The following is a 55,892-nucleotide window of genomic DNA, read 5'->3' as shown; positions in this document are numbered from 1 at the left end:
TTTTTTCTTCGCCATGTCTGTTCCTCCAGAGGAATCTTGTCACAATATGGCCTGAGTATAATTCAGGGGAAGATAAAATCCAGAATGGATGGGCTGTTTCACTAATGAATACAGGTTGTTGAGACGTAATGCTTTGCTGGATGGGGAATGAGCGTTGCTCCGTGCTCGAGTATTGGTTGCCAGATTGGGCGGAGATGGTTTGTGTGCGCCGACTCAGTCAGACGGTAGGAAGTTTATAGACCCTTTTTTCTGTGATAACAGCATCGAGGGGGATGTCCCAGTGGTTTGCTGCGAGGATTTGCTCACTCTTTTGGAACTCATGGGCCAGGCCGATCAGCTTGGGTCCTCGCCAATGGCTTCGCTGCGTTTTGAATGAAAAAGTCCGATCGTAAAAACCGCCTCCCATGCCCAGTCGGTTGCCTTGTAGATCAAATGCAACGAGTGGAACAAAGACAAGATCGAGCAGCCAGGGAGGGAGGCTGTTTCGATGCGGAAAGGCGGGTTCGGGTATACCAAAGCGGTTGATCGTTTGCGGGGATTGGTGTTGGAACTCAGAGAAGACTAGGCGATTGGCAGGGCGATGCTTTAGCACGGGAAAGTAGCATTGCTTGCCCATTGCGAGCGCCTGATCAACCAGCGGTGCCGGATCCATTTCGCCATTGACGCCGATATAGAAAGCGATGCGCTTTGCCTTGAGGAACCTAATCTCACGAGAGGCACGATTTGCCATGAGCCGTGCGTGTGCCGAGATTGTCTGAGGTGTGAGCTGGCGTCGTTGGGCACGAATCGATTGACGGAGCTTGTGGATGTTCATGATGAAGAGTTGGGGGGTAGACACCTCCCGCAAATGCCGTCGCGGACCATTGTTCTTGAACCGGTAGGTTCAAGTGGGAACAACAGCGGCCTTCTAAGGCTTTCCGCTGGTGTGCGGACATGCACACTGAAGACCCGCATTATGCTCCCAGGGCACTAATTAGGCTCAAGAAAATACCCGGGCCACTAACGCGCACCACAGGAGGTGTCTGAGTGAAAGGCTAAACCGAAATGGCTCAAAGTTCCAGTTGATTGCTCGAATTGATTGCGATCTCGATTTTTGCCTGAAGATTTTGGAGGCGTTGCGAGATCACCTGGACAGCGTCCGATTTTGTCTCTTTGGCGCGCAGCAGCTCGTGCGCGATATTCAAGCCGGCCATCACGGCGATGCGTTCGGTGCCGATCACCCGGCCAGCTTGGCGGATCTCACGCATCTTGGAGTCGAGCAGGCGTGCGGCGGAGATTAACTCCTCCTGCTCCTCGGGCGAGCAGGAGACCCGGTACTCCTTTTCGAGTATCAGAACCTTGACCGGCCTTTGTGAGTCGTTCACTGTGTGGATTCCATCGATTTGAGGCGGGTGATCATTGCCTCGACCCTGTTTCGTGCTAGTTCAGTTTTCTCGATCAGGGCAGCGCGCTCTGCAACCAGGCTCTCCTGGCGGGCCCGCAAGGACTTGTTCTCGTTACTCAGATGGGTGCAGGCGCGAATCAGCTCGTCCACTTGGGATTCGAGTTTTTCTAAGTCGATTTCCGCATTGTTGATGGAATCATTCTGGCTCATGCTGACCAATATAGAGTGCCCCCCTTTAAGGGTCAATCTTCCGGCACTCATGATATGATCGCCACCTCGACCGGCTTGTGCATCGGCAGAAAACCTCATGAATTCGCTCCCAGAACCACCCGACTATTCCCGCTTCGATCAGCTGCTCTCATCCTTGCATCTGCAGGTGGGCGCGGCAGAATTGCATGGTGTGATCTCCGCGCTGCTGTGTGCGGCACACACCGATGCCCACGTTGCTTGGTTTGAAGAGTTGTTTAGTGAGTTGCCGAACGGAGACCTGCTGGTCAAGGAAATGCGTCAGTTACTCGGCCAACTCTACCAGATAACTGAGCGGCAGATTGGCGACGAAGGTCTCGCTTTTGCCCCTTTCCTTCCTTCTGAAAATGTGCCAGTCGAAGGGCGCGCGCAGGCGCTTTCAGAGTGGTGTCAGGGCTACCTGTTTGGTCTCGGCATGGCAGGAGTGACCGAGGAGAAACTCGCAGAAGATGGTCGTGAGGTAGTGGCGGATCTCACCGAGCTGACTCGGCTGGATTATGAACAGATCGAGTCTGGTGAGTCTGTCGAGGCGGATCTAATGGAACTGACCGAGTTCGTCCGTGTGGGCGCGCTGCTGGTGCGTGAGGAGTTACGCTCGGAAGAGGAGGCATCGCATGAGGCCGGCTGAGTTCAAGCGTCGACGTAAGCAGCTGATGCGGATGATGGGGGCGGGTAGCATCGCGATCCTGCCCACCGCGCCAGAATCGGTGCGTAACCGCGATGTGCACTTTCCCTACCGCGCCGATAGCGACTTCTACTACCTCACGGGCTTCCCCGAGCCGGAGGCAGTGGTGGTGCTGATCCCTGGCCGCAAACAGGCGGAGTACATCCTCTTCTGCCGTGAACGCGACCCCAAAAAAGAGCAGTGGGACGGCTCCCGCGCCGGCCAGGAGGGCGCAGTTGAAACCTATGGCGCCGACGACTCCTTCCCGATCGGCGATCTGGACGACATCCTGCCGCGTATGCTCGAGCAGTGCGAGCGGGTCTTCTACTCGATGGGTTGCAATGCGGAGCTGGACCAGCGCCTCTCCAGCTGGATCAGCCGCATCCGCTGCCAATCGCGCAGCGGCCTGCAGGGGCCGCTGGAGATCGTCGCCCTCGACCACTACCTGCATGACATACGTCTCTACAAGAGCCGCTCCGAGATCAAGGCGATGCGCGATGCGGCGCGTATCTCTGCGCGGGGGCATAAACGGCTGATGCAACGCTGCCGTCCCGGTCTCCGGGAATACCAACTGGAGGCAGAGTTCATCGCCGTGTGTGGTGATGCGGGGGCGCGCTACCAGGCCTACCCACCAATCGTCGGCGGTGGTGACAACGCCTGCGTGTTGCACTACATCGACAATCAGGATCCACTCAAGGAGGGTGATCTAGTGCTGATCGATGCCGGCTGCGAACTCGACTACTACGCTTCCGACATCACCCGCAGCTATCCGGTGAATGGCGTCTTCAGCAAACCCCAGCGCCAGCTCTACGAACTGGTGCTGGCGGCGCAGAAGGCGGCGATTGCCCAGGTCAAACCCGGCAACTCTTGGGAGGCGCCGCATCAGGCGGCGGTGCGCGCCATCACTCGCGGATTGGTCAAGCTCGGCCTGCTGAAGGGGACGCCGGCCAAGCTGATTCGCGAGGAGAAGTACAAAAAGTTCTATCCACACAAGACCGGCCACTGGCTCGGCATGGATGTGCACGATGTGGGTGACTACAAAGTCGATGGGGAGTGGCGGCTGCTAGAGCCCGGCATGGCGCTCACCATCGAACCCGGGCTCTACATCCCGGCCAACAGCTCCGGAGTGGCCAAAAAGTGGTGGGGCATCGGCATTCGCATCGAAGATGACCTGGTGGTCACCAAGGGTGGTCATGAGATCCTCTCCAAAGATGCGCCGAAAGAGATTGATGAGATCGAGGCCCTGATGGCGGAATAAGATGCAGATTGACTACGATATTCTGATCGTCGGCGGCGGCATGGTGGGCGCTAGCCTAGCCCACGCATTGGCAGGTAGCGGCCTGCGAATCGGCGTGATCGAGGCCTGGCCGCTCGACTCCGATGCCCAGCCCAGCTACGACGACCGGGTCATCGCCCTCTCCTGGGGTAGCCGTCGGATCATGGACGGCATGGGCCTCTGGCCACTATTGCAGCCTGAGGCGGAGCCGATCACCGGGATCCATATCTCCGAGCGGGGCCAGTTTGGCTTCGCCCGCCTCAACAGCCGCCAGGAGGGAGTGGAGGCGCTTGGCTATGTCGCCACTGCCCGCGCCATGGGTGCGGCCCTGCAGAAGGGACTGCAGGCGCAGGCGGACGTCGAGTGGCTCTGTCCGGCGACCCTGCTCAGTTTCTCGGTGACCGACGATGGTGTGGAGGTGCGGCTCGACCGGGCCGGCACCGAGCAGCGTGTCGGCGCGCGCCTGCTGGTGGCGGCGGATGGGGGCGACTCGCCGGTGCGCGGCCGGTTGGCGATCCCGCTGCAGGAGCGCAGCTACGGTCAGACTGCGATCATCGCCAACGTTACCGCCGAGCAGCCACACCAGGGCATCGCCTACGAACGCTTCACCGACAGCGGGCCGCTGGCGATGCTGCCGATGACTGAGGGGCGTTGCTCGCTCGTCTGGAGTGCCCGCGACGATCAGGTTGCCGATATCATGGCCCTTGCTGATGATGTGTTTCTGCAGCGGTTGCAGCACCGTTTTGGCTATCGGCTCGGCCAGCTGCAGCGGGTCGGGCGGCGTGTCGCCTATCCGTTGCGCTACCGCCAGGCGACGGAGTCGGTGCGCCCGCGCATCGCGTTGATCGGCAATGCCGCCCACGCCATCCATCCGGTCACCGGCCAAGGCTACAACCTCGGCCTGCGTGATGTGGCGGTGTTGGCGGATCTGCTGGCCGATGCGGCCCGTGAGCGGAGCGATCCTGGTGAGATGGCGCTGCTCAACCGCTATACCGAGTGGCGTCACCAGGACCAGCGGCGGGTGGCGCTGATCACCGACAGCCTGGCGCGGCTCTTCGCCAACCCGTTGCCACCACTGCGTTTTGCTCGCAACCTGGGGTTGCTCGGCCTAGATGCCCTGCCCGGTCTGAAGCACTTGGTGGCACGCCAGTTCATGGGGCTGAATGGTCGCTTGCCGCGGCTCGCAAGAGGGATCCCCCTAAGATGAATGAGACGAACAAAAACGCCTTTGATCTGATCGTCGTCGGTGGCGGCATGGTGGGCTCCGCGCTGGCCTGCGCGGTGGCCGAACAGGGCCTTCAGGTCTGTGTGCTGGAGGCACGGGAGCCGCAGCGGCAGTGGCCCGCCGACGAGATCGACCTGCGAGTCTCCGCCCTGACCCGGGCCTCGCAGCGCATTCTGGAGAATCTGGGGGCCTGGGGGCGGATGAGTCAGTTGCGCATCAGCCCCTATAGTGAGATGCGCGTCTGGGATGCCGACGGCTTTGGTAAGATCCACTTCAGCGCCGCCGAGGTGGGTGAGGACAACCTTGGCCATATCGTCGAAAACCGCGTCACCCAGCTGGCCCTGTGGGAGCGGCTGGCGACCTTTGCCAACCTCACCCGCATCTGCCCGGCAGCACCGGTGAGCGAGCTGATCCTCGGTGAGAACCCTGCGCTGGTGCTGGAAGATGGCCGCCGGTTGCAGGCGGATCTGGTGGTGGCGGCGGACGGCCGGGATTCGCAGATCCGCCAGCTGGCCGCCATCGGCACCAAAGGCTGGGACTACGACCAGCATGCCATCGTCGCCACTATCCGTCCGCAGCAGCACCACCAATTCACCGCCTGGCAGCGTTTCATGCCCACCGGGCCGCTGGCGTTTCTGCCGCTCGACGACGGGCGCTGCTCCATCGTTTGGTCCGCTGCGCCGCTGCAGGCCCGTGAACTGATGGCGCTGGACGATGCCGCCTTCTGCCGGGAGCTGACCCGCGCCAGCGAATCGATCCTCGGCGAGGTACTGGAGGTCGGGCCACGGGGCTGCTTCCCGCTGCGTCTCGGCCATAGCGAGACCTATATCCGCGAGGGGCTGGCGCTGGTGGGGGATGCGGCCCACGCGATCCACCCGCTGGCCGGGCAGGGGGTGAATCTGGGCTTTCTCGATGCCGCAACCTTGGCCGAGGTGCTGATCGAAGCGCGCTCGGCCGGGCGGCCGATCGGCGCCTTTGCCACCCTGCGCCGCTATGAGCGAGCGCGTAAGGGGAGCAATATGGCGATGCTGGGGGCGATGGATGGTTTCAAGCGGCTCTTCAGCAACCAGATTCTGCCGCTGAAACTGGCACGCAACCTAGGCCTGAATCTCGCCGATCACGCCGGGCCGCTGAAGCAGTTGATGGTGCGTCGTGCGATGGGCATGGTCGGCGAGCTTCCCGCGCTGGCCCGTTGAGCAGTTAAGTAGATATAGGGCGGCCTGCGACCGTCGCGTGGCATCGATTGAGATCAAGAAGAATGTCGGGCCGTGCCCGACCTACACATGCGCCATCGTCGATTGCCGGGCGAATAGCCTAGTTTTATACCGGGATCTACGCTGCTGACGGCCTGGCAAGGCTTACTCGACAGCGGTATAGTCCTTGGCTCGACCCGATACCCCGTGGGAGAGCTCGGCAGAGGCCGACGCCGAAGGCGCAAATCCGCCCGGAATCGCTCAGGCAAAAGGACCGCGGGGAGTGGGAGCTAGGCTCCCGGGTCGACTCTGGAGAGCGGTCATGAGACCCACCGACGGGGCAGGGGCCGGTAAGCCGGTTTCAAACTCTCAGGTTTTGGACAGAGGGGCGGCGCGGGACACTGGTGTTCCGCGCCGCCTTTTTGCGTTTTGGCCGGGAGAATGCCAATGGGAAAACAGACACCGCTCTACCAGAGCCACCAGAAGATGGGGGCGCGTATCGTGCCCTTCGGCGGCTGGGATATGCCGCTTCACTACGGCTCGCAGCTCGACGAGCACCACCAGGTCCGCCAGGATGCGGGGATGTTCGATGTCAGCCATATGTGCGTGGTCGATCTCAAAGGCGCCGGCGTGCGCCCCTTTCTGCAGCGACTACTGGCCAACGATGTGGCGCGCCTGCAGCGCCCGGGCAAGGCGCTCTACTCCTGCATGCTGAATGAGCAGGGCGGGGTGGTGGACGACCTGATCGTCTACTTCCTGCGCGATGACTGGTATCGCTTAGTGGTCAACGCCGGCACCAGCGATAAGGATCTGGCCTGGATGGAGCTCCATGCTGCCGACTTCAAGCTGCAGATCACCCCTCGGCGCGATCTGGCGATGATCGCGGTGCAGGGTCCCAATGCCTGTGAAAAGGCGCTGCCGCTGCTGCCGGCTGAGATGCGGGATGCCGTCGCCGCACTCAAACCCTTCAATGCCGCTCCCGGCGAGAGCTGGTTTGTCGCCCGCACCGGCTACACCGGCGAGGATGGTTTCGAGATCATGCTGCCTGCGGCACAGGCCTCCGGGCTCTGGCAGCAGCTGGCGGATGCCGGGGTTGCCCCCTGTGGGCTGGGTGCGCGGGATACCCTGCGGCTGGAGGCGGGGATGAACCTCTATGGCTCCGATATGGACGAGGTGCAGTCGCCGCTTGAATCCGGTCTCGGCTGGACCGTTGTCTGGGAGCCTGCCGAGCGCCAATTTATCGGCCGCGAGGCGATCGAGGCGCAGCGCGATGACGCACACAAGCAGCGTTTTATCGGGCTGCTGCTGCGCGGCCGCGGTGTGCTGCGCAATCACCTCAAGCTGTTCGACGGTGAGCGGCAGATCGGCGAGATCACCTCTGGTGGCTTCTCCCCGACCCTGCAGCGCGCCATCGCCCTGGCACGGGTGAGCGCAGGGATCGGCGAACATTGCGAGGTGGAGATCCGTGGCAAGCGGGTTGCCGTTGAGGTGGTTAAACCGCCCTTCGTGCGTAATGGCAAGGTCCTCGTATCAGTATAGAATCTAGTCTCCAAACTCTATCCAGATAAAGAAGGAAACAAACATGAGCAACACACCGAGCGATCTGCGCTACAGCAAGTCTCACGAATGGGTGCGCAACGAGGGTGACGGTAGCGTTACGATCGGCATCACCGAGCATGCCCAGGAGCTGCTGGGCGACATGGTGTTTGTCGAGCTGCCTGAGGTGGGCGATAGCCTCGATATTGAGGATGAAGTGGCGGTGGTCGAGTCGGTCAAGGCGGCGTCTGATGTTTACAGTCCGGTGGCCGGTGAGGTGATTGCGGTCAATGAGGCGCTCAACGATACGCCGGAGGCCATCAATGAAGATCCCTACGGCGATGGCTGGATCTACAAGGTGAAGCTGGCGGATGCGGCCCAGCTGGATGCGCTGATGGATGCCGAGGCCTACCAGGCGCAGGTCGCCGAAGAAGAGTAACACTGGAGCGGATATGCCGTTTATTCCCCATAGCGAAGCCGAGACTCGCGAGATGCTCGCCGTCATCGGCGTCAGTGATCTCGATGCCCTGTTCGATGAGATCCCTGCAAGCCTGCGTTGCGGCGAGCTGGAGCAGATCCCGGAGGGGCTGTCGGAAATGCAGGTGGGTCAGCTGATGGGCAGTCGCGCCCGCCAGGATGGTCAGCCGCTCTGCTTCATTGGCGCCGGTGCCTACGATCACCACATTCCGGCGGCGGTCTGGCAGCTGGTCTCTCGCGGCGAATTTTACAGCGCTTATACCCCTTACCAGGCGGAGGCGAGCCAGGGCACCCTGCAGCTGCTCTACGAGTATCAGTCGATGATGAGCGCGCTGACCGGCATGGATGTCTCCAATGCCTCACTCTACGATGGCGCCTCCGGTCTGGCTGAGGCGGTGTTGATGGCGGTGCGGGGGAATCGCAAGTCCAAATCGAAGCGCATTCTGATGCCACGCAGTCTGCACCCCGCCTATCGCCGGGTGACCGACAATATCGTGCGCAATCAGGGTATCGAGCTGGTCGAGGTTGGTTTCGACGGCAATACCGGGCAGATCGACCAGGCGGCGCTGGAGGTCCATGCCGGTGAGGACTTCGCTGCGCTGGTGATCCCCCAGCCCAACTTCTTCGGCGTGCTCGAGCCGGTAGATGCGCTGGTCGACTGGGCCCATGCCAACGGCATGCTTGCCATCGCGGTGGTCAACCCGCTGGCGATCTCGGTGCTGCAGCCGCCCGGTGAGTGGGGTGAGTCGGGGGGCGATATCTGCTGTGGCGAGGGTCAGCCATTGGGCGTCCCGCTCGCTTCCGGCGGCCCCTATTTTGGCTTCCTCTGCTGCAGTCAGAAGCTGGTGCGGCAGATGCCGGGGCGCATCATCGGCCGCACCGTCGATCTGGATGGCAAGCCTGGCTACACGCTGACCTTGCAGGCGCGGGAGCAGCATATCCGCCGCTCCAAGGCGACCTCCAACATCTGTACCAACCAGGGTTTGATGATCACTGCGGCGACCATCCACATGGCGCTGCTGGGAGCTGAAGGGCTGGAGCGGGTTGCCGCCGCCAGTCATCAGAATACCCAGGCGCTGAGTCAGGCGCTCTGTCAGCTGCCGGGGGTGGAACCGATCTTCTCTGGTCCGATATTCCATGAGCGGGCGCTACGTTTGCCACTGCCGGTGAAAAACGCACTGCGCTCCCTCGCGGCCCACAATCTGCTGGGCGGCTTCGACCTCGGCGACGACTACCCCGAACTGGGCGAGGCGCTGTTGGTCTGTGCCACCGAGAAGCACACGGAAGAAGAGATCGCGCAGTACCAGAACAAACTACAGCGGGTGATCCAGGCCCAGACCAAGCCGGGCTGTAAACTGCAGCCGAAGGATTGGTAGCGCCGCTGACGGCGCGAACAGAATGACAGATACTTCGCGCCGCGAGCGGCGCTCCTACGGAAGAGATAGAGCAGAGCGAAACCGATGTTGATCTACGAACAGTCATCCGATGGTCGCCGGGCGGTGGCCCAAGCGCCTCTTCAGCGGGCCTCTCTGCAGACCATTCCTGCAGAGTTTCGGCGCAAAAAATCGGCCGTCCTACCGCAAGTCTCGGAGATGCAGACGGTGCGCCACTATACGCGGCTGTCGCAGAAGAACTTCTCCATCGACACCCAGTTCTATCCGCTCGGTTCCTGCACCATGAAATACAACCCGCGTGGCTGTAACGAGCAGGCGATGTTGCCGGGCTTCCTCGCCCGCCACCCCTATGCGCCGGAGAGCCACAGCCAGGGTTTTATGGCCTGCCTGTTCGATCTGCAGGAGTTGCTCAAGGAGGTCACCGGTATGTATGCGGTGTCGCTCTCGCCGGCAGCCGGCGCCCAGGGTGAGTTCGCCGGGGTGGCGATGATCCGCGCCTACCATGATGCCCGTGGCGACCGCGAGCGGTGCGAGATCCTGGTCCCCGACGCAGCGCATGGCACCAATCCCGCCTCGGCGGTGATGTGTGGTTACAAGGTGCGCGAGATCCCGACTGGGGCCAACGGCGATATCGATCTGGAAGCACTGAAACAGGTGCTGGGGCCGCAGACTGCCGGCATCATGCTCACTAATCCCTCCACCCTGGGCGTGTTTGAGCGGCGCATCGAGGAGATTGCCGCGCTGGTGCATCAGGCGGGTGGTCTACTCTACTACGACGGTGCCAATCTGAATGCGATTCTCGGCAAGGTGCGTCCCGGCGACATGGGTTTCGATGTGATCCACATGAACCTGCACAAGACCTTCTCCACCCCCCACGGTGGCGGTGGTCCCGGTGCCGGGCCGGTGGGGGTGAGCGAGCGGCTGGAGCCCTATCTGCCGGTGCCGATGGTGGCGCAAGATGGTCAGGACTACGTCTGGCTGAGCGAGGCGCAGCGCCCCGATTCGATCGGCCGTCTCTCCGCCTTTGCCGGCAACGCCGGCATCCTGCTGCGTGCCTACATCTACGCCCGCATGCTGGGGCGCGAGGGCATGCATCGGGTGGCAGAGTTCTCCACGCTCAACGCCAACTACCTGATGAAACGCCTCACCGAGGCAGGTTTTGATGCTGCCTATCCGCAGCGGCGCGCCAGCCATGAGTTTATCCTCACTCTCAGGCGCCAGGCGAAAGAGCAGGGCGTGAATGCAATGGATTTTGCCAAGCGCATGCTCGACTTTGGTGTGCATGCCCCCACCACCTACTTCCCGCTGCTGGTGCCCGAGTGTCTGCTGATCGAGCCCACCGAGACCGAGACCCGCGAGGAGCTGGATCACTTCGTCGAGGTGCTGAAGCAGATTCAGCAGGAGGCGGAGACGGATGCGCAGCGGCTCAAGCAGGCCCCCTATTCGCTGCCGGTGCGACGCCTCGATGATGTGCGCGCGGCCCGCGAGCTGGATCTGGCTTGGCGTCCGGGCGGGGTGTGAAACGGGGCCCCCTCTGCTGCTATGGATTATCCGGCATTTAAATATGGCAGACGCATAGGTCGGGCCGTGCCCGACACTATCCGTGATTTTAATCGACTCCAGATGGCGGCCGTGGGCCGCCCTATCTCCGTAACTCACAGTCTTTTGTCGGCGGTCGTCGGCAGGCCGCCCCCCACCAAACAGGAAATTCTATGTCTGCACTGATCTGCGGCTCGTTCGCCTTCGACACCATCATGGTCTTCCATGACCACTTCAAGAACCACATCCTGCCGGAGCAGGTACACATCCTCAATGTCTCCTTTCTGGTGCCCGATATGCGCCGTGAGTTTGGTGGCTGTGCCGGCAACATCGCCTACAACCTGAAGCTGCTGGGCGGTGACGGCCGTCCGGCCGGTACTGTAGGGACCGACTTTGGTCCCTACGCGGAGTGGATGGATGGCAACGGCATCAGCCGTGATCAGATCAAGGTGATCGACGACGCCTACACTGCCCAGGCCTACATCACCACCGATAATGACGATAATCAGATCACTGCCTTCCACCCCGGTGCGATGAACCATGCCCATGAGATCGACGTGGGCAAGGTGGATGGGGTGACCCTTGGCATGGTCTCGCCAGATGGCCGTCAGGGGATGATTGATCATGCCCGGCAGTTTGCCGAAGCGGGCATTCCTTTCATCTTTGACCCGGGTCAAGGTATGCCGATGTTCGATGGCAATAATCTGCTTGAGTTCGCCGAGCAGGCCAGCTGGCTCGCCTTCAACGACTACGAGGCGCGCCTGATGGAGGAGCGCACCGGCAAGACGCCGGAGCAGCTGGCGGAGATGGTCGAGGCGGTGATCGTCACCCGCGGTGGCGAGGGTTCCCATATCTACACCAAGGATCGCTGTTTCGATATCCCGGTGGCCAGCGCCAAGGCGCTGCTCGATCCCACCGGTTGTGGCGATGCCTTCCGTGCCGGGTTAGTCTACGGCCTGATGAACGGCATGGACTGGGAGACCACCGGACGCATTGCCTCGCTGATGGGGGCCTACAAGATCGAGCAGGCGGGGACCCAGAACCACGTCTTTACCCGGGAGGAGTTTGCCGCCCGCTTCAAGCAAGCGTTCGACTACTCCTTCGAATAGCTAATCAGGAACAAGATGAGCGGACACTTCAACGACAGCGGTTTCGTGCCGCTCAACATCGCGGTGCTGACCCTGTCGGATTCACGCACAGAGGAGACCGACAAGTCGGGGCTGATCCTCAAGGAGCGCGCCCTGGAGGCGGGCCACCGGGTGGTGGAGAAGGCGATCGTGCCGGACGATGTCTATCAGATGCGGGCGATCGTCTCGCGCTGGATCGCCGACGACGATGTGCACATCATTATCAGCACCGGCGGCACCGGCATCACCGGTCGCGACAGCACCCCGGAAGCGCTGCAGCCGCTGTTCGATAAGTCGATCGAGGGCTTTGGTGAGCTGTTCCGCACCATCTCCCTAGAGGAGATCGGCGCCTCGGCGATTCAGTCTCGGGTGATCTCGGGGCTGGCCAACGGCACCCTGATCTTCTGTCTGCCTGGCTCCACTGGTGCCTGCCGTACCGGCTGGGACAAAATCCTCAAGGAGCAGCTCGACCACCGCACCCGTCCCTGTAATTTTGCCCAGATGTTCCCTCGCCTGCTGGAGAGCTGAGGCATACTTAGATCGATCCTTTCCGGAGATTGCATTGCCATGAGTAGTTGTGACTGTGACCATCACGCCGCAGGGCCAAAGCTGAAGCCCATCGAAGAGGCGCTTGAGTTTCTGCTGCAGCGCGCCAAGCCGATCAGCGATATCGAGAGCGTCCCCACCGGTGAGGCATTGGGTCGGGTATTAGCCGCTCCGGTAGTCAGTCAGGTGACTGTGCCGCCTTGGAATAACAGCGCGATGGATGGCTACGCGGTGCGGGTTGCTGATCTTGATGGCGAGCGGCCACGGCTGCCGGTCTCACAGCGTATCCCCGCCGGTGCCTGCGGCAGTGAGCTGGAGCCGGGTACCGCGGCACGCATCTTCACCGGCGCGCCAGTACCGCCGGGTGCCGATGCGGTGGTGATACAGGAGGTCTGCGAGGTCGATGGCGAGGATGTAATCATCACTGAGTGCCCCAAGCCGGGTGCCAACATCCGTCTCGCCGGTGAGGATATCGAGCAGGGCGCCGAGGTGGTTGCCGCCGGTACCCGCCTGGCGCCGCAACATCTGGGGCTGGCCGCCTCGGTCGGCGTGGCCGAGCTACAGGTCTATCGCCGCCTCAAGGTGGCGGTGTTCTCCAGCGGTGATGAGCTGGTGATGCCGGGCGGCGAGCTCGGTCCGGGGCAGATCTACAACTCCAATCAGTTCACCCTGGGGGGACTGCTGCAGGCGCTGGGCTGTGAGGTGGTGCAGCTCGGCATCGTCGAAGATACCTTCGATGCCACCTGCGAGGCGCTGTCCCGTGGTGCGGAGATGGCTGATCTGGTGGTCGCCTCCGGCGGGGTCTCGGTGGGCGAGGAGGATCACGTCAAGCCAGCGGTGGAGAAGCTCGGCTCTCTCGATCTGTGGAAGATTGCGATCCGCCCCGGTAAACCGCTCGCCTTTGGTCATATCGGCGAGACTCCGTTCATCGGCACGCCCGGCAATCCAGTGTCGCTGTTTGTTACCTTCTGTGTCTTCGCCCGTCCCTACATTCTCCGATCCCAGGGGGTGGCGGGAGATCTGCAGCCGAAAGAGGTGAGTGCGGCGGCGGCCTTCGACTGGAAAAAGGCGGAGAAACGTCGCGAGTATGCCCGTGCCCGACTGGTCTCGGGTGCGGCGGGGGAGTTGCAGGTGGAGCTCTATCCAAGTCGCTCCTCAGGGGTGCTCAGCTCTGTCGCCTGGGCCGATGGGCTAGTGGTGATCCCGGAGGGGCGTACCTTCAGTCGTGGTGAGCCAGTCCGCTTCATTCCTTATACTGAGTTGATGTCATGATCCAGATACGTTTTTTTGCCCGGCTGCGCGAAATGCTGGAGGTGGAGTCGGAGCAGATGGAGTTGGCGGGCATGGCGACCATCGCAGATGTGGTGGAGCAGCTACAGCAGCGCGGAGGTGTCTGGCAGCAGGCCTTCGGTGGTGGCAATACGGTGATGATGGCGCTAAATCAAGAGATGGCCTCGGCTGAGAGTGCGGTCGCCGATGGCGACGAGGTAGCCTTCTTTCCGCCAGTAACCGGCGGCTGAGGCGTGGCGATGAACGAGATCCGGGTGCAGAGCGAGCCGTTTGACCCCAATGTCGAGGTCGACCTACTGCGTAACCATAGCCCCTCGATCGGTGGTGTGGTCAGTTTTATCGGTCAGATGCGCGATTTCAACGACGACGATATGGTGCTGGCGATGACCCTGGAGCACTACCCGGGCATGACCGAGAAGGCGTTGGCCGCGATCGTCGATGAGGCCAATGCGCGCTGGGAGTTGATGGGGGTGCGGGTGGTGCATCGGGTCGGGCGGATGTTGCCAAAGGATCCGATTGTGTTGGTGGCGGTGGCCAGCTCGCATCGTGGCGAGGCCTTCCAGGCCTGTGAATTCATCATCGACTATCTGAAGACCCGCGCTCCCTTCTGGAAGCGTGAGGAGAGCGTTGAGGGTGCTCGCTGGGTCGATGCGCGGGAGAGTGACGATCACGCGGAGGCGCGCTGGAAGGGGTGAACGCTCCCAGCGCCTGTGGATTTTGCTTCAATTTGCCAGGCTTTCGGCGAGGATCTGACGAGTCTCACTGCTTGCCTTGGCCATTACCTCTTCGATCTTGCCGCCAAACAGCCGTGACATCAGCCCGGTATTTACCTCAGCTACCCGCACCTCACCCTGAGATGTCTCGTAGATGCTGATGCGGCAGGGCATCAGGGCCGAGACGTGCTTGTTGCTATCGTCGCTGAGGATTTCGTAGGCGTATCCCGGCTGGCAGAGTGACAGCACCTTGATCCGGTTGATGCCCTTGTAGCCCTCCTTGTCGAGTGATTTCTGGATGTTGTAGACCTTGGGCTGGACCCAGCCGTGGGCGGTGATTGAGTCACGGATGGTGGTTACGGTCTGCTCAAAACCGAGCGGGCTGTTGTGAACGCGGATCATCGCCTGTGGTAATGTGATCCAGAGGGTGCCAGCGGTGAGCAGTATCCCTGTAAAAAGGCCGCCGGCGAAGGTGAGATAACGGGATTTCATGCTGCACCTCCCGGTTGTTGTTGTGAAGGCAAAAGCGCATTGGCTTCTCTATTATATAATTATATTAGAAAGTTTTAATTATTCTATTTGCAGGCGCCTTCTCTCCGATTTTCATCGGAGAGCGAACGAAGTGGAATCGCTTCATAGTAAGGTATTGGGGCTGATCTCTGTGATGCGGCTGGATGGAGTGTCTGATTGTCGGTGGAGTCGTGGATGGATATGGTGGAATCATGCAAGCTTGGCGGCTTGCGATTCGCCTGGGAGGACTGCCCAGGATGGGGGGGCAGGGAGGCCGGGGTTGCTCCACCCCGGCCTGTAGATCTATTTTTGGCTGTGAAGCATCGCCTGTTCGAAGATGCTGCGTTTGATCCGGCTGCGAATCGGTTCAGGCAAGCTGTTCCAGGTCTTGGCTACCTCCACGCTCTCTGGGTCCAGTTCAGAGCTGGACTTCTCGCCAAACATGAGCCAAGCGGGGTTGACGTCCAGCACGGCGGCGATTTGATCGATCTTGCGTGGGCGCAGACTCTTGCCGTTTTCGATCTTCTGGATCACGGCCTGGTTGGTGCCGGCCCGGAGGGCGAGTTCTTCCTGCGTCCAGCCGCGTTCCCGGCGTTTCCTGCGAAGTCTTGAGCCTAGTGTGTCCATAGAGCGAGGAATGTAGGTTTCAAAGTATTGTGCATGTGCGTATGCCATATTGGTTCCCTGTCGTGGTCGAGGTCAGTTGAGCAATTCGTTCTGACCTAGATAACGACCTGAGAATCAAAATCTTGACACTCTGCAAATCGTTGACGCGTTCTTTGTGAAGCTCATTCCAGTAGACCAAAATAATGAGAACTGGTTCACAAAATACTATCACATGGATAGTAGCTGATAACGTTTTCGCTAGTCGTTTAGGTGGTTTGAGAATTTTTATTCCTTAAGGATCTGACAAGATGTTGACCTACCCCGAAATCGATCCTGTTGTGTTCGCCTTGGGCCCGCTCAAAGTGCACTGGTATGGGGTCATGTATCTCATTGCCTTTTGGTTTGGATGGTGGCTGGGGCGGCTGCGTGCCGCGCGAAAAAATAGTGGCTGGACCCTGGAGCAGGTCGATGATCTGGTTTTTTATATCGTCCTGGGTGTGGTGTTAGGGGGGCGGCTTGGTTACATGCTCTTTTATGGTTGGCCCCGCCTGATCGAAGATCCGCTGATGCTGCTGCGGGTCTGGGAGGGAGGGATGGCCTTCCACGGCGGCCTGCTGGGGGTGATTACAGCGATGTGGCTGTTTGCCAGGAAGCACAACAAGCCTTTCTTTGAGGCGACCGATTTCCTGGCGCCGCTGGTGCCGACTGGGTTGGCAGCGGGACGGATTGGTAATTTTATTAATGCGGAGCTGTGGGGAGCGCCCACAAGTCAGCCTTGGGGGATGCAGGTCTCCTGCCAGGTGGCGCCCGACCTTTGTAGCCGGGTGGGGAGCTTGGCGGAGGGGCTCTATTCAGTTCCGGTGCATCCGAACCAGCTCTATGAATTCCTGCTGGAGGGGGTGTTGCTGTTTCTGGTTCTCTGGCTCTTCTCTCTGCGGCCCCGGCCGCGCATGGCAGCCTCTGGCTTGTTCCTGCTCAGTTATGGCATCTTCCGCTCTCTGATCGAGCTGGTGCGGATGCCGGATGCGCATATCGGATATCTGGCGTTTGACTGGCTAACCATGGGGCAGTTGCTGTCATTGCCGATGATTATTGCAGGGGCCATCCTTATTCTGTTGGCCTATCGCAATCGTGGAAATCTGGAAGGCTGAAATGAAACAATATCTTGATCTGATGCGGCATGTGCGTGACCAAGGCGTCACCAAGGGCGATCGCACCGGCACCGGCACCCGCAGCGTGTTCGGTTATCAGATGCGTTTTGATCTCGCTGAAGGCTTTCCGGCACTGACCACCAAGAAGCTCCACCTGCGCTCGATTATCCACGAACTGCTCTGGTTCCTGCAGGGCGACACCAATATCCGTTACCTGAAGGAAAACGGAGTCAGAATCTGGGACGAGTGGGCGGACGAAAACGGCGATCTGGGGCCGGTTTACGGTTACCAGTGGCGTTCCTGGCCCGTACCTGACGGCGGAAGTATCGACCAGATCAGCCTGCTGCTGGAGCAGCTGAAGAGTAACCCCGACTCCCGCCGCCACATCATTACCGCCTGGAATCCGGCCGATGTGGAGCAGATGGCGCTACCACCCTGCCATTGCCTGTTCCAGTTCTATGTGGCGGAGGGGCGGCTCTCCTGCCAGCTCTATCAGCGCAGTGCGGATATCTTCCTCGGGGTGCCCTTCAATATCGCCTCCTATGCGCTGCTGACCATGATGATGGCGCAGGTCAGTGGACTACAGCCGGGGGAGTTTATCCACACCTTTGGCGATGCCCACCTCTACTCGAATCATCTGGAACAGGTGGAGTTGCAGCTTGGCCGTGAGCCGCGCCCCTTGCCGACCATGCGCATCAATCCTGAGGTGAGAGACCTGTTCGCCTTCCGGTATGAAGATTTCGAGCTGCTCGACTATGATCCACATCCGCACATCAAGGCGCCGGTAGCAGTTTAAGCGGCGCGCCTGTAAGATGCGGCGGCATGCAAGCCGCCGCCCCGAAAATCTCCATCATCGCTGCGATGGCGCGGAACCGGGTTATCGGCCGTCACAATCGGATGCCCTGGCATTTGCCGGCGGATCTCAGGCACTTCAAGGCGCTGACTATCGGCAAGCCGATCGTGATGGGACGCAAGACTTGGGAATCCTTGCCTGGCCTGCTGCCCGATCGTCCGCACATCGTGGTTACCCACAACCCAAGCTACTACGCCGAAGGTTGCACCCTGGTGCACTCCATCGACGAGGCGATAGCGGCCGCCGGTGAGGTGGAGGAGATTATGGTCGTCGGTGGTGGGGCATTTTATGCGGAGATTCTGCCGCGGGTGGGGCGGATCTATCTGACCCTGGTGGATGCCGAGATCGAGGGTGATACCCTGTTCCCCGACCTCGATATGGCTGAGTGGGTCGAATGCTCGCGTGAGCGTCATCCCGCGGATGAGAAGAACACCTATCCCTACAGTTTCATCGTCCTCGAGCGGAAATGATCACTGTTGGGTAGGAGCGCCGCTTTGCGGCGCGAAACCCGCCTATTCGCGCTGCGAGCAGCGCTCCTTCCGTTGTTTCGGCTTTAATCCTCGCCCTGCTCGCTGCCGCCGCCTTGGGGCGCATGCTCCAGGATCCGGTCGGCCATGCGTGAGAAGGGCAGGCTCTGGATCCACACCGTGCCGCTGCCGCTGAGGGTGGCGAGAAAGATCCCCTCGCCGCCAAACAACATCGACTTGAGTCCGCCTGACATCTCGATGCTGTAGTCGATGCCCTCGGTGAAACCAACCAGACAGCCGGTATCGACCCGTAAGGTTTCGCCGTTCAGCTGCTTCTCCACTACCGTGCCGCCGGCCTGGATGAAGGCGGTGCCGTCCCCCTCCAGGCTCTGCAGGATGAAGCCCTCGCCACCGAACAGGCCGCTGCCGAGCTTTTTTGTAAAGGCGATGCCGAGCTTGGTGCCGAGGGCGGCGCAGAGGAAGGCATCTTTCTGGCAGATCACCTTACCGCCGAGGGCAGCCAGGTTGAGCGGTATCACACTGCCGGGAAAGGGGGCGGAGAAGGCGACCTTGCGCTTGCCGGCGGAGCCTGAGTGGGTGAAATGGGTGGTGAACAGCGACTCGCCGGTGATCATGCGCTTGCCGGCGCTGAATAGCTTACCGAAGATGCCCTGGTCCGGGTTGGAGCCATCTCCCATCTTGGTCTCGAAGCTGATCTCCTGCTCCAGGTAGGTCATGGCGCCCGCCTCGGCGATAACGGTCTCGCCCGGGTCGAGCTCCACCTCCACCAGTTGCAGGTCATGGCCAAGGATCTGGTAATCAATGTCATGGGCTCGCATCTCGATTCTCCCAATTGTTGTTTGTCGGCTGGAGGGGTGTTCCGCCCGCTATTCGTCGCCTGGGGTTAAGCTGGGTGTGCAGTCGCTCTGCTGCACGGTTGGCGGTTTCTTCTTGTGCGGCCGCAGTGCGGTGAGTGTGCCGCCCCAAAGGCAGCCGCTGTCGACGCACCAGGTGTTATCTGTATGCTGGTAGCCCAGGGTCGACCAGTGACCAAAGATGATTTGATCGTTGCGGCTGGCGCGCCCCGGCACTTTGAACCAAGGGAGCAGTGACGGGTCTGCGGAGCCTGGTGCGCCCTTCTCACGCAGCGCCAGTTGGCCATCCGGGGTGCAGAAGCGCAACCGGGTGAAGCAGTTGGCGATGAAGCGCAGCCGGTCGAGGCCCCTGAGATCGTCTGACCAGCGGTCCGGTTCGTTGCCATACATGGCGTGACAGAATTCATGGAAGCGAGGCCCCTGCAACGCGGCCTCCAGCTCCCGCGCGCGCTGCATTGCGGTAGGGATATCCCACTGCGGTGGCAGTCCGGCATGGATGATGCTGTAGCCACGTTTTTTGTTGTGGTACATCACTCGCTGATGGCGCAGCCAGTGCAACAACTCCTCGCGGTCTTTCGCGAGCAGAATTGGCTCTAGGCTGCCGTGTTTGTAGTGGCGCTTGTTGCCTTGGGATAGGGCTAGCAGGTGCAGGTCGTGATTGCCGAGCACGGTGACTGCGCTGCGCCCAAGTGATTTGACAAAACGCAGTACCTCGAGGGATTGAGGGCCGCGGTTGACTAGGTCGCCGGCAAACCAGAGACGGTCTTTGGCAGGATCAAAGCGGATCTGCTCGAGCAGCCGCTGTAACTCGTCGTAACACCCCTGAATATCGCCGATTGCCCAGACCGCCATAGCCTTCCTGATGCTTGTGGAAAAGGCGTTCGATTATACCGTTTCTCTGCCAGGCTGGGAGGGGATGCGTTTGCGCAGGTCGATAAAGCGAAACCAACCGTTGCTGCCGGCCTCGCGGTTGCGCACGACTTCCAGTTCGGGGCAGCGCGACAGTAACTGCTCGAATACCACGTTGGTACGGGTGGCGACTAGCCCCAACAGTGGACTGATGGCGCGCCGCAGTGGTGCCAGCTGGCTGGGGCGCAGGAATTTGTCGAAGATGTGGATCTGCCCGCCCGGGCGCAGCACCCGACAGGCCTCCTGCAGCGCCAGCTCAGGTTTGGGCACCACCGCCAGGATCAGGTGCATCACCACCCGGTCAAAGCTGGCGTCGGCGTAAGGCAGCTGCATCGCGTTGCCTTGTTCCAGTTTGATCTCCACCCGATGTTGCTCAGCGCGGCTGCGTGCCCGCTTGAGCATCGCTGGAGTCAGGTCGATGCCGGTGTAGCTCGGGCCGGCTGGGAGATGGGGGATATCAAGGCCGCTGCCGATGCCAGGGATCAGGATCGATTCGTGCCCCGCCCCGCGCAGCGCCAGCAGGCTCTCGCAGCGTTTATCGTGAAACGCGCGATCGACAAACAGATCGTAGATCGGCGCCCATAGGGTGTAGCTGTATCTGAGGCTCAATGGAGGCTGCCGGGGCGCTGCAGCACAAACAGCGGGATGCTCGCCTCGAAGGGGTTGCCCTCCGGATCGACCATCTCGTAGCTCCCTTCCATGCTGCCGACCGGGGTGTCGAGCACGGTGCCGCTAGTGTAGCGGAATGCCTCTCCCGGGTTGAGATGAGGTTGTTCGCCTACCACGCCATCCCCCTTGACCTCCTGAATCTTGCCGTTGGCATCGGTGATGATCCAGTGGCGCTTCATCAGGCGGGCGGCCTGCAGCCCATCGTTGCGGATGGTGATGGTGTAGGAGAAGACATAGCGGCGCGACTCGGGGTTCGACTGCGACTCTACGTAACGGGTTTCAACCTCGATGTCGATCAAGTTAGTGCCTGGTTTCATCAATTTGGTATTCAAAAAGGGGGCACCCAAGATTACTGAGCACGGCCCTTGAGCGCAATGCTCCTGGGGTCAAGAAACACATCGTATGGCCGATTAGGTCTCAATGGGAACAGAAATCTGGAGATATGTGATGCGCTGCTGTGTAGCCTTGATAAGTTTGGTGTTGGCGATGCCGCTGGCCGCCTTGGAGCCGGGCCAGGAGTTGGTGGCCGCCGCCGCTGCGGGTCGGGTGGAGAAGGTGCGGGATCTGCTTTCCCAGGGGGTCGATGCCAACAGCAAGTATTCGACCGGGCGCAGCGCGATTCAGCTGGCGGCATTCAACGGCAACATCAAGACGGTGCGATCCCTGCTTGCCGCCGGTGCCGATCCCGCCCTGGCTGATGCCCGTGGCATTACACCACTGATGGATGCGGCGGCGTTTGCTCACCCCAAGGTTGTGGGGTTGCTGATCCAGGCTGGGGTGGATGTGAATGCCAAGGACAATACCGGCAACTCGGCCCTGAGTCTGGCGAAAAAGGGCGGACACAGTCGGGTGGCCGAGCTGCTCATGGCGGCGGGGGCGGTGGAAGAGGCTGCTCCGGAGGAGGGGGCCGAGGGTGAGGCAGACATGGCAGAGCAGGGTAAGGCGGACAAAAAGAAATAGTCGTGGCCATTTTGACTTGTTCTGAACCTTATACCCTGCATTTTTTAGGGATTAAACTTCCTGAGCTGACCGTTAACCGGTCAGCTGTGAACTGAGTCGTGGTTCCTAAAAATGGTGACACCGTACACTGGTATCCAACAATAACGAGGAGGGTTTAAGATATGCAGAGAGACTCAACAATAAGTCGCAAGCCCGATTTCCTGATTACCCTGGTGGCAGTGGTGTTGATCGGGGTGCTGGTCACTATCTCATTCCAGTTCTAATGCGGCGGCCATCAGGACCGCTGATCTGAAAATGGCCTGAGAGACAAGTCGTAACGCCCACCCAGGGGGGAGTGCCGTAGGCACTGGGCGCGGGTGGCGAGTTTCTCAGGTCATCCTCAATACCTGCCGGCGTCGCCGGTGCGATACAGTGTCCCGATTCCCAATCATCCCGGCTGATATGATAGATTGCCGCCTTTTCAATCATCAGGTGGCAGGCTATGAGTGAAAAGCGACGTGTCGGTGTGGTCGGTGTCGGATATCTGGGCCGTTTTCATGCCCTTATCTATTCGCGTATGCCTGACGTGGAGCTGGTTGGGGTGGTGGACAACGACTGGGAGCGGGCGCAGCAGGTGGCTGAAGAGGCCGGCTGCGATGCGTTGCGTGCCCCCCGTGATCTGCTCGAACGGGTCGATGCGGTGAGTGTGGTGGTGCCCACCAGCCTGCATCTTGAGATCGCCCGGCCATTTCTCGAGCGTGGTGTCGCGATGCTGCTGGAGAAACCGATCGCCTCCACGGTAGAACAGGGCGCCGAGATTGTGCGTCTTGCTGAAGCCTCCGGGGCGCTGCTGCAGATCGGCCATCTGGAGCGCTTCAATGCCGGGGTGATGGCGCTGGCAGAGCGCATCAGCAAGCCGCGCTTCATCGAGGCCCACCGCATGGGTGAGTTTGTCGCCCGCGCCACCGACGTGGACGTGGTCTCCGACCTGATGATCCACGACATCGACATCATCCTCTCTCTGGTGGACTCGGAGATCAGCTCGATCGCCGCGGTTGGCACCCGGGTGTTGACCTCGCACATCGATATCGCCAATGCCCGGCTGGAGTTTGTCGACGGTACCGTCGCCAACGTCATCGCCAGTCGCGTCTCCGAGCAGACCATGCGGCGCATCCGGGTGTTTGCGGAGAACCGTTACGAATCCCTCGACTTTGTCGGTCAGACCATCGATACCGCCTACCCGCAGCCAAAGTTGGGTGAGGCCTGGCCGGAGATCGTCAAACAGCGTATCCAGGTGGAGCCGGTGAAGCCGCTGGATGCGGAGCTGCGCGCCTTTATCGATAGTGTGCGTGACGGTACGCCGCCACTGGTCGACGGGCGTGTTGGGCAGAAGGCGCTGGAAGTGGCGATGCAGGTGAAGGAGAAGATACTCAACAGTTAACCGGCTGTTGAGTCTATTTAGTTGATGCTGAGGATGCGGTTCTCCGCCATGCGGATCGCCATCGCCACCGCCTGCTGCAGACTGCCGGGGTTGGCATCGCCACTACCGGCCAGATCGAGGGCGGTGCCGTGATCGACCGAGACCCGCACCACCGGTAGCCCCAGGGTGATGTTGACCGCCTGACCAAACCCCATGTGCTTGAGCACCGGCAGACCCTGGTCGTGATACATCGCCAGCACCACATCGGCGCGTCGTAGATACTTCTGGGTGAACAGAGTGTCTGCAGGCAGCGGGCCGGTGAGCCTGATGCCCTCGGCTCGAAGTGATTCAAGCACCGGTTCGATGACCTCGATCTCCTCGCGCCCTAGATGGCCATCCTCGCCAGCGTGGGGGTTGAGGCCGCAGACCAGGATGCGTGGTCGGGCGATACCGCAGCTGCCGCTCAGATCCCGCACCAGGGTGCGGATTACCCGCTCCAGACGCTCGCGGGTGATCTGTGCGCTGACCTGGCTGAGCGGCAGATGCGTGGTTGCCAGGGCCACTCGCAGCCCCTCGGTGGCAAGCATCATCACCGCCTCGCTCTGGCAGAGCTGCGCCAGATATTCGGTATGGCCAGTAAATGGATGGCCCGCTTCGTTGATCACCCCTTTATGTACCGGGCCGGTGACCAGTGCCTGAAAGTGGCCATCGAGAGCCTGCTGGGTGGCGACCCGCAGAGTCTCCAGAACATAACCCGAGTTGGCGCTGTCGAGCCGGCCGCACTGCTCCTCCCGAGCCAGCGCCACCGACAGCACCGGTAGGCTGCCGGGGGGGTTGGGGGTGGCGGGTGTGTGTGGATCGAAGCGCGTGATCTGTAGTGGCAGACCGAGCAGCGCGGCGCGGCGCTGCAGCAGCTGCGGGTCGGCCACCGCCACCAACTGCCCCGCCATCGGTTGCTGCGCCAGCATCACGCAGAGATCGGGGCCGATGCCGGCGGGCTCGCCGGGGGTGAGCGCGATGCGCGGTAGCATCATGGGAGTGGCTCCAGGTGGATCTCCACATAGGCCTCGTCGCGCAGCCGGCGCAGCCACAGCTCGATCGCCTCATCCGACTTCTGCTTGCGGATCGACTTGCGTGCATTGTCGCGGGCGATCTGCTCGGTGTTGTCGTGGTTGCGTCGCTCCAACAGTTGCACGATGTGCCAGCCGAAGGGGGATTTGAAGGGTTCGCTGATCTCGCCGGCGGCCAGCGTATCCATCTGTTGCTCGAATGCTGGCACCGTGTCGCCGGGATTGAGCCAGCCCAGGTCGCCACCCTTGATTGCCGAGGCCTTGTCGTCGGAATGGGCGCGCGCCAGCGGCTCAAAGGGCTCGCCGTTAAGAATGCGCTCCCGCAGGCCCTGCAGACGGCGTTTTGCCTCGGAGTCAGAGACGATCTCGTTGGTGTTGATCAGGATGTGGCGGGCATGGGTCTGGCTGACCAGGTGACGCTTGGCGCCTCTGACCTCGACCAGCTTGATGATGTGGAAGCCGGAAGCGTTACGCACCGGGTCGCTGATATCGCCGGGTTCGAGCTGGTCCATCAAGTGGGTGAAGATAGAGGGCACCCGGGCTGCCTCTATCCAACCCAGGTCGCCCCCCTCAAGGGCCTGGCGGCCATCCGACTCACGGATCGCGGTGCTGCTGAAGTCGGCGCCTTCACGCAGTTCCAGGACCAGCTGTTCGGCCTTGCCGCGTGCCGCCTGCACATCCTCGGGCGCAGCCCCCTCGGGGGTGGCGATAAGGATGTGCTGTATGTGAAAGGCGGCGCGTTGGCGGCTGGAACCCGCCTCGCGCGCCATATGGCTCCGCACATCCTGTTCGGTGATGACGATGCGGTTGACCACCTCTTTCTGGCGCAAACGGTTGATGATGATCTCGCGACGCAGCTTCTCGCGGAAGTGAGTGAAGTTGATGCCGTCGCTCTCTAGGGTCTCACGCAGCCGGTTGAGGCTGATGTTGTTGTTACGCGCGATGCTGGCGATGGTTCGCGACAGAGTGGCGTCGTCGACCGTGATGCCGAGGCGGGTGGCGGTCTGCAGCTGCAGTTGATTGGTGATCATGCGCTCCAGCACCTGCTGTTCGAGGATCGCCTGGCTTGGCAGCTGGGTACCCTGCTGGGTCAGTTGCGCGGCGGTCTCCCTAACGCTGCTGTTGAGTTCGCTGCGGGTGATGATGTCGTCATTGACCAGCGCCACGATGGCGTCGAGGGCGTTAGCCTGCAGGCCGAGGCTGGCCAGCATCAGCAGGACGGCAGTCAGTAAGTGCTGCGGGTGGAGGGTTGGTCGCATCGGTATTTACTCTGGTTGATAGCCGAAGATGGAATCTTTCAGGGTCTGCTCGGCGCTACGGCCGAAGGCACCCAGTCCGTTGAGTACCAGCTGCAGCATTATGCGCTTATCTGCCTTCTCGTCGGCGTCGGTGACATAGCTCTGAAATACAGCGCGCAGCCGCCAGCAGCAGCGCCCGCCGTAGTCCAGACCGATCACCTGGTTCATGCTACGTCGGTGGAGTAGCGACTGTTTCAGGGCGGCGATGGTGGTAAGCCTATAGCTGAAGGGCCAGTAGAGGGAGAAGTCGACGTCTTCGATGGTGTCGCGTTGGTAGTTGTAGCCGAGATTGAATAGGTGCTGTTCGCGATCCTTATAGTGGATGGCGGCGCGGGCGCGGTCGAAACGCCCGTCCTCCAGGTTGGAATCCCAGCGCAGGGTGGCGGAGCTGCTCCACTGGTTACTGAGCTGGGCGCTGAGTTCGCCGACGATGGCCGATTCGCTGTTGGTTTCGCTGGTGACGTCCGGTAGTTGCACCTCGCGGTCGTGGAAGTAGAAGATTTGGCCGATGCTGGCGCGCAGTCGCTGGCGGCCGCTGCGCTGCTCCAGCAGCTGTGAGCTGAGCCCAAGGCTGAGTTGGTTGGCATCACCGACCCGGTCGGAGCCGCTGAAGCGGTTGTCACGGAACAGGTTGGCGAAGCTCAGATCGAGTTCGGCTGAGTCGAAGTTGGGGATCTCACTTTGATCCTCGAACGGCGTGTAGAGGTAGTGGATTCGCGGCTCCAGGGTCTGTTGGGCGGGCAGGCCGAACCAGTCGCTGTCACGCTCGAAGATCAGCCCGCCATCCAGGCTGAAGCTGCTGCTGGTGTAGGAGGGCGAGTCGTTGCTGCCGCTATTCTGGTCCAGTTGGTAGCTGGCGTGGTTGAGTGCGAAACGTGGGGTCAGGTGTCCCCAGCTGCGACGCAGCGGCAGACTGATGCTGGGTGATAGACTCAGGCGGTGGCCGCGCACCTTTTCGGAGTGGTCGAAATAGACATACTCGGCCTGCACATTGAGCAGACTAGCGTTGTCAAAAAGCGCGTTGGCATAGTTGGCCCGCAGTTGCGGCAGACGGGCGTAGGGGCGATCTGTGGCGGCGATGCTGCGATCGACTGTCTGAAAGTTTTGCAGGCGCGCCAGCAGTGACCAGTTTCTGTCCTGGTAGCGGAGCTCGCCGCGGCGTTCGATGTGACGGCTGCTGGTGATCGTCAGGCCGCTGCCGAAGTCGGTGAGGTAGTCGATGTCGCTGACCGCGTTGGCGCGGATCTCGCTGCTCCAGCCAGGGGCAAACTGATTGTTGAACTCCAGGTTGAAGGCGCCGCGATGGCCGGGGCGGTTGTCTTCCTGGTCGTTGAGGTATTCGGCTTCGACCAGACCCTTGTAGTCTGCGCCGAGAAAGCGCAGTTCGCCGCCCAGCATCAGGCCACGTTTGCTCATTAGCCGCGGGTAGAGGGTGGCGTCATAGTCGGGTGCCAGATTGAGGTAGTAGGGGGTGGTCAGCTCGGTGCCGCCACGGCTGGAGCTGCCCAGGGAAGGAGCGAGGAAGCCCGATTTACGCCGGTCGTCGATGGGGAAAGAGTAGTAGGGGGCGTAGAGAACCGGCACTCCGGCCAGCTTCAGCGTGGCGTGGCGCGCCACGCCAACCCCCTCCTCACGATCGAGTTCCAGACTCTCTGCTTCCAGCTGCCAGTCGCTTTGTCCGGGTCTGCAGCTGGTGTAGCTGACGTCTTCATAGCGGGAGTGGTTGTCGCCGTTGAACTCGGCGCGGCTGGCGTTGCCGCGGGCGTTGCGTTCGGGAAAACGGTACTCTACCTGCTCCAGCCAGCCCTGGTCGCTGTTCAGATCGAACTGGCCCTGCTCTCCGCTGGCGCGCAGGCCGGGTCGCTGGAGCAGGATATCCCCCTCCAGTTCCAGCAGATTCTGCTCACGCTGGTGCAGCGCCTGCTGCGCCTCCAAGTAGGCCTCGTTGCGGCGCACCTTGACGTTGCCCTGGAACAAGGTGGTGTTGCGCTGCTGGTCGAGCTGCAGCGCATCGGCCTCGATGCGGGTGGCGTCGGGGGCGGCGGCTGGCAGAGGCGGTGGCGGCAGCTGCTGTTTTCGGTCAGGGTGGGCGCAGTAGTCCCAGTCGATGCCCTGATCGATGCGCTCCCCTGCGGCCTGGATGGTGGGTGTCCACAATAGGCAGTGAACCAGGAACGGTAGCAGTGGTCGGAGGGTTGGTCGGTTCATGCCGGGTGGTTTCGATATTGGATGGCGGGCAGTGAGATTTGTCATTTCCGCAGGTGAGTCTCGGGCCTAACCTGACAGCCCTAGCCGAGGCGAGGCATCCTTTACCACCCTGACCCCACATATAGTATGGGCGGCATAAAGTCGCATAGAATCGGCGATTCTTCAATGATTTCAACGCGGAGAGTGTTCCAAGTGGCATCTGTTCGACGCCGTTTTCTTCTTACCCTGCTGATTCTTGTGCTCACTATCGTGGCGGTGTTTGGCTTGGTGAAGACGCGCCCCCGACCGCAGGCCGAGTTCAGCGCGGTGGTGCTGAGCCGTGTTGAGGTGATCGAGGCGGTGCAACGGGCGCTGCAGCCGCAGCTGCAACTGACCGGCATGCTGCAGCCCTGGCAGTTGGCGCGGCTCGGTTTTGAGGTCAAAGGCGAACTGCTGGAGCGGCGGGTCGAGCCGGGGCAGCGGGTTCGACAGGGGGAGCTGCTGTTGCGCCTGGATGATGCCGACTACCGTGATGCGCTGACAGAGGCGCGGGCACAGCTGCGGGAGACTCGTGCCGGTATCGAACGTGATCAGCGTCTGCTGAAGCTAGCGCAACAGCAGCGGCAGCTGGCCGAGCGGGAGTTCAAACGTCTGGAGCGATTGGGCCAGGACTCCCTTGCCTCCGGCTCAACCCGCGACAGCGCACGCCAGCAGCTGCTCAAGCTGGAGAGTGACGCGGTGCGGCTGAGCTTTGGCATCGACAGTGGCACGGCACGGCTGGCCAAGCAACAGGCGGCAGCAGCGCGGGCTGAGCGCAATCTGCAGCGCAGCCAGCTGCTCGCCCCGTTTGATGGGCGGGTCAACCGGGTAGAGGTGGAGGTGGGCGACTACCTGCAGCCCGCTAGTCTGGTGGTGGAGCTGATTCGCGATGACTATCTGGAGTTGTCGCTGGAGGTGAGCACCGACATCGCAGCGGTGCTGAGGTTGGGGCAGTCTCTGGCAGTGGAGCTACCGGATGGGCCGCGCCAGGCTGAGCTGGTGGCTTTGCAGCCGGTGCCCGATGCGCGCACCCATACCCACCCGATTCGACTGAAGCTGCCGGGAGCGGGGCTGCTGCCGGGCATGCTCGGGCGCGTCGCGCTGCCGCTGCGGAGCTACTCTGACGCGATCCTGGTGCCGGTCTCGGCGTTGCTGCGCGAGGCGGGGCAGGCCTGGCTGTTTGTGGTGAATGAGGGGCGGCTGGAGCGGCGTGCGGTGGAGGTCGGGATTGTTGATCAGGGTTGGCAGCTGATTGAGGCAGGGCTGCAGCCCGGTGAGCTGGTGGTGGCGCGGGATGTGGAAGTGCTGAGCGACGGCCTGGCGGTCGAGACCGAGCGTTTGGAGTTGGCGCCTTGATTGAATTTGCCATCCGCAACCCGCTGATCGTCAACCTGCTGCTGGCGCTGGTGCTGTTGGCCGGGGTGCAGTCCTGGTATGCCATGCCGCGGGAGATGTTCCCTACGGTGGAGCAGGACAAGGTCAACATCCGCACCCTGTTCGAGGGGGCTTCGCCAGAGGAGGTGGAGCGCCAGGTGACGTTGCCGATCGAGCAGGAGATCGACGGCCTGGCGGATATCGAGGTGATCAGTTCCACCAGCAACGAGGGCAACTCATCGATCTTGGTGGAGCTGCACAGCGGCGCCGATATGGACGACTTCCTGCGCAAGGCGCAGAACGCCCTGGATCAGGTGGATGACCTGCCCGAGGAGGCGGAGGAGCCGGAGCTGTCGCGGCTGGAGACCCGTTTCCCGGTGATCTCGGTGAGCCTGTATGGCGAAATCGCCCGTGGCCGGCTCTACCAGATCGCTGAGCAGATCAAGGATGAGCTGATCGAGATCCCCGGTGTCGCCTCGGTGGGGGTGGCGGGGGACCGGGAATGGGAGCTGTGGGTGGTGGCCGATCCGCAGCGGCTGGCGGCGCGAGGGGTGGCGCTGGCCGAATTGGCCCGGGCGCTGCGACAGAATCTGCGCGATCTGCCCGGCGGCACGCTCAAATCCGAGACCGGCGACATCCGCCTGCGCGGTATCGGCGTGGCGCCCGATCCGCAGCAGATGGCGGCACTGGTGCTGCGCAGCAATGAGGCGGGTGGCCAGTTGCGGCTGGGGGATCTGGCCCAAGTCGAGCTGCGCCTGGAAGAGGTGCAGACCCTGGGGCGCTTCAATGGCCAGCCCTCGGTCAATCTGACCATCAACAAGACCAGCGAAGGTTCCACCATCGAGGTGGCGCGGCTGGTGCGTGAGTTTGTGGCGCAGCGCCAGCCGCAGCTGCCGGTGGGGGTGCATCTGGGGCTGTTCAGCGATCTCTCGGTGTATGTGAAGACCCGCCTGGATACGGTCAAATCCTCCGGGCTGGTGGGGCTGACACTGGTGCTGCTGGCGCTCTATCTGATGCTCAACTTCCGTATCGCCTTTATCACCGCGCTGGGCATCCCGGTCTCCTTTCTGGTGGCGGTGATCCTGCTCCACTATCTGGACTACAGCATCAACATGGTGTCGCTGTTCGCCTTCCTGATCGCCCTGGGGCTGATTGTGGACGACGCGATCATCGTCAACGAGAATATCTATCGCCACCTGGAGATGGGCAAGAGTCCGGCGGTGGCGGCGCGCATCGGCACCAAGGAGGTGTTCTGGCCGGTGGTCGCTTCCACCACCACCACCATCGCCGCCTTCATGCCGATGTTCGCGGTGGGAGGCACCATGGGGGCCTTCATTGCAGTGATCCCGGTGGTGGTAACCGCTTCGTTGGTTGGTTCGATGCTGGAGGCGTTTGGTGTGTTGCCCTCCCATGCCAAGGAGTGGCTGACCCGGGCCAGAGAGCGGCGCCAGGGGCGTATCGATTGGGCGGCGCTGAACCAGCGCTATACGCGCCTGCTGCGCTGGAGCCTCGACTACCGCTATCCGGTGGCGATGCTCAGTATCGGCATTCTTGCGCTGACCATCGCCTTCGCTGCCACCCGTATCCCGTTCCTGCTGTTTGGCCATGTGGATGTGGGGCAGTTTTTTATCAATGTTGAGACCCCCAGCACCTATAGCATCGAGGAGACCTCACGGCTGGCGGCGCGGCTGGAGCGGGAGATCTACGCGACTCTGGATGAGGATGAGCTGGATACTCTGCTGACCAACGTTGGCGTCATGTTTATCGACTTCCACAGGGTGCGCTTCGGCAGCCGTTATATTCAGCTGATCGTCGATCTGAAGAAGCAGCGGCCGCAGGGTTTTATCGAGCGCTGGATCGCCCCGGCAGTAAGCCTGAAGTTTGCCTGGGAGGGGAGTCGTGAGCGCAGTTCGCCGGAGGTGATCGATCAGCTGCGCGAACGTCTGGCAGGGATTCCGGGGATCCGCCGCATGTCGGTGCTGCGTCCTCAGGGTGGGCCGGCCGGGGCGGATATCGAGATCGGTGTGGTGGGTAGCGAGGTGGCGGTGCTGCGCGAGCAGGCGGAGCAGATCCGCAGCTTTATCGAGCGGCTGCCCGGTAGTTCCGATGTGCGCCAGGATATGGACCCGGGCAAGCTGGAGTATCGTTATGCGTTGAACGAGCGCGGGCGGCGTCTGGGGCTGACCCAGCAGCAGCTGGCGGATGCGGTGCGCACCGGTTTTCTTGGCCTTAAGGTGCTTCACGTCAGTTGGAACGACAAGCGTATCCCGGTGCGGCTGATCTATCCTGATGCGCTGCGTCATGATGCGGCAGCGCTGGAGCGGCTGCCGATTACCCTGGAGGATGGTCACACTGTCTATCTGGGGGATGTGGCGCAGATCGAGCAGGCGCGGGGCTTCAATAGCATCAACCGGCGCGACCTGCAGCGGCTGGCCACCATCACCGCCGAGGTCGATTCAGAGATCACCACGCCGAATAAGGTGATTGCGCAGGTGAAGGCTGAGTTCACCGCGTTGCCGGAAGGCTACAAGCTGATCTTCCTCGGTGAGAAGAAGAAGGCGGAGGAATCGATCGCCGGCATGAAGCGGGCGCTGGTGATTGCGTTGGCGGTGATCTTTTTCATCCTGGCGGCGCTGTTCAAATCACTGCTCGATCCGTTGGTGGTGATGTTCGCGATCCCGTTCGGTTTTATCGGCGTGGTGGTGGGGCATCAACTGTTCGGCTTCCATCTACAGTTTCTCTCGTTGATCGGCTTTCTCGCGTTGACCGGCATCGTGGTCAACGATTCGCTGATCCTGATCGACTTCGCCAAGCGATTGCGGCGCAAGGGCTGGGAGCGCAAGGCGGCGCTGGTAGAGGCGGGCAGAGTGCGGATCCGGCCGATCCTGCTGACCACCATCACCACCTTTCTTGGCATCTCACCGCTGATCTTTTTCGCCACCGGGCAGACCGCGTTTCTCGCGCCGATGGCGGTGAGCCTGGGGTTTGGGTTGCTGTTCGCCACCGGGTTGATCCTGCTGACGCTGCCCTGTTTCTACCTGATTGCGGATGATCTGCGGGGGGCTATGGGTCGTGATGCGTCGTCATAGGCCGGGCCCTGCCCGACATTCGGCGGCCACGGGCCACCCTATATCCGTGCGGTTTGATTAGTTGTGATTTGTCGGGGTGTCGTACGCGGAGCCCCGGCAGCTCAGCCGCGGCAGATCACCTGCACGGTAAACCTTGCTGCGTACTCGGCGATATCTGGGCGCTTTTTGTAGCGGGTCTCGTAGGAGTTGCGGGTAAAGAACTTGATCTGGTTGGTCTTCAACAGTTTCTTGATCTCTTTTGCCTTGAGGGCGAAGTGGATGTTGGGGGCGAGTGTGCCGCTGTAATCGGCCTGGCGCAGCGCGATCTCGTTGCTCTGCAGGATGCCGGTGACCAGGCCGTTGCGGTCGAGCATCGGACTGCCGCTGTTGCCGGGTTGCACCGGCAGGGTGACCTGAAACAGTCGGCCATCGCCGCGGATGCCGGTCAGGGCGCTGATGCTGCCGCCGTTGAGATTGATTGGCTGGTGGAGGATCTCTGGTAGTGGATAGCCGACGCTGAGCATCTCCTCGCCGAGCCGTACCGAGAGGTCGTTATTGATGAAGCGGGCATGGTTTTTGGTTTTCAGGCCGGTCTCCAGTACCGCGATGTCGCTCAGCTTGTGGTTGAACTTTAGCCTGGCGCGATGCTCCTTACCATCCTTCAGAATGCTGATGGTGAGGCACCCGGCAACCTGCTCGTTGCTGGCCAGCACCTGCCCCGAGTGGTTGAGGAAGAAGCCGCTGGCGGTGGAGATCAGCTCAAGCCCCTTCTTACTGGTGAGGTCTTCGAAGCTGAGCGGCTTTGGCGGCTGCTGTGCGAGATAGTTGAGCATACGCTGGCCGCGTTCGCGGAACAGCTCATCGAAGTAGTTGACCATCGCCTCGGAGTAGGCGTTGTAGAAGGCGTTTTCGTCGGTGATCAGGGTCGAGATGGCGCCTTGCTCAATCTTGCGCCGGTCGACCAGCTCGCCATCCTGGGTGTAGAGCTCGGCGTCGATGGTAGTGTGGTAGACGTTGAGGTGGTCGATGAAGGCATCACCCGAGAGTTTTAGCAGGTACTGGGTCGGCTTCTCCAGAGAGAGCGCCTGCGCCTTGCGGAAATATTTTTTCGCGATGATCACGGCAGCCTGCTTCAGATCCTGCCCCGGATGGTGAATAAACTCAGCGGAGCGGCTGAGCTGCAGACGTATCTGCTCGTCGTACTCTTTCTTGGGCACGTAGATGGTGATGGTGCCGTCGACCGGGTAGAGGATGCCTGGCGTGGTGTCGGGCATCAGGTCGGCGGTCTTGGTACGTGCGATGGAGCAGGCCTGCAGCATCACCGCCATCATCAATAGAGTCAGTATCCTCACAAGTCAGCCCCCCCTTCTAACCCTGTGACTGTTTTGATCTTGGCCTAATCTACAGAAAAGCTCGGCGCAAACCGAAACGGCCGGGGTTTTAGTGTGAGGGGTGTCTCGTTTCTTTTGGCCTTTTTCCACGGTGTCGTGTGAGCAGGCGCTGGCTTTGCATCAGGCATAAAAAAGCCCCGGTTGTTGATCATCGACCAGAAGCCATTGTTGCCAAAGTCGGTGGTGCCGGTTTGCACTGCGCATTGGCACAGGTGCTGTTGACGCCAGGTCGATGAAGATCTCCCAGGTGCCACCGCTAATACCGCCAATACCGCCAACCGGGATGGTGATGCCATCAAAGTTGTAGCCTGCCGCTCCCCGTTATTGAATTCCGTTATCCGAAGTTGTCAAAAAACTTTTGATAAATTCCACGCAAATTAAGCGCCAGATGTCTGTATGTGTTGTGTTGCTGTAAGCATTCTGTTGGGGGAGAAAAGCTGAGCGATCATTGTTCTTGTCATGAATACAAGGTTGGAACAGGAATTGCTGTGTCATAATTGGCAATTGCCCCCTGTTTTTGTGACAGAAGTGGCACGCCAGGCGGGTGATGAGCTCGATAAATGGCCTGTAGATGGCTTTGAGTAGAACTATAATTCACCTCGCGGAGATTGTAGGGGGGGTTCGGTGACCCTGTTCACGACGTGGGAGGAAAATCCTTGTAGGAACGTGATTATTTTTTAGGATGGACGGGTTGTAAGCGTTGTTACTTGAAGCTGATGTGATTAAAGGGGCAGAAAGGATGCTGAAGGAGCGGAATGCCCTGGTTGTATCCGTAGGTGACAGGACGCCGTTTGATGGCTTGGAGCTCTACGGCTGGAACCTAGTTAGAGCCGATAATCTGGATGACCTGCCGAAGCTGGTGCGCAGGCATCACTGCACCGTTGGACTGCTCTACTGTGATCAGTGTGATTGGGGTGAAATCGCCAAGGCTTGGGGGCATGTGGCGCGGGTCTCAGGCTCTGTCTCCTGGATTGCGGTTATCAACCATGATGACATGGAAGATAACGAGTTACGCTCGCTGATCGCGCGCAGCTTCTTCGACTTCTACACCCTGCCGATCAACCCCGAGCGCTTTCATGAGGTGCTTGGCCACGCCCACGGTATGGCCGAATTGCGGCGCAGTATGCGCCACGAGCCGGGCACCGAAGAGATTGATTTCAAGATCATCGGCCGCAGCAAGGCGATCAGCAAACTGTTTGCGCTGATCTACAAGGTCTCCGAGACTGATCTGCCTGTGCTGATCAATGGTGAGAGTGGCACCGGCAAAGAGCTCACCACGCAGGCGATCCATGCCCACTCGGTGCGCGCCAGCGGCCCCTGTATCGAGGTCAACTGCGGCGCAATTCCCCCTTCACTAATCCAGTCGGAGCTGTTTGGCCACGAAAAGGGCGCCTTCACCGGTGCTGCCAAGCGCAAGATCGGGCTTATCGAGGCGGCTCACGGTGGCACCCTTTTTCTCGACGAGATCGGCGATCTTCCTCTAGAGATCCAAGCGCATTTGCTGCGTTTCCTGCAGGAACAGACGATTCGGCGGCTTGGCAGCACCAGCAAGATCCATGTCGATGCGCGGGTTGTGGCGGCCACCCATGTGGATCTGGAGAAGGCGGTAGCGGATGGTCGTTTCCGCGAGGATCTCTATTACCGGATCAACGTGTTACCAGTAACTGTGCCTCCCTTGCGTGAGCGGAAGGGTGATGTGGAGGTGCTTGCCAGGCATTTCTTGTCGACGCTCGATAGTGATCTGGTGCGTCATGTGAACGGATTCAGTGAGGCGGCAATCCGGGCGATGAACGATCATCGCTGGCCCGGAAATGTCCGTGAGCTTATCAATAGGGTGCATCGGGCAGCGATTCTTTCTGAAGGGTCGGAGATCTCTGTCTTCGATCTGGGGCTGGGGGATGATGAGTCGCAGGGGCGGCGGATCCACTCCCTAGATGAGGCTCGGGCCCAAGCGGAGAAGCGCGCCATTCGTCAGGCTTTGGCTGAGACTGGTTACACTGTTTCCCATGCTGCCAAGTTGCTGGGGACTTCCCGTCGTACCCTCTATCGTCTGCTGGAGAAGCACCAGATCCCATCGGATCCGTCAGGAATCGAAGGCGATAGCGGCCTGTTGAGCTGAACTCCCTATCCCAGAATTTCCAAGCTGGGAGGGTGAAAGCCAACAATGGCTGATCTACTCGACCAGTTTCATTCAGAGGCTCCTAATCAAAGCCTTTCCATAACTATCCAGTACCCTGCCTGTCGTAGGAGCGGCGCCTTTACCGTGAAACAGCTTTAAATCAAACGTTTGCAATCGCCGCGAGGGCACCGCTCCTACTTTTAGGCCTCTCTTGAGAGAGGGCTGAATAGTCATGCCTTTTCTTGACATATCTCCCTGTGCTTCGAGGGGGAGTGTGCCGTAGTTGGCTCAGGATAGGGCGTAGTAGCGGTTTTATGAATACGAATTTGATTCCCTAGCGTGAAACTGGAAAAAAATACCTTAACTGCAGATGTTGCAAGTCATTGAAAGTTAGCCTCCTGCTTTTGATTGGCGCGATGTTTGCTAATGGCAAGTGAGACTAGAGTAGTAGTGAGGCTGAAGCCAAGGCCTCAAAGGAGATACAAAATGAAAAAAATTATCGTTGGAGCAACACTCTTCTGGGTAGCTGTTTTCTCCGGGCAAACTGTCGCGGTGGATGCGACAGGTACCGCCTCCATCAATGTGTTGCAACCGCTAACAATTTCAACCATTGATCATATGGATTTTGGCGGCAGCGTTATAGCTCCCAGCAGTGGTGTTGGTGATGTCTATAGTGACACGCATGATTTCACTATCTACGGAAACAGCGGCGAAAGCTTTGCTTTTTCTGTTGACCCGAATGCAAATTGTGGCACTCAGACACTGGTGACCCTGTCACTGGCGACAGATGCAGACAATCCGACCGTCTTTAACGAAGCCAACAAAGCCGATGTATTGGTTGGCGGCACTCTTACTGTTCTTGTTGGTGCTCAGGGAGTATACAACTGCACCTTCAGTGTTACGGCCAACTACGAATAGTGAGAGGGAATTGCTGGTCCACCCGGTCTGGTGTTCCGGTCGCCGAACGGGATGGGCTTGTCATGAGTCGCGGTCAAAATGGCTTGTTGATGGCCTTGCTCATCTGTGCACTGTTCGTCTGGGATTCGGCCTGGTCAGTCGGTGATTTTGGTGTTGATGCGGAGCCAATCCTGCCGCTTACGATCAGCAACACCCAGGATATGGATTTCGGCACCGTGGTTCGTGGTAGCAGTGATACTCTGTTTGAAATCAGCAGAGATGGAGGGGTCGACATCAACTTTGGTGATGGATTCTACCTGTCGGGCGCCCATCCAGGCAGTTTCAGCATTGATGGGGATGAGGGAGAGGTAGTACTGGTCCAGAGTGGTATAGATACAGACGGGTGTGATGGCCCTAACGATGCGGTGAACCTTCAGAGTGTCACTCCCTATCTGCAGCAGGTGACGCTGCCATTGACTCTTGATGTCACGGGCGCAGTACTGGTGAAGCCCTCTGCTGAAGGCAGCTACACCTGCCACTATAGGATCAGTGCTGATTATATGTAGATGCCCTAAGTGATGCTGCGGCGCTTTGTGTCACCTGATTACTTTTTTTCGAACTGTTCGCGTATCGTTCTGCTGGGAATGGTTATCCTTCAGCATTTAACTGAATGCTATTGAAAGAGGTGACAGGCATGACCGGTCGTACGGTTCCCCTTTGTATGCTGCTTAATTGGGTTTTACTCACTGCTTTGGTCAGTTTTGTACTGCCTTTGACTGCTTATGCAGGGGCTATGGCTGTTGACCCCAAACGGGTGGTGTTCGATGGACGTAAACGCAGTGCGGAACTGCTGGTGATTAACCGGGGGGATCGTGCCGCGACCTATAAGATCTATTTCCAGGAGATGCGGATGACAAACACGGGTCACCTGGATGTAGTCGATGACCCGACTGAGGCAGAGAAAACCTCCTCCACGCTGTTGCGCTATTCGCCAAGGAGGATGACGTTGGGGCCTGGCAAGATGCAATCGGTGCGACTGTTGCTGCGCAAGCCGCGTGACCTGGAACCGGGTGAATACCGTTCGCACCTGACTATTGAGGAGCTTCCCGACGCCATGGCAGGCACCGACGTGGAGCAGCTTGCTGATAATCGGGGAGGGGTGAAGGTGCGGATGGTGGCGCGCCACTCAATAACCATCCCTGTGATTGCGCGTCACGGCATGCTCGATGCGTCTCTCGAACTGAAGGCGCTCAAATACCTGCCCCCGGACAGGAAAAAGCCGCGGTCGCGAATTGCGCTGAACCTGCACCGGCAGGGCAACCGTTCACTCTACGGAAGCATCAATGTCTATCACCAACCGCGGCAGGGGGAGAGGCGTTTGGTCGGTTACATCAAGGGAGTGGCTGTCTATACGCCGTTGCAAAAACGGTCAATCATCGTGCCATTGCAGGAGATGGGCTCAGAAAGACTGCGGGATGGGGTCTTGAGGGCTGAGTTTACAGAGACTGGCAGACAGGGAGTTAAGGCAGCCGCTGAGTTGACAATTCATTGACCCGCCCGCTTGTTCAACCTCAATACCAGATCCGGGCTCGTAGAGGGGGTGGCGCTGCTTGCCGCCGGTGCTGTTGTGCTTCTGTTTGTCTTCTCTTCGACCCGCACGCCACCCTTGGAGGAGGATGGATTAAGCAGTGACCAGCTGAACATACCATCCAGGCTGGAAACGCCGGCACCTGTCGACGGTGATGCCCGGATTTTACGCTTGGTGGATGACAAAGGAGTGCTGAGTGATGGCCTGATCGGCTATCTGCATCAGGGGGAACTCCTGCTGCCGCTTTCCGGAATCAGTTATGCGATGGGCTATCCGATCCAGGTCAGCTCCCGCGCAGGGCGTGCTGAAGGCTGGTTTGGCGAACCGCCACAGCGTTTTGAACTTGACTACAGTCAGGGTCTGGTATGGGTGGATGGGCGGCGTTTCAGGCTGGAACGGGAGCGGGTCGAACTGCATCTGGACGACATCTTTGTGCATCCTAGCCAGCTGCAGCAGTGGTTTTCGCTGCATCTCTCAGTCGATCTAGATGCTGCGCAGGTCAGACTGGTGTCTAATCAGTTACCCGTCAGGCGCCACAGGGAGGCACTGCTTGAGGGGCCTGTGTCCCGGCCGACGGAGGTTGATGATGGTAAACGTCCCCTGTCCGTGAGTCATCCTTTGGGTGATGGAGGCAGCGACGCCCCACTGGCTGGAGAGGCCGATAATCTACCGCCTGGGCGCTCTCTGTCTGCACCGGTGCTACCCTCGACAGCTCCAAGCCCTGCGGCGGTGGAGGCAAATGTGCCGATAGACTCACCCAAGCCAGGGCCTGCCGGGCGTCAATTTGCCTACTTGCCGGATGTCTTTGCAGATCATCAGTTCACCCATCGCCGAGATGTCAGCCGCATTACGGATCAGCCAGGCAGGAGGTGGGAGTCTGACCTTTCTGCCAAACAGGGGCCGCCTGGGGGTGTGGACGATGGGCATCCTGCCCGGCGAGCGGATGTTGGTGCTGCGGGTTCAGCACAGAAAGTGAGTGGAGAACCGGCTCTGACTCGGGGCCATCCGTCTCAGGAGCTGAACAGCGCTGCGATGGTTGTGCCTGATGCGGAGGTCTCACTCGAGCCAACAAGCCGCCCTGCTGAGGATGAACTGATCCTGCAGCTGGTTGTGGGGCGAACCGTGTTGAGTGACGGCTTGCTTGGCTATCTCGTGCCGTCAGGTGTGCTGCTGCCCCTCTCCGAGTTCTTCTACGCGGTAGAGTTTCCCATCCAGGTTACCGCAGCCGAAGGACATGCCTCTGGCTGGTTTATTGATGAGCGCCACCAGTTTGATTTGGACTATGCGCGGGGCGAGGTGCGGGTGGATGGACGAGTCCACAAACTCAACCGCAATCTGGTGGAGTTGCACCAACATGAGATCTATGTGCATAGCAGTTTGCTGCAGCAGTGGCTGCCGCTGCGACTTTCAGTGGATCTGGCCTCCCTGCGGCTAAAACTGGAGCCTGATGAAGCGTTGCCCTTCCAGCAACGTGCGCAGCGGCAGATGCGTCGGCAGATGCTGGGGCGGAAGTGGGAGGCTGGCGATGAGTTGCAACTGCCCTATCTGCCGGATGTGTTTGAAGCCGTGGAGGTGCCGTTGATCGATCTCTCTGGTTCGTTGGCGCATCGCGGGGTAAAGGGGCAGCCCGCCAGCAATGCGGCTCACTTTAATATGTTGGCAACCGGCGATCTGCTGTGGATGAATGGCAAACTCTATGTCTCAGGCAATGAGAACGATGCCATATCGGATGTGCGTCTGACACTTTCGCGGAAGGACCCCGAGGGTAGGGTGTTTGGCGAGCATTTGGGAGTGACCAGTGTGGCGCTGGGAGATGTCTACTCGCCCTCTATGGCGTTGGTGTCCGGCAGTGGTTCAGGACGCGGCCTGACGCTGTCGAGTATGCCGCTCAACCATCCAACCGAGTTCAGCAAGACTCACCTTACCGGGGAACTGCTTCAGGGCTGGGAGGTTGAACTCTATCGTAACGGCGAACTGCTCGATTCCCAGATTTCACGGTCTGATGGTCGTTATGAGTTTCTCGATGTGCCTCTGCTACCCGGCAACAATCACATGAAACTGGTCTTTTACGGCCCTCAGGGACAGCGCCGGGAGGAGGTACGTCGGGTGCTCGTGGGAGCGGGGCAGGTAAGGCCCGGGGAGCAGCAGTTTCAGGTTGGAATCAACCAGAAGGATGAGGGGGTTGTTGAGCTTGGTGAGCGCAAGGATAGTGGAGACAGTGCTCGGGGCGCTTATCAGCTGGCGCTGGAGTATGAGCGAGGGATTAGCAATAACCTGACCCTTGGTAGTTCCTTCACAACCCTGCCGCTGGCAGATGGAGAGCGTAGGTACTACCTGGGAGTGAATGCCCGTGGCAGTTTACTGGGGGCCTTCTCTCGGGTGGATCTGGTGCATGACCTGACGGCTGGGGGGGTAGCCCTGGGCCTCGATCTGCAGACACAGCAGGATCTCTTCAGCCTGACGCTTTCCCATGATCAGTTTTTCAACTTTACCAGTCGGAAGACCGGGGTTATGGAGGGCGATGATCCGCTGCTATCGAATACTGATTTTCGTCTCGATGGAGATATCGATGCCTTCAATCTGCGTTACGCACTCACCTTTGGCTGGGATCGTTTTCGTTCTGGCAACAGTGAAATCCACGTGGGCAACCGGTTGTCTCTCTTCTGGGCCGACACAGCGTTTACGAACACCTTGGACTACTACTATTCTGGCCAGCAAACTGGCCACAGTAGCGGCCTGAATGGGGCCCTGCGGGCGAGCGGTCGTTACAATGATTTTCGCCTGCGTGGGACGCTTGATTATGCGCTGCTGACGCCTGGGGTCTCGCTCGATCAGCTGAGCGGGACCCTCGATTGGCGAGTGGGGGATGGCTACTCTCTACGGGCCGATCTCTCCTACAATTTCGATACCTCCGTGATCAGTCTGGGTGGGAGCCTGAACCGTAAATTCAAATACTTTGCCCTCTCCCTGAGTTCAAGCTACTCCTCTGACGAGAAACTCAACGTCGGGCTGACCTGGAGCCTCTCTCTGGGGCGGGAACCACGCCATGGGAGCTGGTTTATCTGGCCTGAAAAAAGAGCCAGTTATGGCGCTGTGTCGGCATCGGTGTTTATCGATAGAAACATGAATGGGGTGTTTGATCAGGGGGAAACCCCACTCGTCGGCACCCGCTTTCGTCGAGGTGGCGTGCCTGATGATGCGCTCAGCGATGAGTATGGAGTGCTTCTGCTGACCGGCCTTGCCCCGCACCGGCCAACTCAGGTGATGCCGATCCTCGGCAGTGTTGAAGACCCCTCCCTGATGCCCGTCTACAAAGGCGTGGTGCTGTTTCCCAGACCAGGACACGCAACGCGGGTTGATTTCCCGTTTACTCCAACCGGTGAGATTGATGGAAGTGTGTTACTGATTGATGGGGGGAGCACTAAAGAGCTGTCTAACGTTGATATTGAATTGCTGAACAGAGAGGGCAAGGTGGTTGCGGTTGAGCGTACAGCCTATGACGGATTTTATCTCTTTAGCGGCGTCTTTCCGGGGGATTATCGGGTGCGGGTCTCACCGGAACAGGCGCGCCAGCTGTCGTTCGAGGCCTCTCGGGAGATCAAGCTGACGATTGCCCCTGATGGTGATGTGATCAGCGGTATTGATTTCAAGCTGCGCATGACGGCATCTCCCTGATTTGAGGGGAAATCCTTTGTTCGAGGAGTGAGCTTCGTACATCGACTGCTCAGGCCTTGCGTCGCTGCCAGGTCAGATCTGAGTCCGACAGGCTGTCAATCGAGATACTCTGCATCAATGCTGATCCGGGTTCTGACCGGCCTGCCAAAGCGCGGTGGCAATCGCAGATCGGCACCGATAAAGACCTCTGCGCGACCATTGGGAGCCAATACGATGGGGCCTTCCGGATAGCAGCGAAAGTTTTCCAGGACGGCTTCGTTTCTGCTATCCGACGATCTGCTATGGGGGAGCAGAAGACGTACCTTTGCATTTGGTTCCCCTTCAATCAGCAGGTGGGCCGGTTTGTGGAAGCCGCTTGCCTCGGCAGTGCTTCCCCCAAAATGCCGGTGGCCTGTCTGCGGTTCAATCGAGATGATGGTTTCTCTGTTGCTCTGGGTGATGATCCGGCCAAAAGAGAGAGGCTCTATTTCTCGGATAACCAGCGCTGCACGGCGGTTGCCGTCATCGCCTGCTGCGATGGTGTTCGTGCTAAAAGCAGAGACTGTGAGAATGCACAGCAGCAACTCGATGAACGGTTGCCGGTGACAAAAGGTGCCGCCTCTGTTGCGGGCGGAGTCAGAGGGGCTGATCGCCATCGCAAGGCTCCTGTTGCCTGAATTGCGTGTTTACCAGGGAAATTTTGGGATGATGGAGAGGGTATGGCAATAACTACGACATGGTTTTTCTGCCGTCTGTGATGCTGTTCGAACTATCGGTTTACTGTGATTGGAGTTAAGAGGTTGAGGGCAGTCGAGCACGCTGTTCGATATACTCCCACATCCAGACACCTGAAGCCCCAGCGGGCCGCAACCATGTCACAACGTATCGAACAACTGAAATCCTGGCTGAACAGCCTCCCCGATCTGGGCGACTACCGCTTCGAGCCGGCCTCCGACGATGCCAGCTTCCGTCGCTATTTCCGTATCACAAACAGCCACGGCAGCTTTATCGCGATGGATGCGCCGCCTGCCCAGGAAGACACTGCCCCCTTCATCCAAGTCGCCGAGGCGTTTGAGGCGATCGGCCTGAACGTGCCACACATCCATGCGCGGGACATCGAAAACGGCTATCTGTTGCTGAGTGACCTAGGCAATCGGCTCTATCTCGATGAACTGGATGAAACTAGTGTCGAGCGCCTCTACGGTGATGCCCTTGGTGCGCTGATGACGATCCAGGCCTGTGGTCCACGGGAGGGGCTTCCGCCCTATGATGAGGCGCTGCTGCAGCGAGAGATGGAGCTGTTCCGTGACTGGCTGCTTGGGCGACAGCTTGGGCTGACACTCAGCACAGAAGAGCAGTCGATGCTCGACGAGAGCTTCGCCCTGCTAGCACAGAGTGCGCTGGAGCAATCTCAGGTCTGTGTGCACCGTGACTTTCATTCGCGCAACTTGATGTTCACCGAGCGCCACAACCCCGGGGTCATCGACTTTCAGGACGCAGTGGTTGGCCCGGTCACCTACGATCTGGTCTCGCTACTGCGCGACTGCTACATCGAGTGGCCGAAGTCGCGGGTGCGGGCTTGGGCGCTGGGCTACTACGAGCTGGCGGTGCAGTCGGGGGTGTTGAGCGATGAGCACGAGGACCGCTTCCTGCGCTGGTTCGATCTGATGGGGGTACAGCGTCACCTGAAAGCGGCCGGGATCTTCGCCCGCCTCAACCGACGCGATGGCAAGCCGGGCTATCTGAAGGATATCCCCCGCACCCTGGGCTATATCGTCTCGGTGGCGGCGGATTACCCTGAGCTGTCGGCACTTGCGTTGTTGATTGATGAGCGAGTTTTGCCTGCGCTGAAGGCTTAGCCCGCTTGGGGGCGCGTCAGGCTTCGCCGATTGCCCCCTTTCCCACCCCCTCATAGGCGCGCACCAAAAAGTGTTCTGAAGGGTGTTCCGCTTTGAGGGTCTCGGCGATGTGCTGCGCTAAATTCTCTACTGTGGAGTCAGTGTCGATCAGGTAGCAGCAACTGGCCGGGAGTTGCAGCTCGAACGGCCCCTGCGCGGCTTGGTAGGCGATCTGTAGATAGCGCACCCCATCTTCGACGTTCTCGCCCTGAACGTAGCTGCGGCTACAGATGAAGATATCGCGCCAGCGTGCGGCCCACTCCTGCTCCAGTGTCGCGTCGCGCTGGCCGTTGCGCAGAATCTGGATCGGCGAGCGGTGGCCGTGGGCGATGCGCTGGCAGTTGCCGGCGTGCTGTTGCAGGCCGTGGCTGTATTGGTAGCCGGCGCCGTCGCAGGGTTCAGGGTAGAGGTGGATGCCGAGCCGCTTTACATTGGTGGGCATCAGCGGTGTCAGAGTCGCCTCGATGGCCTGGGTGACCGCCTCGCTGTCGATCCGCAGCGCATCGATCAGGCAGATGGCATCGGTTGGTGAGCGGTGGTGGATGAAGCGGCCATTGTCCAGCGTAAATCGCAGCTCCAACATCTCGCCCTGCTGGGTCAACTTGAGCCCGGGGTTGGCGTTGGGCACTAATAGTTTGTGGTCGAAGTGCTGGTCCAGACTCTGCTTGACTTGGCGTTTGACCTCGGCGAAGTCGAGTACCATGCCCTGGGCGTCGAGTCCGCCCTCCAACTCTACATCGACCAGCCAGCTCTCGCCGAGAAGGCCACGATGCGGGTCCAGGTAGGAGAAGTCGATAACAGTCAGGCGGTTGACGAAGAGTCGGGTCATGGATTTTGAACGGTTCGCTGCTGATTAACGCTGGATCGGGGCGATCTGCCAGATCTGCTGCGCATACTCCTGGATGGTGCGGTCGCTGGAGAAGTAGCCCATCTGCGCGGTGTTGAGTATCGCCATCTGGTTCCAGATCTCTGGCTGGCGGTAGATGGCATCGGCCCGATCGCTGCACTCAAGGTAGGCCTGGAAGTCGGCCATCACCATAAAGTGATCGCGATCCAGCAGGCTCTCCACCAGTGGTTTGTAGCGCTCCGGCTCTTCAGGCGAGAAGAAACCGTTGCCGATCATTTCTACCACCCGCCGCAGCAGCGGCTCGGACTCGAAGTGGTAGCGAGGATGGTAACCCTGCTGGCAGCGCTGTTTCACTTGGTCGGTGGTGAGGCCGAAGATGAAGATATTCTCTGCTCCCACCTGGTCGCGGATCTCCACATTGGCGCCGTCCAGGGTGCCCATGGTGAGTGAGCCGTTGAGCGCCAGCTTCATGTTGCCGGTGCCAGAGGCCTCCATGCCGGCGGTGGAGATCTGCTGCGACAGCTCCGCTGCGGGGATGATGTCGGCCGCGGTGGTGACATCGTAGTTGGGGATGAACAGCACCTTCAGCCGTTTGTTAACTGCTTGGTCGTTGTCGATGACGTCGGCCACATCGTTGATCAGGCGGATGATCAGCTTCGCCATGAAGTAGCCGGGGGCCGCCTTGCCGCCGAAGATGTAGGTGCGTGGCACCACCTCGGCGTCGGGGGCGTCGAGCAGGCGATTGTAGTGGGCGATCACCCGCATCAGGTTGAGCAGTTGGCGCTTGTATTCATGGATCCGTTTCACCTGTACATCGAACAGGGTGTGGGGGTCGATCTGTTGCCCCAGGTGGAACTTAACCAGCTCTGCAAGGCGCTGTTTGTTGACCAGTTTGGCTGCGGCGAATCGCTCCTGAAAGCTGCTGTCGTCGGCCAGCGGGATCAGCGCCTCGAGCTGGTTCAGGTCACGCACCCAGGCGTCGCCGATCGCCTCGCAGATCAGTGCCGAGAGGGGGCGGTTGGCCTGATAGAGCCAACGGCGTGGGGTGATGCCATTGGTGATGTTGATGATCTTGTTAGGATAGAACTCATCGAAGTCGTGGAAGGTCGATGACTTCAGCAGTCCGGAGTGGAGGGCCGAGACGCCATTGACCTTGTGGCTGCCGATGATCGCCAGATGCGCCATGCGCACCCGCCGGCCATCCTGCTCATCGATCACCGAGAGGCGCCGCTGCCGCTCGGTGTCGCCAGGGTGGAGGTTGGCCACCATCAGCAGAAAGCGGCGGTTGATCTCATAGATCAGCTGCAGATGGCGTGGCAGCAGCCGCCCTAGCAGCTCCACCGGCCAGCTCTCCAGGGCCTCTGGCAGCAGGGTGTGGTTGGTGTAGGAGAAGATCTTGGTGGTGATCTCCCAGGCCAGCTGCCACTCCAAATGGTACTTGTCGATCAGCACCCGCATCAGCTCCGGGATAGCGATGGCAGGGTGGGTGTCGTTGAGCTGGATGGCGACCCGCTCCGGCAGCTCGTGGATATCGTTGTGGTCGGAGAAGAAGCGGCGCAGGATATCCTTGAGTGAGGCGCAGACGAAGAAGTACTGCTGCTTGAGGCGCAGCTCGCGATTCTGGCTGCTGCTGTCGTCGGGGTAGAGCACCTTGGAGATATTCTCCGAGAGGGTCTTCTCCTCCACTGCGCTGCTGTATTCGCCCATGTTGAAGCAGCTCAGGTCGAACGCCTGATGCGCTTTGGCGCTCCACAGCCGCAGGTTGTTGACGGTGTCGTTTTTGTAGCCGGGGATCGGCGTATCGTAGGCCTGGGCGAGCACGAGATCACCCTCGATCCAGTCGAACTGACGCCGTCCGTTCGGCCCCTGATACTCCAGTACCCGACCGCCAAAGCGCACCTTGTAGGCCACCTCTGGGCGCGGGAACTCCCATGGGTTGCCGTGCGCTAGCCAGTTCTCCGGGTGCTCGACCTGTTGGCCGTTTTCGATGCGCTGGCGGAACATGCCGTACTCGAAGCGGATGCCGTAGCCGATGCCGGGCAGGTCGAGGGTCGCCATTGAGTCGAGAAAGCAGGCCGCCAGCCGCCCCAGGCCGCCGTTGCCCAGCGCGGCGTCGTGCTCCAGGTTGCGCAGTCGCTCCAGTTCGATGCCGAGCCGGTGCAGGGCGCTGCTGCAGGCGTCGTGGATATCCATGTTGAGCAGGCTGTTGGTCAGGCTGCGACCGATCAGGAACTCCATCGACAGGTAGTAGACTCGCTTGGCGTCGTTGCGGTAGTAGCTGCGCTGGGTCTCCATCCAGCGTTCGATCAGCCGGTCTCGCACCACATGGCAGAAGGCCATCATCCAGTCGTGGTCGGTGGCGGTGAAGGGATCCTTGCCGATGGTGTAGACCAGATGGTTGGAGACCGAGCGCTGGATCGCCTTCGGCTTGGAGGCGAGAAAGTCGAATTTGAAGCGGTTGCTGCTACTCATGGGCGTTCCTGGGGCTTGTTGGCGATTCAGTCGGCCGCCTTTTGCTGATCGTCCCCAGTATGGCAGTGGCGCGACAGCAGGGGTAGTCGCAGCAGTAGTGGTAACAGCAGCGGATAGACCAGTAGGCCGATCGCGTCGGCTCCCAGGTCGAGCAGCGAGAAGTGGCGGTCGGGCAGAAAGTGCTGGATTAGCTCGATCAGCAGACCGTAGCCGAGCAGCGGCAGCCACTTGCGCCGGTCCCAGCGTGAGTGTGGGAAGCTGAAGTCGCTCAGCAGCGCCAGGCAGAGAAACGCACTGCTGTGCTCCAGCTTGTCCCAGACACTGGAGACCATCGGGTAGTCGATGCTGGTGGTGGCCAGATGGGTGATCGCCAGCAGCGCCAGCATAAGAGCCGCCCGGAAGCCGAGGGTGAGTGGCGTGATTGGTCCTCTCCCCGGCTGACCAGTATCAGCTCTGCTCACGGGCCACCGCACGATAGCCGATGTCGTTGCGCAGATAGACCCCTTCCCAGCTGATGCTGCGTGCGAGCTGGTAGGCCCGTGCTTGGGCCGTGGCGACGTCCTCGCCCAGGGCGGTGGCGCAGAGCACCCGGCCGCCGGCGGTGAGCACCTGGCCATCCTGCTCTGCGGTGCCGGCGTGGAACACCTTCTCGCCATCGCACTCGCTTTCAGGTAGACCGGAGATTACCCTGCCCTTGGCGTAGTCGCCGGGGTAGCCGCCGGCGGCGAGCACCACGCCGAGAGCGGCGCGTGGATCCCATTCGGTGGTCTCACTATCGAGCTGGCCGTTGATGGCGGCGAGGCAGTGGGCCACCAGGTCGGAGCGCATCCGCAGCATGATCGGCTGGGTCTCCGGGTCGCCGAAGCGGCAGTTGTATTCGATCACCTTGGGGGTGCCGTCGGCCATGATCATCAGCCCGGCGTAGAGGAAGCCGGTGTAGGGCAGCCCCTCTGCAGCCATGCCCTTGATGGTGGGCAGGATCACCTCATCCATGATGCGCTGGTGGATCGCCTCGCTGACCACCGGTGCCGGCGAGTAGGCCCCCATGCCGCCGGTGTTGAGGCCAGTGTCGCCGTCGCCGGCGCGCTTGTGGTCCTGGCTGGTGGCCATTGGCAGCACATGTTCGCCGTCAGCGATGACGATGAAGCTCGCCTCCTCGCCGTCGAGGAACTCCTCGATCACCACCCGGTGACCCGCCTCACCGAAAGCGTTGCCGGCGAGCATATCCTTCACCGCTGCCTCGGCGGTCTGCAGATCCATCGCGACGATGACGCCTTTGCCGGCGGCCAGGCCGTCGGCTTTGATCACGATCGGCGCACCCTGCTGCTGCAGATAGGCGAGTGCCGGCTCGATCTCGGTGAAGGTTTTATAGTCGGCGCTAGGGATCTGGTGGCGGGCGAGGAAGTCCTTGGTGAAGGATTTGGAGCCCTCCAGTTGGGCCGCACCCTGGGTCGGGCCGAAGCACTTCAGGCCGGCTGCAGTGAAGGCGTCCACCAGGCCGATCACCAGTGGCACTTCGGGGCCGACGATGGTCAGGCCGATCGCGTTGGTTTTGGCGAAGCTGACCAGCGCATCGATGTCCTCGACGCTGATCGCTACATTCTCCAGCTTCGGTTCCAGCGCGGTGCCGGCATTGCCAGGGGCGACGAAGACCTTGTCGGCCAAAGGAGACTGGGCCGCCTTCCAGGCGAGGGCGTGTTCTCGGCCACCGGAGCCGATGACGAGTATCTTCATGGTGTTCTACTTCAGGCGTTATGGAAACTGGCGCAATGATACCGTTTCATGGGACGGGTTTGTATCGTTGCGGAGTGAGGGGCGGCATGAAAAAGGCCCCGCAGGGCCTTGTTGAGTGGGGCGACGGGTCTGCGTGTTACAGGCCCACCAGCTGGGCGTGCAGTCCGCGGTGTTCGACCTTGTGCAGCAGCTCGCTGGCGTGGATGTCGGCAGGATCGTAGTCGACCAGGATGAGATGACGGGCCTTCTCGTTGACGCAGGCCGAGACCACCCCGTCGACACTGGACAGTTCACGTTCGATGGCGTTGATGTTGGCGTCGTCTAGCTCTTCGACGATATGGATCACTACATCAGTACAGGTGTTTGGCATGGTAGCACCACCTTAGGGTTGACTGGAGGTCAGTAGGTCGCCTCAGTGAGGGTCATGTAGAAGAGATAGACCAGGCTGGCGTGAAGGTAAAGCGGAAAAGCCCTATAAGGCGTGGTGGTGCGGCTACTTGTGTGTGGTGACACCACGTTCGCTGGCTTCGAAGAAGGCGATGATGCGCTGCGCCTCGCTGCCCTGGGGCTCACCGCGCAGCTGTTCCAGAGCCTGGGAGATGTTGAGGTCTGAGTGGTAGAGGATCTTGTAGGTCTGTTTGATCGATTTGCGGGCCGTTGCATCGAAGCCGTTACGGCGCAGCCCCACTGCGTTGAGCCCTAGGATGCGCGCTGGGTTGCCGTCGCAGGTGGTGAAGGGGGGGACGTCTTTAACCACCTTGGCGCAGCCGGCGATCATGACGTTGTCGCCGATGCGGCAGAACTGATGGATTCCCGCTAGGCCAGAGATGAAGGCCTTGTTGCTGACGGATGCATGGCCGGCAAAGGCGGTGTAAGAGCCGACTACGTTGTGGTCGCCAAAACGGCAGTCGTGGCCGACGTGGCAGTTAGACATGAAGTAGTTGCCGCTGCCGATGATGGTGCCGTCCTCGCTCTTCACGCCGCGACTGAAGTTGACGCCCTCTCTGAAGTGGTTGTTGTCGCCGATCAGCAACGGGCGGCTCTTCTCCGGAGTGAAGCTGAGATCCAAGGGTTCGCAACCCAGCATGGCGCCGCTGTAAACGCGGTTGTTTTTGCCCAGGGTCGTGCCGCTGAAGATGCGCACCCCGCTCTCGATCACGCAGCCCTCGCCGATGAAGACGCCGCCCTCGATGATGGAGAAGGGGCCGACGCTGACCGATGGGTGCAGCTCGGCACCGTCCTCGATGATGGCGGTGGGATGGATCTTATTCATGGAAACAGCGTCTCACCACAAAGGGCACAAAGAACACTAGGGCGTTAGCCATTATTTCTTCTTGTGCTTTGTGTTCTTCGTGGTAAAGCCGATCAGTGACGAAAGTGCCGCATGCCGGTGAAGACCATCGCCATGCCATGTTCGTTGGCGGCGGCGATCACCTCTTCGTCACGCATCGAACCACCAGGCTGGATCACTGCGGCGATGCCCGCTTCGGCGGCGCTGTCGATGCCGTCACGGAAGGGGAAGAAGGCGTCGCTCGCCATCACCGAGCCCTTCACCTCTAGGCTGGCGTGTTCGGCCTTGATGCCGGCGATACGCGCGGAGTTGATGCGGCTCATCTGGCCGGCGCCGACGCCGATGGTCATGCCGTCTCGACCGTAGACGATGGCGTTGGACTTGACGAACTTGGCGACCCGCCAGGTGAAGAGCAGGTCGCGCATCTCCGCTTCGGTGGGTTGGCGTTCGGTCACCACCTTGATCTGGTTGCTCAGCTGCAGGTCGGCATCCTGTACCAGCAGGCCGCCGTTGACGCGTTTGAATTCCAAACGGTGCAGCGATTCGGCGGACCACTCGCCACACTCCAGTAGACGCACATTCTTTTTCGCGGTTACAGCCTCGATGGCGGCGGCGGAGAGTTTGGGAGCGATGATCACTTCGACGAACTGGCGCTCGACGATGGCCTGGGCGGTCTCGCCGTCGAGTTCGCCGTTGAAGGCGATGATGCCGCCGAAGGCCGACTCCGGGTCGGTGCTGTAGGCGCGGTTGTAGGCGTCGAGCAGATTATCGCCGAGGGCGACGCCGCAGGGGTTGGCGTGTTTGACGATGACGCAGGCCGGGCCCTCGTCGAAGTTCTTCACGCACTCCAGCGCCGCATCGGTGTCGGCGATGTTGTTGTAGGAGAGCTCTTTGCCCTGGATCTGGCGGGCAGTGGCGACACTCGCCTCGTCGATCTGGTGTTCGACGAAGAAGGCGGCCTTTTGGTGCGGGTTCTCGCCATAGCGCATGGTCTGCACCTGCTTGAACTGCATCGAGAAGGTGCGTGGGAAGTCGCTCGCCTCGTCACCCACTCGGGCACCCAGGTAGTTGGCGATGGCGGCGTCGTAGCGAGCAGTGTGTTCGAAGGTCTTGACCGCCAGGTCGAAACGGGTGGCTGGACTGACCTCGCCGTTGCGGGCGCTCATCTCGTCGAGCACCCGGCCGTAGTCGTCAGCATCCACCACCACGGCGACGTCGGTGTGGTTCTTGGCCGCGGCGCGCAGCATGGTGGGGCCGCCGATGTCGATGTTTTCGATGGCGGTGGGCAGATCGCAGTCGGGGTTGGCGACGGTCTGTTCAAAGGGGTAGAGGTTGACCACGATCAGGTCGATGGGGCCGATGCCGTTCTCTTTCATGACGCTGTCATCGGTGCCGCGTCGGCCGAGGATGCCACCGTGGATCTTCGGGTGCAGGGTCTTCACCCGGCCGTCCATCATCTCCGGGAAGCCGGTGTACTCGGAGACCTCGATCACCGGGATCGCGTTTTCGGTAAGTAGGCGGGCGGTACCACCGGTGGAGAGGATCTCGACGCCCTTGTCGGCCAAGGTGCGGGCGAAGTCGACGATGCCGGTTTTGTCAGAGACGCTGATCAGGGCGCGGGTGATTGCAGACATGGTTGCTCTATCCGTTTGTTTATCAAATGGTTTCTAGTTGGGGCTACTGCTTCGATCGCGTCTCATTCTTGCGGGCAGGGTGCTACTGAGGGAGGCGCGATCGGAGTGGCCGTTGTTATGCTCGGTGGACGGAGTTCAGTCCAGTCCGTACTGGGCGAGCTTTTTGCGCAGGGTGCTGCGGCTGATGCCGAGTACCGCGGCGGCACGAGTCTGGTTGCCGCCGGTATAGTCCATTACGCTCTCCAGCAGCGGTGACTCCACTTCGTTCATCACCAGTCGGTAGAGATTGCTCATACCATGGCCGTCGATGTGCTCGAAGTAGCGCTGCATTGCGTCGTGGACGCACTGTCGCAAAGGCTCTGATTTTTTCCTCGGAGTGGCGCTAAGATCCCCCTCGCCACTCTTGCTGTATAGTCCTGCCTCAATGTTCATGCCGCTATTTCCCCCAGTTGCATTTGCATCGAAAAAAACCGACCTATGAGTTGTAGTTGTGCTGCGATTGTGTCGGTCTGATTGATCTCCCTTCTGAAGCCTGCTCCACCCGGGTGGGTCTTGCTGTACCACGCAATGTGCTTGCGTGCGATGCGTACGCCCTGGTGTTCTCCGTAGAATGCGTAGAGGCTTTGCAGGTGTTCCATCAGTACTGCTTGTGTCCACTTCAGCGATGGGCTTGGCAGTTTTTCCCCTGTCTTCAGGTAGTGATCGATCTCGCGGAAGATCCAGGGTCTGCCCTGGGCTGCCCGGCCGATCATCACGCCGTCCGCTCTTGTCTCTCTTATAACTTCAGCCGCCTTTTCCGGGGAGTCGATATCGCCGTTGGCGATGACCGGGATGGCGACAGCCTCTTTTATCTGGCGAATCGTCTCGTATTCGGCCTCTCCTGCAAAACGGCATTCACGGGTGCGGCCATGCACCGCCAGCGCTTGGATGCCGCTGTTCTCGGCGATGTGTGCAATCTCTACCCCATTACGGTTGTTGGTATCCCAGCCGGTGCGGATCTTCAGGGTGACAGGAATATCCACCGCGTCGACCACTGCTTGAAGAATCTTTTCCACCAGCGCGCTGTCCCGTAGCAGTGCTGATCCTGCCGCGACCTTGCAGACCTTCTTGGCCGGGCATCCCATATTGATATCGATGATCTGGGCGCCATGCGCCACATTGAGGCGCGCCGCCTCCGCCATCATGGTCGGATCCGAGCCGACGATCTGTATCGAAATCGGGCCGCTCTCCCCCTCATGGTCGAGCCGCTTCATGGTCTTGCGGTTGCCCCACAGTGCGGAGTTTGCCGAGACCATTTCGGAAACCGCCATGCCGGCTCCCAAGCGCCGGCAGAGTTGCCGAAACGGGTGGTCGGTCACGCCAGCCATTGGCGCCAGGATCAGATTGTTCTCCAGCTTGTAGGGGCCGATCTGCATGAGTCCCATCACCTGGCTGCACGTGGTTTTTATTGAGGGAAAGACTGTGAATCTTACCCTCAATCAGGTCATGAAGTAAAACCTGTTTTGTCGGTGTGGGGTGGAATTTACATGGATATCAGTGGGATAGAGTGTTTGCGTGCCGGGATTCTATTTCCACGAACAGATTAGAGGAATTCAAACTTGAAGCCAATCACGTCGCTACCCGGGTCGACCAGTTCCATCTGGATACGGATCGGCAGTCCGGCTGGCATTAGGTTATCGGTGGAGAGGCTTAGCGGCAGGTATTCGGCAGGCAGGAAAGTGCGTCGGGCGACCGCCTTGCCCGCTTCATTGAAGAGGCTCAACTGTAGCTTGGGGAAGGGTTGCTCGAAGCTTGCCTGGTTGACCATGTCGAGCTGCAGATAGAGGGCGTCGTCATGTTCTGGGTGGATGCGCAGGTCGCGCTCGACCACCACGATACGCTTTGGGTCGCGCCGTTGAGGAAGAGTACAGTTGAACTGGTTGCAGGCTTGCTGCAGCAGATCGCGCCCCAGCGGATGGGCGGCGATCTGGTCACGGAACTGCCAGGTCAGTTGCCCGCCTAGAACGATTAGCAGAAGCAGTGCGCCGAAGCCCCACAGGCGGCTCTGCTTGGCGTAGCCGGGCTCAATGAAGATCCCTCCCAGGTCGAAGGAGTCCTCATCTAGTGTGTGGGCTGGTGGCTTCTCCTTGTCTGCCGAGGAGGGCTGGCTCTGTTCCCCTGGCGGGGTGGAAGGAGGCTCTGCGTCGCTCGGCTGTGGCTGATCCTCCGCTGGGACCAGGGCGACATCTTCTTCAGCCTCAGCGAGTAGGGCGGTGGTTTTGCTCTCAATCTCCTGGCTGGGGTTGCTGTCGATGTCCAGGTCATAGTCGTTGAGGTTGACCCTGTCGACGCTCAGCTCATCCTCTTGCTTTGCCTCGATATCATCGAGGGGGACGCCCGCCGCGCCCTTCTCTGGAAGTGAGAAGTCGATGCTGTCGAGGATCACCGAATCGCTGTCGAGCAGCATGTAGGAGCTGGTCTGCTCGTTGCCCTCGGCATCGGCATCAAACAGCTCATCAGCCTCGCTGGTTTTAGCCTCGAGCGTGGTTTTCTCATCGGCCAGGGGCTGGCCGGATGTGTCAGGGGGGCGCTGTTCCTCTGCATGCAGCCCAGGCAGCGACTGCAGATTCTGCAGTGCATTGAATATCTCCTCACACTCGCAACAACGAGCAAGGCCGTTGGCGGCCTTGAGTTGATCGAGGCTGATTCTGAACAGGGTGTGGCAGTTGGGGCAGCGGGTAAACATCAAAAGCGTGGGGGCGTGGAAACAGTTGGACTAACGTTAGACGGAAGTGATGAGTCAGGCAATAGGCAGGTGTAGATCGGCGCGGCGGTTTAAAATTCTTTGTCGAGCACCAGACGGAACATGCTGACACCTTCGCCAAAACGATAGCCCAGGCCGATACGCGGTAGTCCAGAGAAGCCGCTCTTGCCGCCGTTGGAGAGGTCTACACTAAGGCCTGTCTCCCACAGAGCGGTGATCTCCTGCTTCTCTTGCTGCAGTGAGGTGAACTCTGAGCCGTTGATGTAGAGCTGGTTGAGACCGTAGATGTTGAGGTCGGCGTTCCAGCCAAAGATGTTGCTCTGTTTGGGGAGATGGATGTCGAGCTGGGTTTCGAACGAGAGAAATCGGTCGGACTGACTGTTGTCGTCCAGGGCGTAGCCGGAATAGCGTACCCGGTTGCCGAGCAGCAGGTCGTGATTGCCCCAGTCAAAGGCGTAGCGGCTCTCCATGCCAGTGGAGTAGATCCAGGCAACCTGCTTGCCGTCGCGGGCCTTGCCGGTGCCGATGTCGACAAAGGGGGTCAGTATCCACTGCTCCGATGCGGGCAAGTGTAGGTGCAGCCCGGGCAGGCGGCCAACCGTCTCAACTTGGTCGGGCAGGTTGGGTAGAGAGATGTCGTCGAATTTGAAATCGTAGAGGCCGATGGTGGACGGCTTGGTGACCTCGAGTTCCCAGCCCGTTTTGTCGCCCAGCCGCATCGAGGCGTTGAGCGGGATCCTGAACGCGCCGGTGGTGCGATCGCTGGGGCCAATCGGCGGTGCGGGGGTGAAGTTGGGGCTTTCGTGCAGATCCAGTTGGGGTGTCGCCGCAGCAGGCAGCGCGACCACCAGCAGCAATATTGCCGTGAGCATCCGGTGCGCTGCGTGGCGCTGATTTGGGAGCATTGGTTGCCGTCTGTTCCCTTTCATGGGGGTCCCTTGATGATCACATCCTGCCGCAGTGGATGAATAATGCATCTGAAGCACTGCTGTTGTCTCCCCTAAAATCGCGTGGTGTGACGTTGTTCCGCCTGCATTGGGATGGCAAGCTTTAGCCTCTATCGGCAGCCAAGCTGATTACTTAAATCATAGTGTGCAAAATTCATCAGGATGATAATGCGATTCCCAGGATTGAAGTTTGGCATTGTTGCACTGGCCGTGGTGTTGCTGACGCTGGGCCTGGCGGCTGCGAGCTTGCCGCTCTGGCTTGAGCCACAAAAGGACCGGTTGGCCGCACTGATTTCAGATGCCTTGGGGCGTAAGCTGGAGCTGCGCGGAGAGTTGCGCCTCAAATCGCTCTTTCCACCGGCCCTGCAGGCACGGCAGGTGGCGCTGATGAACCCCGCCTGGGCCTCTCGTGCGGAGATGATCAGCGCCCGCGAGTTGCAGCTCAGCCTCTCTCCCATGGCGCTGCTGGCGGGGCGCATTGAGGTTGCCGAGGGGCGTCTGCTGGGGGCCGATCTGCGGCTCGAACGTGCTGCAGATAACGCCAACAACTGGCAGTTTGGGGCGTCTGGTGGGAGCTCAAGCGGTGCTTCGTTGCCGGAGATTCCTCGGATTCAGATCGACGACTCACTCCT

53 protein-coding genes, 1 other RNA gene and 2 riboswitches (2 of these 56 cut by a window edge) are annotated in these 55,892 nt (G+C 60.3%); of the genes, 27 read left to right on the top strand and 27 right to left on the bottom strand.

Annotated features, from left to right (window positions below):
* The 5 genes from L0Y14_RS15455 to L0Y14_RS15435 all read right to left on the bottom strand — a co-directional run.
* Positions 1 to 15, bottom strand: partial view of a hypothetical protein gene (locus L0Y14_RS15455; protein WP_251859228.1) — the 5' portion only. 285 nt of this gene lie to the left of the window's left edge; only the first 15 of its 300 coding nucleotides appear in the window; the start codon lies at positions 13 to 15; its stop codon lies beyond the left edge, outside the window.
* A 202-nt stretch (positions 16 to 217) separates the two neighbouring features.
* Entirely contained in the window at positions 218 to 814 is a 597-nt protein-coding gene (locus L0Y14_RS15450; RefSeq protein WP_039959501.1) for a 5-formyltetrahydrofolate cyclo-ligase, read from the bottom strand.
* A 20-nt stretch (positions 815 to 834) separates the two neighbouring features.
* Positions 835 to 1,021, bottom strand: a non-coding RNA gene (ssrS, locus tag L0Y14_RS15445) — 6S RNA.
* 28 nt (positions 1,022 to 1,049) lie between these two features.
* Positions 1,050 to 1,364: a cell division protein ZapA gene (locus L0Y14_RS15440; RefSeq protein ID WP_005958665.1), complete on the bottom strand. Its 315-nt coding sequence runs from the start codon at positions 1,362 to 1,364 to the stop codon at positions 1,050 to 1,052.
* Positions 1,361 to 1,693, bottom strand: coding sequence for a TIGR02449 family protein (locus tag L0Y14_RS15435; protein WP_005958664.1), 333 nt, complete (start codon positions 1,691 to 1,693; stop codon positions 1,361 to 1,363). The genes L0Y14_RS15440 and L0Y14_RS15435 overlap by 4 nt, the downstream gene beginning before the upstream one ends.
* On the opposite strand from L0Y14_RS15435, the gene L0Y14_RS15430 reads away from it, so the two are divergent.
* The 13 genes from L0Y14_RS15430 (at position 1,692) to moaE (ending at position 14,592) form a co-directional block, all read left to right on the top strand.
* Positions 1,692 to 2,258 (top strand): UPF0149 family protein, encoded by a 567-nt coding sequence (locus L0Y14_RS15430; RefSeq protein ID WP_005958663.1) that lies wholly within the window; start codon positions 1,692 to 1,694, stop codon positions 2,256 to 2,258. The two genes, L0Y14_RS15435 and L0Y14_RS15430, sit on opposite strands and share 2 nt — an antisense overlap.
* The gene (locus L0Y14_RS15425) at positions 2,245 to 3,552 is read left to right on the top strand and encodes an aminopeptidase P N-terminal domain-containing protein (protein WP_006474673.1); all 1,308 of its coding nucleotides are present in this window, start codon (positions 2,245 to 2,247) and stop codon (positions 3,550 to 3,552) included. Before L0Y14_RS15430 ends, L0Y14_RS15425 begins: the two co-directional genes overlap by 14 nt.
* A gap of 1 nt (position 3,553) precedes the next feature.
* Positions 3,554 to 4,777, top strand: a complete 1,224-nt coding sequence (ubiH, locus tag L0Y14_RS15420) for a 2-octaprenyl-6-methoxyphenyl hydroxylase (protein WP_251859227.1) — start codon at positions 3,554 to 3,556, stop codon at positions 4,775 to 4,777.
* Entirely contained in the window at positions 4,774 to 5,991 is a 1,218-nt protein-coding gene (locus L0Y14_RS15415) for a UbiH/UbiF/VisC/COQ6 family ubiquinone biosynthesis hydroxylase (protein WP_005958660.1), read from the top strand. The genes ubiH and L0Y14_RS15415 overlap by 4 nt, the downstream gene beginning before the upstream one ends.
* A 195-nt stretch (positions 5,992 to 6,186) precedes the next feature.
* Positions 6,187 to 6,275, top strand: a riboswitch (glycine riboswitch).
* Between the two features lie 12 nt (positions 6,276 to 6,287).
* Positions 6,288 to 6,382, top strand: a riboswitch (glycine riboswitch).
* A gap of 53 nt (positions 6,383 to 6,435) precedes the next feature.
* Positions 6,436 to 7,527, top strand: coding sequence for a glycine cleavage system aminomethyltransferase GcvT (gene gcvT / locus L0Y14_RS15410; RefSeq protein ID WP_006474850.1), 1,092 nt, complete (start codon positions 6,436 to 6,438; stop codon positions 7,525 to 7,527).
* Positions 7,528 to 7,570: 43 nt separating this feature from the next.
* On the top strand, positions 7,571 to 7,963 hold the full coding sequence (gene gcvH, locus L0Y14_RS15405) for a glycine cleavage system protein GcvH (protein ID WP_005958658.1): 393 nt from the start codon (positions 7,571 to 7,573) through the stop codon (positions 7,961 to 7,963).
* A gap of 13 nt (positions 7,964 to 7,976) precedes the next feature.
* Positions 7,977 to 9,377, top strand: coding sequence for an aminomethyl-transferring glycine dehydrogenase subunit GcvPA (gcvPA, locus tag L0Y14_RS15400; protein ID WP_039959498.1), 1,401 nt, complete (start codon positions 7,977 to 7,979; stop codon positions 9,375 to 9,377).
* 84 nt (positions 9,378 to 9,461) lie between these two features.
* Complete coding sequence (gene gcvPB / locus L0Y14_RS15395) at positions 9,462 to 10,916, top strand: aminomethyl-transferring glycine dehydrogenase subunit GcvPB (protein ID WP_005958656.1); 1,455 nt, start codon at positions 9,462 to 9,464, stop codon at positions 10,914 to 10,916.
* A 191-nt stretch (positions 10,917 to 11,107) separates the two neighbouring features.
* Positions 11,108 to 12,043: a carbohydrate kinase family protein gene (locus L0Y14_RS15390; protein WP_005958655.1), complete on the top strand. Its 936-nt coding sequence runs from the start codon at positions 11,108 to 11,110 to the stop codon at positions 12,041 to 12,043.
* A 15-nt stretch (positions 12,044 to 12,058) separates the two neighbouring features.
* Positions 12,059 to 12,589 (top strand): molybdenum cofactor biosynthesis protein B, encoded by a 531-nt coding sequence (moaB, locus tag L0Y14_RS15385; protein WP_006474853.1) that lies wholly within the window; start codon positions 12,059 to 12,061, stop codon positions 12,587 to 12,589.
* A gap of 39 nt (positions 12,590 to 12,628) precedes the next feature.
* Complete coding sequence (locus tag L0Y14_RS15380; protein ID WP_005958653.1) at positions 12,629 to 13,879, top strand: molybdopterin molybdotransferase MoeA; 1,251 nt, start codon at positions 12,629 to 12,631, stop codon at positions 13,877 to 13,879.
* On the top strand, positions 13,876 to 14,127 hold the full coding sequence (gene moaD, locus L0Y14_RS15375; protein WP_251859226.1) for a molybdopterin converting factor subunit 1: 252 nt from the start codon (positions 13,876 to 13,878) through the stop codon (positions 14,125 to 14,127). Before L0Y14_RS15380 ends, moaD begins: the two co-directional genes overlap by 4 nt.
* Before the next feature lie 9 nt (positions 14,128 to 14,136).
* Entirely contained in the window at positions 14,137 to 14,592 is a 456-nt protein-coding gene (gene moaE / locus L0Y14_RS15370) for a molybdopterin synthase catalytic subunit MoaE (RefSeq protein WP_006474855.1), read from the top strand.
* Between the two features lie 27 nt (positions 14,593 to 14,619).
* On the opposite strand, the gene L0Y14_RS15365 is transcribed toward moaE, so the two are convergent.
* Positions 14,620 to 15,102 (bottom strand): DUF302 domain-containing protein, encoded by a 483-nt coding sequence (locus tag L0Y14_RS15365; protein ID WP_005958650.1) that lies wholly within the window; start codon positions 15,100 to 15,102, stop codon positions 14,620 to 14,622.
* A gap of 321 nt (positions 15,103 to 15,423) precedes the next feature.
* A complete protein-coding gene (locus L0Y14_RS15360) occupies positions 15,424 to 15,795 on the bottom strand; it encodes a helix-turn-helix domain-containing protein (protein ID WP_005958649.1) in 372 nt (123 codons plus the stop codon).
* A gap of 239 nt (positions 15,796 to 16,034) precedes the next feature.
* Here L0Y14_RS15360 and lgt point away from each other — a divergent pair, with 239 nt between their 5' ends.
* From lgt to folA, 3 genes are read left to right on the top strand one after another with little or no spacing between them, the layout of a single operon-like run.
* A complete protein-coding gene (gene lgt / locus L0Y14_RS15355; protein ID WP_005958648.1) occupies positions 16,035 to 16,877 on the top strand; it encodes a prolipoprotein diacylglyceryl transferase in 843 nt (280 codons plus the stop codon).
* A 1-nt stretch (position 16,878) separates the two neighbouring features.
* Complete coding sequence (locus L0Y14_RS15350; RefSeq protein WP_005958647.1) at positions 16,879 to 17,673, top strand: thymidylate synthase; 795 nt, start codon at positions 16,879 to 16,881, stop codon at positions 17,671 to 17,673.
* Between the two features lie 26 nt (positions 17,674 to 17,699).
* Positions 17,700 to 18,200 carry a type 3 dihydrofolate reductase gene (gene folA, locus L0Y14_RS15345; protein WP_005958646.1) on the top strand — a complete coding sequence of 167 codons (501 nt, stop codon included), beginning with the start codon at positions 17,700 to 17,702 and terminating at the stop codon, positions 18,198 to 18,200.
* Between the two features lie 83 nt (positions 18,201 to 18,283).
* Here folA and L0Y14_RS15340 read toward each other — a convergent pair whose 3' ends face one another.
* From L0Y14_RS15340 to apaG, 4 genes are read right to left on the bottom strand one after another with little or no spacing between them, the layout of a single operon-like run.
* Positions 18,284 to 19,036, bottom strand: coding sequence for a TIGR00266 family protein (locus L0Y14_RS15340; protein ID WP_006474857.1), 753 nt, complete (start codon positions 19,034 to 19,036; stop codon positions 18,284 to 18,286).
* A gap of 48 nt (positions 19,037 to 19,084) precedes the next feature.
* The gene (locus tag L0Y14_RS15335) at positions 19,085 to 19,924 is read right to left on the bottom strand and encodes a symmetrical bis(5'-nucleosyl)-tetraphosphatase (RefSeq protein ID WP_005958643.1); all 840 of its coding nucleotides are present in this window, start codon (positions 19,922 to 19,924) and stop codon (positions 19,085 to 19,087) included.
* Positions 19,925 to 19,957: 33 nt separating this feature from the next.
* A complete protein-coding gene (locus L0Y14_RS15330) occupies positions 19,958 to 20,590 on the bottom strand; it encodes a class I SAM-dependent methyltransferase (protein WP_005958642.1) in 633 nt (210 codons plus the stop codon).
* Positions 20,587 to 20,967: a Co2+/Mg2+ efflux protein ApaG gene (apaG, locus tag L0Y14_RS15325; RefSeq protein WP_006474858.1), complete on the bottom strand. Its 381-nt coding sequence runs from the start codon at positions 20,965 to 20,967 to the stop codon at positions 20,587 to 20,589. Before apaG ends, L0Y14_RS15330 begins: the two co-directional genes overlap by 4 nt.
* Positions 20,968 to 21,097: 130 nt before the next feature.
* On the opposite strand from apaG, the gene L0Y14_RS15320 reads away from it, so the two are divergent.
* Together L0Y14_RS15320 and L0Y14_RS15315 are read left to right on the top strand one after the other, a co-directional pair.
* Positions 21,098 to 21,610 (top strand): ankyrin repeat domain-containing protein, encoded by a 513-nt coding sequence (locus L0Y14_RS15320; protein ID WP_039959492.1) that lies wholly within the window; start codon positions 21,098 to 21,100, stop codon positions 21,608 to 21,610.
* A gap of 481 nt (positions 21,611 to 22,091) precedes the next feature.
* A complete protein-coding gene (locus L0Y14_RS15315) occupies positions 22,092 to 23,030 on the top strand; it encodes a Gfo/Idh/MocA family protein (protein WP_005958638.1) in 939 nt (312 codons plus the stop codon).
* 17 nt (positions 23,031 to 23,047) lie between these two features.
* On the opposite strand, the gene pdxA is transcribed toward L0Y14_RS15315, so the two are convergent.
* Genes pdxA through L0Y14_RS15300 form a run of 3 tightly spaced genes read right to left on the bottom strand, consistent with a single transcriptional unit; the run spans position 23,048 to position 27,585 of the window.
* Positions 23,048 to 24,043 (bottom strand): 4-hydroxythreonine-4-phosphate dehydrogenase PdxA, encoded by a 996-nt coding sequence (gene pdxA, locus L0Y14_RS15310; RefSeq protein WP_039959489.1) that lies wholly within the window; start codon positions 24,041 to 24,043, stop codon positions 23,048 to 23,050.
* A complete protein-coding gene (locus L0Y14_RS15305) occupies positions 24,040 to 25,338 on the bottom strand; it encodes a peptidylprolyl isomerase (protein WP_005958636.1) in 1,299 nt (432 codons plus the stop codon). The genes pdxA and L0Y14_RS15305 overlap by 4 nt, the downstream gene beginning before the upstream one ends.
* Positions 25,339 to 25,344: 6 nt before the next feature.
* Entirely contained in the window at positions 25,345 to 27,585 is a 2,241-nt protein-coding gene (locus L0Y14_RS15300) for an LPS-assembly protein LptD (protein ID WP_240991653.1), read from the bottom strand.
* A gap of 192 nt (positions 27,586 to 27,777) precedes the next feature.
* Here L0Y14_RS15300 and L0Y14_RS15295 point away from each other — a divergent pair, with 192 nt between their 5' ends.
* Together L0Y14_RS15295 and L0Y14_RS15290 are read left to right on the top strand one after the other, a co-directional pair.
* Entirely contained in the window at positions 27,778 to 28,959 is a 1,182-nt protein-coding gene (locus L0Y14_RS15295) for an efflux RND transporter periplasmic adaptor subunit (RefSeq protein WP_006474864.1), read from the top strand.
* Positions 28,956 to 32,066: an efflux RND transporter permease subunit gene (locus L0Y14_RS15290; RefSeq protein WP_006474865.1), complete on the top strand. Its 3,111-nt coding sequence runs from the start codon at positions 28,956 to 28,958 to the stop codon at positions 32,064 to 32,066. Before L0Y14_RS15295 ends, L0Y14_RS15290 begins: the two co-directional genes overlap by 4 nt.
* Before the next feature lie 101 nt (positions 32,067 to 32,167).
* Here L0Y14_RS15290 and L0Y14_RS15285 read toward each other — a convergent pair whose 3' ends face one another.
* A complete protein-coding gene (locus tag L0Y14_RS15285; RefSeq protein WP_083825153.1) occupies positions 32,168 to 33,397 on the bottom strand; it encodes a S1 family peptidase in 1,230 nt (409 codons plus the stop codon).
* A gap of 778 nt (positions 33,398 to 34,175) precedes the next feature.
* On the opposite strand from L0Y14_RS15285, the gene L0Y14_RS15280 reads away from it, so the two are divergent.
* The 5 genes from L0Y14_RS15280 (at position 34,176) to L0Y14_RS15260 (ending at position 41,715) form a co-directional block, all read left to right on the top strand.
* Positions 34,176 to 35,555: a sigma-54 dependent transcriptional regulator gene (locus tag L0Y14_RS15280; RefSeq protein WP_006474867.1), complete on the top strand. Its 1,380-nt coding sequence runs from the start codon at positions 34,176 to 34,178 to the stop codon at positions 35,553 to 35,555.
* A gap of 486 nt (positions 35,556 to 36,041) precedes the next feature.
* Positions 36,042 to 36,473, top strand: a complete 432-nt coding sequence (locus tag L0Y14_RS15275) for a DUF4402 domain-containing protein (RefSeq protein WP_039959482.1) — start codon at positions 36,042 to 36,044, stop codon at positions 36,471 to 36,473.
* 62 nt (positions 36,474 to 36,535) lie between these two features.
* Entirely contained in the window at positions 36,536 to 37,018 is a 483-nt protein-coding gene (locus tag L0Y14_RS15270; RefSeq protein WP_006474868.1) for a DUF4402 domain-containing protein, read from the top strand.
* Positions 37,019 to 37,245: 227 nt separating this feature from the next.
* The gene (locus L0Y14_RS15265) at positions 37,246 to 38,004 is read left to right on the top strand and encodes a fimbrial biogenesis chaperone (protein WP_006474869.1); all 759 of its coding nucleotides are present in this window, start codon (positions 37,246 to 37,248) and stop codon (positions 38,002 to 38,004) included.
* Positions 38,005 to 38,052: 48 nt separating this feature from the next.
* Entirely contained in the window at positions 38,053 to 41,715 is a 3,663-nt protein-coding gene (locus tag L0Y14_RS15260; RefSeq protein WP_240991654.1) for an MSCRAMM family protein, read from the top strand.
* A gap of 95 nt (positions 41,716 to 41,810) precedes the next feature.
* Here L0Y14_RS15260 and L0Y14_RS15255 read toward each other — a convergent pair whose 3' ends face one another.
* Entirely contained in the window at positions 41,811 to 42,350 is a 540-nt protein-coding gene (locus tag L0Y14_RS15255) for a DUF4402 domain-containing protein (protein WP_039959480.1), read from the bottom strand.
* Positions 42,351 to 42,566: 216 nt separating this feature from the next.
* Here L0Y14_RS15255 and L0Y14_RS15250 point away from each other — a divergent pair, with 216 nt between their 5' ends.
* Positions 42,567 to 43,553, top strand: coding sequence for an aminoglycoside phosphotransferase family protein (locus L0Y14_RS15250; RefSeq protein ID WP_006474874.1), 987 nt, complete (start codon positions 42,567 to 42,569; stop codon positions 43,551 to 43,553).
* Between the two features lie 16 nt (positions 43,554 to 43,569).
* Here the strand turns inward: L0Y14_RS15250 and L0Y14_RS15245 are convergent, their stop codons facing one another.
* From L0Y14_RS15245 to L0Y14_RS15195, 11 genes are all read right to left on the bottom strand, one after another.
* Entirely contained in the window at positions 43,570 to 44,421 is an 852-nt protein-coding gene (locus L0Y14_RS15245; protein ID WP_006474877.1) for a 6-carboxytetrahydropterin synthase, read from the bottom strand.
* 24 nt (positions 44,422 to 44,445) lie between these two features.
* Positions 44,446 to 46,911 carry a glycogen/starch/alpha-glucan phosphorylase gene (locus L0Y14_RS15240; protein WP_005958622.1) on the bottom strand — a complete coding sequence of 822 codons (2,466 nt, stop codon included), beginning with the start codon at positions 46,909 to 46,911 and terminating at the stop codon, positions 44,446 to 44,448.
* 26 nt (positions 46,912 to 46,937) lie between these two features.
* On the bottom strand, positions 46,938 to 47,372 hold the full coding sequence (locus L0Y14_RS15235) for a VanZ family protein (RefSeq protein WP_240991655.1): 435 nt from the start codon (positions 47,370 to 47,372) through the stop codon (positions 46,938 to 46,940).
* Positions 47,359 to 48,645 (bottom strand): phosphoribosylamine--glycine ligase, encoded by a 1,287-nt coding sequence (gene purD / locus L0Y14_RS15230; RefSeq protein ID WP_005958620.1) that lies wholly within the window; start codon positions 48,643 to 48,645, stop codon positions 47,359 to 47,361. Before purD ends, L0Y14_RS15235 begins: the two co-directional genes overlap by 14 nt.
* Positions 48,646 to 48,781: 136 nt before the next feature.
* Positions 48,782 to 49,015, bottom strand: a complete 234-nt coding sequence (locus L0Y14_RS15225; RefSeq protein ID WP_005958619.1) for a heavy metal-associated domain-containing protein — start codon at positions 49,013 to 49,015, stop codon at positions 48,782 to 48,784.
* 123 nt (positions 49,016 to 49,138) lie between these two features.
* Entirely contained in the window at positions 49,139 to 49,918 is a 780-nt protein-coding gene (lpxA, locus tag L0Y14_RS15220) for an acyl-ACP--UDP-N-acetylglucosamine O-acyltransferase (RefSeq protein ID WP_005958618.1), read from the bottom strand.
* 92 nt (positions 49,919 to 50,010) lie between these two features.
* The gene (gene purH / locus L0Y14_RS15215; protein WP_005958617.1) at positions 50,011 to 51,570 is read right to left on the bottom strand and encodes a bifunctional phosphoribosylaminoimidazolecarboxamide formyltransferase/IMP cyclohydrolase; all 1,560 of its coding nucleotides are present in this window, start codon (positions 51,568 to 51,570) and stop codon (positions 50,011 to 50,013) included.
* 135 nt (positions 51,571 to 51,705) lie between these two features.
* Complete coding sequence (fis, locus tag L0Y14_RS15210; protein WP_010086430.1) at positions 51,706 to 52,002, bottom strand: DNA-binding transcriptional regulator Fis; 297 nt, start codon at positions 52,000 to 52,002, stop codon at positions 51,706 to 51,708.
* On the bottom strand, positions 51,999 to 52,985 hold the full coding sequence (dusB, locus tag L0Y14_RS15205) for a tRNA dihydrouridine synthase DusB (RefSeq protein WP_006474884.1): 987 nt from the start codon (positions 52,983 to 52,985) through the stop codon (positions 51,999 to 52,001). The genes fis and dusB overlap by 4 nt, the downstream gene beginning before the upstream one ends.
* Positions 52,986 to 53,152: 167 nt before the next feature.
* Positions 53,153 to 54,295 carry a zinc-ribbon and DUF3426 domain-containing protein gene (locus tag L0Y14_RS15200; protein ID WP_006474885.1) on the bottom strand — a complete coding sequence of 381 codons (1,143 nt, stop codon included), beginning with the start codon at positions 54,293 to 54,295 and terminating at the stop codon, positions 53,153 to 53,155.
* Between the two features lie 89 nt (positions 54,296 to 54,384).
* The gene (locus tag L0Y14_RS15195) at positions 54,385 to 55,185 is read right to left on the bottom strand and encodes a hypothetical protein (RefSeq protein ID WP_006474886.1); all 801 of its coding nucleotides are present in this window, start codon (positions 55,183 to 55,185) and stop codon (positions 54,385 to 54,387) included.
* Between the two features lie 243 nt (positions 55,186 to 55,428).
* On the opposite strand from L0Y14_RS15195, the gene L0Y14_RS15190 reads away from it, so the two are divergent.
* On the top strand, positions 55,429 to 55,892 hold the 5' portion of the coding sequence (locus tag L0Y14_RS15190) for an AsmA family protein (protein ID WP_240991657.1). The gene runs 2,869 nt beyond the window's last position; the window shows 464 of its 3,333 coding nt (coding positions 1-464); the start codon lies at positions 55,429 to 55,431; the stop codon falls past the right edge of the window.

Source organism: Candidatus Endoriftia persephonae, assembly GCF_023733635.1.
GTDB lineage: Bacteria > Pseudomonadota > Gammaproteobacteria > Chromatiales > Chromatiaceae > Endoriftia > Endoriftia persephonae.
Note: the sequence above shows the minus strand (reverse complement) of the source record. Positions and strands in the feature narration are given on the sequence as shown.

Bases quoted from the DNA above. Each gene is read 5' to 3' on its own strand.
- moaB (WP_006474853.1), top strand. From the start codon at position 12,059: ATGAGCGGACACTTCAACGACAGCGGTTTCGTGCCGCTCAACATCGCG.
- L0Y14_RS15425 (WP_006474673.1), top strand. From the start codon at position 2,245: ATGAGGCCGGCTGAGTTCAAGCGTCGACGTAAGCAGCTGATGCGGATG.
- L0Y14_RS15390 (WP_005958655.1), top strand. From the start codon at position 11,108: ATGTCTGCACTGATCTGCGGCTCGTTCGCCTTCGACACCATCATGGTC.
- L0Y14_RS15200 (WP_006474885.1), bottom strand. From the start codon at position 54,295: ATGTTTACCCGCTGCCCCAACTGCCACACCCTGTTCAGAATCAGCCTC.
- purH (WP_005958617.1), bottom strand. From the start codon at position 51,570: ATGTCTGCAATCACCCGCGCCCTGATCAGCGTCTCTGACAAAACCGGC.
- gcvPB (WP_005958656.1), top strand. From the start codon at position 9,462: ATGTTGATCTACGAACAGTCATCCGATGGTCGCCGGGCGGTGGCCCAA.
- gcvT (WP_006474850.1), top strand. From the start codon at position 6,436: ATGGGAAAACAGACACCGCTCTACCAGAGCCACCAGAAGATGGGGGCG.
- dusB (WP_006474884.1), bottom strand. From the start codon at position 52,985: ATGCAGATCGGCCCCTACAAGCTGGAGAACAATCTGATCCTGGCGCCA.
- L0Y14_RS15350 (WP_005958647.1), top strand. From the start codon at position 16,879: ATGAAACAATATCTTGATCTGATGCGGCATGTGCGTGACCAAGGCGTC.
- L0Y14_RS15360 (WP_005958649.1), bottom strand. From the start codon at position 15,795: ATGGCATACGCACATGCACAATACTTTGAAACCTACATTCCTCGCTCT.
- L0Y14_RS15340 (WP_006474857.1), bottom strand. From the start codon at position 19,036: ATGCGAGCCCATGACATTGATTACCAGATCCTTGGCCATGACCTGCAA.
- folA (WP_005958646.1), top strand. From the start codon at position 17,700: ATGCAAGCCGCCGCCCCGAAAATCTCCATCATCGCTGCGATGGCGCGG.
- lgt (WP_005958648.1), top strand. From the start codon at position 16,035: ATGTTGACCTACCCCGAAATCGATCCTGTTGTGTTCGCCTTGGGCCCG.
- fis (WP_010086430.1), bottom strand. From the start codon at position 52,002: ATGAACATTGAGGCAGGACTATACAGCAAGAGTGGCGAGGGGGATCTT.
- L0Y14_RS15300 (WP_240991653.1), bottom strand. From the start codon at position 27,585: ATGAACCGACCAACCCTCCGACCACTGCTACCGTTCCTGGTTCACTGC.
- purD (WP_005958620.1), bottom strand. From the start codon at position 48,645: ATGAAGATACTCGTCATCGGCTCCGGTGGCCGAGAACACGCCCTCGCC.
- apaG (WP_006474858.1), bottom strand. From the start codon at position 20,967: ATGAAACCAGGCACTAACTTGATCGACATCGAGGTTGAAACCCGTTAC.
- gcvH (WP_005958658.1), top strand. From the start codon at position 7,571: ATGAGCAACACACCGAGCGATCTGCGCTACAGCAAGTCTCACGAATGG.
- L0Y14_RS15320 (WP_039959492.1), top strand. From the start codon at position 21,098: ATGCGCTGCTGTGTAGCCTTGATAAGTTTGGTGTTGGCGATGCCGCTG.
- L0Y14_RS15335 (WP_005958643.1), bottom strand. From the start codon at position 19,924: ATGGCGGTCTGGGCAATCGGCGATATTCAGGGGTGTTACGACGAGTTA.
- lpxA (WP_005958618.1), bottom strand. From the start codon at position 49,918: ATGAATAAGATCCATCCCACCGCCATCATCGAGGACGGTGCCGAGCTG.
- L0Y14_RS15430 (WP_005958663.1), top strand. From the start codon at position 1,692: ATGAATTCGCTCCCAGAACCACCCGACTATTCCCGCTTCGATCAGCTG.
- L0Y14_RS15195 (WP_006474886.1), bottom strand. From the start codon at position 55,185: ATGCTCACGGCAATATTGCTGCTGGTGGTCGCGCTGCCTGCTGCGGCG.
- L0Y14_RS15240 (WP_005958622.1), bottom strand. From the start codon at position 46,911: ATGAGTAGCAGCAACCGCTTCAAATTCGACTTTCTCGCCTCCAAGCCG.
- L0Y14_RS15275 (WP_039959482.1), top strand. From the start codon at position 36,042: ATGAAAAAAATTATCGTTGGAGCAACACTCTTCTGGGTAGCTGTTTTC.
- L0Y14_RS15450 (WP_039959501.1), bottom strand. From the start codon at position 814: ATGAACATCCACAAGCTCCGTCAATCGATTCGTGCCCAACGACGCCAG.
- L0Y14_RS15250 (WP_006474874.1), top strand. From the start codon at position 42,567: ATGTCACAACGTATCGAACAACTGAAATCCTGGCTGAACAGCCTCCCC.
- L0Y14_RS15380 (WP_005958653.1), top strand. From the start codon at position 12,629: ATGAGTAGTTGTGACTGTGACCATCACGCCGCAGGGCCAAAGCTGAAG.
- L0Y14_RS15280 (WP_006474867.1), top strand. From the start codon at position 34,176: ATGCTGAAGGAGCGGAATGCCCTGGTTGTATCCGTAGGTGACAGGACG.
- L0Y14_RS15305 (WP_005958636.1), bottom strand. From the start codon at position 25,338: ATGCGACCAACCCTCCACCCGCAGCACTTACTGACTGCCGTCCTGCTG.
- L0Y14_RS15435 (WP_005958664.1), bottom strand. From the start codon at position 1,693: ATGAGGTTTTCTGCCGATGCACAAGCCGGTCGAGGTGGCGATCATATC.
- ubiH (WP_251859227.1), top strand. From the start codon at position 3,554: ATGCAGATTGACTACGATATTCTGATCGTCGGCGGCGGCATGGTGGGC.
- L0Y14_RS15270 (WP_006474868.1), top strand. From the start codon at position 36,536: ATGAGTCGCGGTCAAAATGGCTTGTTGATGGCCTTGCTCATCTGTGCA.
- L0Y14_RS15415 (WP_005958660.1), top strand. From the start codon at position 4,774: ATGAATGAGACGAACAAAAACGCCTTTGATCTGATCGTCGTCGGTGGC.
- gcvPA (WP_039959498.1), top strand. From the start codon at position 7,977: ATGCCGTTTATTCCCCATAGCGAAGCCGAGACTCGCGAGATGCTCGCC.
- L0Y14_RS15265 (WP_006474869.1), top strand. From the start codon at position 37,246: ATGGCTGTTGACCCCAAACGGGTGGTGTTCGATGGACGTAAACGCAGT.
- L0Y14_RS15365 (WP_005958650.1), bottom strand. From the start codon at position 15,102: ATGAAATCCCGTTATCTCACCTTCGCCGGCGGCCTTTTTACAGGGATA.
- L0Y14_RS15225 (WP_005958619.1), bottom strand. From the start codon at position 49,015: ATGCCAAACACCTGTACTGATGTAGTGATCCATATCGTCGAAGAGCTA.
- L0Y14_RS15315 (WP_005958638.1), top strand. From the start codon at position 22,092: ATGAGTGAAAAGCGACGTGTCGGTGTGGTCGGTGTCGGATATCTGGGC.
- moaE (WP_006474855.1), top strand. From the start codon at position 14,137: ATGAACGAGATCCGGGTGCAGAGCGAGCCGTTTGACCCCAATGTCGAG.
- L0Y14_RS15245 (WP_006474877.1), bottom strand. From the start codon at position 44,421: ATGACCCGACTCTTCGTCAACCGCCTGACTGTTATCGACTTCTCCTAC.
- moaD (WP_251859226.1), top strand. From the start codon at position 13,876: ATGATCCAGATACGTTTTTTTGCCCGGCTGCGCGAAATGCTGGAGGTG.
- pdxA (WP_039959489.1), bottom strand. From the start codon at position 24,043: ATGATGCTACCGCGCATCGCGCTCACCCCCGGCGAGCCCGCCGGCATC.
- L0Y14_RS15255 (WP_039959480.1), bottom strand. From the start codon at position 42,350: ATGGCGATCAGCCCCTCTGACTCCGCCCGCAACAGAGGCGGCACCTTT.